Annotated in this window: 59 protein-coding genes and 1 tRNA gene; 34 read left to right on the top strand and 26 right to left on the bottom strand. The window is 70.5% G+C overall.

Annotation, left to right across the window (positions count from 1 at the left end):
- Positions 1–147 precede the first annotated feature (147 nt).
- Positions 148–612 carry a DUF4442 domain-containing protein gene (locus AB0B66_RS31690; RefSeq protein ID WP_360536884.1) on the top strand — a complete coding sequence of 155 codons (465 nt, stop codon included), beginning with the start codon at positions 148–150 and terminating at the stop codon, positions 610–612.
- Positions 613–796: 184 nt separating this feature from the next.
- Here the strand turns inward: AB0B66_RS31690 and AB0B66_RS31695 are convergent, their stop codons facing one another.
- Entirely contained in the window at positions 797–2044 is a 1248-nt protein-coding gene (locus tag AB0B66_RS31695; RefSeq protein ID WP_360536886.1) for an MFS transporter, read from the bottom strand.
- A gap of 132 nt (positions 2045–2176) precedes the next feature.
- Between AB0B66_RS31695 and AB0B66_RS31700 the strand changes: the two genes are divergently transcribed.
- Positions 2177–2249, top strand: a tRNA-Arg gene (locus AB0B66_RS31700).
- Positions 2250–2392: 143 nt separating this feature from the next.
- Here AB0B66_RS31700 and AB0B66_RS31705 read toward each other — a convergent pair.
- Entirely contained in the window at positions 2393–3391 is a 999-nt protein-coding gene (locus AB0B66_RS31705) for a hypothetical protein (RefSeq protein ID WP_360536888.1), read from the bottom strand.
- 225 nt (positions 3392–3616) lie between these two features.
- A complete protein-coding gene (locus AB0B66_RS31710; protein ID WP_360536890.1) occupies positions 3617–4177 on the bottom strand; it encodes a barstar family protein in 561 nt (186 codons plus the stop codon).
- Between the two features lie 159 nt (positions 4178–4336).
- On the opposite strand from AB0B66_RS31710, the gene AB0B66_RS31715 reads away from it, so the two are divergent.
- The gene (locus AB0B66_RS31715) at positions 4337–4867 is read left to right on the top strand and encodes a hypothetical protein (protein ID WP_360536892.1); all 531 of its coding nucleotides are present in this window, start codon (positions 4337–4339) and stop codon (positions 4865–4867) included.
- Here the strand turns inward: AB0B66_RS31715 and AB0B66_RS31720 are convergent.
- From AB0B66_RS31720 to AB0B66_RS31730, 3 genes are all read right to left on the bottom strand, one after another.
- Positions 4793–5413: a hypothetical protein gene (locus tag AB0B66_RS31720; protein WP_360536894.1), complete on the bottom strand. Its 621-nt coding sequence runs from the start codon at positions 5411–5413 to the stop codon at positions 4793–4795. The genes AB0B66_RS31715 and AB0B66_RS31720 overlap by 75 nt on opposite strands.
- Positions 5414–5428: 15 nt before the next feature.
- Entirely contained in the window at positions 5429–5917 is a 489-nt protein-coding gene (locus tag AB0B66_RS31725; protein ID WP_360536896.1) for a hypothetical protein, read from the bottom strand.
- Between the two features lie 92 nt (positions 5918–6009).
- Entirely contained in the window at positions 6010–6543 is a 534-nt protein-coding gene (locus AB0B66_RS31730) for a hypothetical protein (RefSeq protein WP_360536898.1), read from the bottom strand.
- A 156-nt stretch (positions 6544–6699) separates the two neighbouring features.
- Between AB0B66_RS31730 and AB0B66_RS31735 the strand changes: the two genes are divergently transcribed.
- Positions 6700–7116, top strand: a complete 417-nt coding sequence (locus AB0B66_RS31735) for a hypothetical protein (RefSeq protein WP_360536900.1) — start codon at positions 6700–6702, stop codon at positions 7114–7116.
- Positions 7117–7167: 51 nt separating this feature from the next.
- On the opposite strand, the gene AB0B66_RS31740 is transcribed toward AB0B66_RS31735, so the two are convergent.
- A complete protein-coding gene (locus AB0B66_RS31740) occupies positions 7168–8259 on the bottom strand; it encodes a sigma-70 family RNA polymerase sigma factor (protein ID WP_360536902.1) in 1092 nt (363 codons plus the stop codon).
- Between the two features lie 111 nt (positions 8260–8370).
- Here AB0B66_RS31740 and AB0B66_RS31745 point away from each other — a divergent pair, with 111 nt between their 5' ends.
- On the top strand, positions 8371–9006 hold the full coding sequence (locus AB0B66_RS31745; protein ID WP_360536904.1) for a DUF5701 family protein: 636 nt from the start codon (positions 8371–8373) through the stop codon (positions 9004–9006).
- Positions 9007–9010: 4 nt separating this feature from the next.
- Here AB0B66_RS31745 and AB0B66_RS31750 read toward each other — a convergent pair whose 3' ends face one another.
- Both AB0B66_RS31750 and galE read right to left on the bottom strand, forming a co-directional pair.
- Positions 9011–9880: an aldo/keto reductase gene (locus tag AB0B66_RS31750; protein ID WP_360536906.1), complete on the bottom strand. Its 870-nt coding sequence runs from the start codon at positions 9878–9880 to the stop codon at positions 9011–9013.
- Positions 9881–9972: 92 nt separating this feature from the next.
- A complete protein-coding gene (gene galE, locus AB0B66_RS31755; protein ID WP_360536908.1) occupies positions 9973–11025 on the bottom strand; it encodes a UDP-glucose 4-epimerase GalE in 1053 nt (350 codons plus the stop codon).
- Positions 11026–11227: 202 nt separating this feature from the next.
- Here galE and AB0B66_RS31760 point away from each other — a divergent pair, with 202 nt between their 5' ends.
- On the top strand, positions 11228–12364 hold the full coding sequence (locus tag AB0B66_RS31760; protein ID WP_360536910.1) for a glycosyltransferase family 2 protein: 1137 nt from the start codon (positions 11228–11230) through the stop codon (positions 12362–12364).
- Positions 12365–12431: 67 nt separating this feature from the next.
- On the opposite strand, the gene AB0B66_RS31765 is transcribed toward AB0B66_RS31760, so the two are convergent.
- Both AB0B66_RS31765 and AB0B66_RS31770 read right to left on the bottom strand, forming a co-directional pair.
- Positions 12432–13715 (bottom strand): nucleotide sugar dehydrogenase, encoded by a 1284-nt coding sequence (locus tag AB0B66_RS31765; RefSeq protein WP_360536912.1) that lies wholly within the window; start codon positions 13713–13715, stop codon positions 12432–12434.
- A 194-nt stretch (positions 13716–13909) separates the two neighbouring features.
- Positions 13910–15337, bottom strand: coding sequence for a glycosyltransferase family 4 protein (locus tag AB0B66_RS31770; protein WP_360537044.1), 1428 nt, complete (start codon positions 15335–15337; stop codon positions 13910–13912).
- 226 nt (positions 15338–15563) lie between these two features.
- On the opposite strand from AB0B66_RS31770, the gene AB0B66_RS31775 reads away from it, so the two are divergent.
- The gene (locus AB0B66_RS31775) at positions 15564–16673 is read left to right on the top strand and encodes an acyltransferase family protein (RefSeq protein WP_360536914.1); all 1110 of its coding nucleotides are present in this window, start codon (positions 15564–15566) and stop codon (positions 16671–16673) included.
- A gap of 57 nt (positions 16674–16730) precedes the next feature.
- On the opposite strand, the gene AB0B66_RS31780 is transcribed toward AB0B66_RS31775, so the two are convergent.
- From AB0B66_RS31780 to AB0B66_RS31800, 5 genes are all read right to left on the bottom strand, one after another.
- The gene (locus AB0B66_RS31780) at positions 16731–19229 is read right to left on the bottom strand and encodes a glycosyltransferase (RefSeq protein WP_360536916.1); all 2499 of its coding nucleotides are present in this window, start codon (positions 19227–19229) and stop codon (positions 16731–16733) included.
- Between the two features lie 119 nt (positions 19230–19348).
- A complete protein-coding gene (locus tag AB0B66_RS31785; protein WP_360536918.1) occupies positions 19349–20353 on the bottom strand; it encodes a Gfo/Idh/MocA family oxidoreductase in 1005 nt (334 codons plus the stop codon).
- A complete protein-coding gene (locus tag AB0B66_RS31790; protein ID WP_360536920.1) occupies positions 20350–21456 on the bottom strand; it encodes a DegT/DnrJ/EryC1/StrS family aminotransferase in 1107 nt (368 codons plus the stop codon). The genes AB0B66_RS31785 and AB0B66_RS31790 overlap by 4 nt, the downstream gene beginning before the upstream one ends.
- Before the next feature lie 82 nt (positions 21457–21538).
- Positions 21539–22306 carry an ABC transporter ATP-binding protein gene (locus tag AB0B66_RS31795; RefSeq protein ID WP_360536922.1) on the bottom strand — a complete coding sequence of 256 codons (768 nt, stop codon included), beginning with the start codon at positions 22304–22306 and terminating at the stop codon, positions 21539–21541.
- Positions 22299–23198 carry an ABC transporter permease gene (locus AB0B66_RS31800; protein ID WP_360536924.1) on the bottom strand — a complete coding sequence of 300 codons (900 nt, stop codon included), beginning with the start codon at positions 23196–23198 and terminating at the stop codon, positions 22299–22301. The genes AB0B66_RS31795 and AB0B66_RS31800 overlap by 8 nt, the downstream gene beginning before the upstream one ends.
- Positions 23199–23350: 152 nt before the next feature.
- Between AB0B66_RS31800 and AB0B66_RS31805 the strand changes: the two genes are divergently transcribed.
- A complete protein-coding gene (locus AB0B66_RS31805) occupies positions 23351–23947 on the top strand; it encodes a TetR/AcrR family transcriptional regulator (RefSeq protein ID WP_360536926.1) in 597 nt (198 codons plus the stop codon).
- Between the two features lie 76 nt (positions 23948–24023).
- Here the strand turns inward: AB0B66_RS31805 and AB0B66_RS31810 are convergent, their stop codons facing one another.
- Positions 24024–24560 carry an acyltransferase gene (locus tag AB0B66_RS31810; RefSeq protein ID WP_360536928.1) on the bottom strand — a complete coding sequence of 179 codons (537 nt, stop codon included), beginning with the start codon at positions 24558–24560 and terminating at the stop codon, positions 24024–24026.
- A 120-nt stretch (positions 24561–24680) separates the two neighbouring features.
- Complete coding sequence (locus AB0B66_RS31815; protein ID WP_360536930.1) at positions 24681–25025, bottom strand: hypothetical protein; 345 nt, start codon at positions 25023–25025, stop codon at positions 24681–24683.
- Between the two features lie 37 nt (positions 25026–25062).
- On the opposite strand from AB0B66_RS31815, the gene AB0B66_RS31820 reads away from it, so the two are divergent.
- From AB0B66_RS31820 to AB0B66_RS31850, 7 genes are all read left to right on the top strand, one after another.
- A complete protein-coding gene (locus AB0B66_RS31820) occupies positions 25063–25857 on the top strand; it encodes an inositol monophosphatase family protein (RefSeq protein WP_360536932.1) in 795 nt (264 codons plus the stop codon).
- Between the two features lie 142 nt (positions 25858–25999).
- Entirely contained in the window at positions 26000–27037 is a 1038-nt protein-coding gene (locus tag AB0B66_RS31825; protein WP_360536934.1) for a hypothetical protein, read from the top strand.
- A 165-nt stretch (positions 27038–27202) separates the two neighbouring features.
- A complete protein-coding gene (locus AB0B66_RS31830) occupies positions 27203–28429 on the top strand; it encodes a substrate-binding domain-containing protein (RefSeq protein WP_360536936.1) in 1227 nt (408 codons plus the stop codon).
- 95 nt (positions 28430–28524) lie between these two features.
- Entirely contained in the window at positions 28525–29265 is a 741-nt protein-coding gene (locus AB0B66_RS31835) for an ABC transporter ATP-binding protein (RefSeq protein WP_360537046.1), read from the top strand.
- A gap of 29 nt (positions 29266–29294) precedes the next feature.
- On the top strand, positions 29295–30065 hold the full coding sequence (locus AB0B66_RS31840; protein ID WP_360537048.1) for an ABC transporter ATP-binding protein: 771 nt from the start codon (positions 29295–29297) through the stop codon (positions 30063–30065).
- Positions 30065–30955: a branched-chain amino acid ABC transporter permease gene (locus AB0B66_RS31845; RefSeq protein ID WP_360536938.1), complete on the top strand. Its 891-nt coding sequence runs from the start codon at positions 30065–30067 to the stop codon at positions 30953–30955. The genes AB0B66_RS31840 and AB0B66_RS31845 overlap by 1 nt, the downstream gene beginning before the upstream one ends.
- Positions 30952–32013, top strand: coding sequence for a branched-chain amino acid ABC transporter permease (locus AB0B66_RS31850; RefSeq protein WP_360536940.1), 1062 nt, complete (start codon positions 30952–30954; stop codon positions 32011–32013). Before AB0B66_RS31845 ends, AB0B66_RS31850 begins: the two co-directional genes overlap by 4 nt.
- A gap of 141 nt (positions 32014–32154) precedes the next feature.
- On the opposite strand, the gene AB0B66_RS31855 is transcribed toward AB0B66_RS31850, so the two are convergent.
- Positions 32155–33120, bottom strand: coding sequence for an NlpC/P60 family protein (locus tag AB0B66_RS31855; protein ID WP_360536942.1), 966 nt, complete (start codon positions 33118–33120; stop codon positions 32155–32157).
- A gap of 137 nt (positions 33121–33257) precedes the next feature.
- On the opposite strand from AB0B66_RS31855, the gene AB0B66_RS31860 reads away from it, so the two are divergent.
- From AB0B66_RS31860 to ddaH, 5 genes are all read left to right on the top strand, one after another.
- Positions 33258–33560: a metal-sensitive transcriptional regulator gene (locus tag AB0B66_RS31860; RefSeq protein WP_360536944.1), complete on the top strand. Its 303-nt coding sequence runs from the start codon at positions 33258–33260 to the stop codon at positions 33558–33560.
- Positions 33561–33577: 17 nt separating this feature from the next.
- Entirely contained in the window at positions 33578–33796 is a 219-nt protein-coding gene (locus tag AB0B66_RS31865; RefSeq protein WP_360536946.1) for a heavy-metal-associated domain-containing protein, read from the top strand.
- Entirely contained in the window at positions 33789–34769 is a 981-nt protein-coding gene (locus AB0B66_RS31870; RefSeq protein ID WP_360536948.1) for a hypothetical protein, read from the top strand. The genes AB0B66_RS31865 and AB0B66_RS31870 overlap by 8 nt, the downstream gene beginning before the upstream one ends.
- Before the next feature lie 13 nt (positions 34770–34782).
- Positions 34783–37065: a heavy metal translocating P-type ATPase gene (locus AB0B66_RS31875; RefSeq protein WP_360536950.1), complete on the top strand. Its 2283-nt coding sequence runs from the start codon at positions 34783–34785 to the stop codon at positions 37063–37065.
- A gap of 170 nt (positions 37066–37235) precedes the next feature.
- Positions 37236–38063, top strand: coding sequence for a dimethylargininase (ddaH, locus tag AB0B66_RS31880; RefSeq protein WP_360537050.1), 828 nt, complete (start codon positions 37236–37238; stop codon positions 38061–38063).
- A 256-nt stretch (positions 38064–38319) separates the two neighbouring features.
- Here ddaH and AB0B66_RS31885 read toward each other — a convergent pair whose 3' ends face one another.
- Entirely contained in the window at positions 38320–39273 is a 954-nt protein-coding gene (locus tag AB0B66_RS31885) for a CoA ester lyase (protein WP_191840206.1), read from the bottom strand.
- Between the two features lie 101 nt (positions 39274–39374).
- On the opposite strand from AB0B66_RS31885, the gene AB0B66_RS31890 reads away from it, so the two are divergent.
- Complete coding sequence (locus AB0B66_RS31890) at positions 39375–40187, top strand: SDR family NAD(P)-dependent oxidoreductase (protein ID WP_360536952.1); 813 nt, start codon at positions 39375–39377, stop codon at positions 40185–40187.
- A gap of 100 nt (positions 40188–40287) precedes the next feature.
- Here the strand turns inward: AB0B66_RS31890 and AB0B66_RS31895 are convergent, their stop codons facing one another.
- Both AB0B66_RS31895 and AB0B66_RS31900 read right to left on the bottom strand, forming a co-directional pair.
- Positions 40288–40842, bottom strand: a complete 555-nt coding sequence (locus tag AB0B66_RS31895; RefSeq protein ID WP_360536954.1) for a DUF4190 domain-containing protein — start codon at positions 40840–40842, stop codon at positions 40288–40290.
- A 15-nt stretch (positions 40843–40857) separates the two neighbouring features.
- Positions 40858–41397, bottom strand: coding sequence for a DUF4190 domain-containing protein (locus AB0B66_RS31900; RefSeq protein ID WP_360536956.1), 540 nt, complete (start codon positions 41395–41397; stop codon positions 40858–40860).
- 162 nt (positions 41398–41559) lie between these two features.
- On the opposite strand from AB0B66_RS31900, the gene AB0B66_RS31905 reads away from it, so the two are divergent.
- On the top strand, positions 41560–42759 hold the full coding sequence (locus AB0B66_RS31905; RefSeq protein ID WP_360536958.1) for an acyl-CoA dehydrogenase family protein: 1200 nt from the start codon (positions 41560–41562) through the stop codon (positions 42757–42759).
- A 5-nt stretch (positions 42760–42764) separates the two neighbouring features.
- Here the strand turns inward: AB0B66_RS31905 and AB0B66_RS31910 are convergent, their stop codons facing one another.
- Positions 42765–43448: a hypothetical protein gene (locus tag AB0B66_RS31910; protein WP_360536960.1), complete on the bottom strand. Its 684-nt coding sequence runs from the start codon at positions 43446–43448 to the stop codon at positions 42765–42767.
- A gap of 79 nt (positions 43449–43527) precedes the next feature.
- On the opposite strand from AB0B66_RS31910, the gene AB0B66_RS31915 reads away from it, so the two are divergent.
- Together AB0B66_RS31915 and AB0B66_RS31920 are read left to right on the top strand one after the other, a co-directional pair.
- On the top strand, positions 43528–43935 hold the full coding sequence (locus tag AB0B66_RS31915; RefSeq protein ID WP_360536962.1) for a hypothetical protein: 408 nt from the start codon (positions 43528–43530) through the stop codon (positions 43933–43935).
- Positions 43932–44255 carry a DUF3817 domain-containing protein gene (locus AB0B66_RS31920; RefSeq protein WP_203698679.1) on the top strand — a complete coding sequence of 108 codons (324 nt, stop codon included), beginning with the start codon at positions 43932–43934 and terminating at the stop codon, positions 44253–44255. Before AB0B66_RS31915 ends, AB0B66_RS31920 begins: the two co-directional genes overlap by 4 nt.
- Here the strand turns inward: AB0B66_RS31920 and AB0B66_RS31925 are convergent.
- On the bottom strand, positions 44242–46293 hold the full coding sequence (locus AB0B66_RS31925) for an intein-containing Rv2578c family radical SAM protein (RefSeq protein ID WP_360536964.1): 2052 nt from the start codon (positions 46291–46293) through the stop codon (positions 44242–44244). The genes AB0B66_RS31920 and AB0B66_RS31925 overlap by 14 nt on opposite strands.
- A gap of 27 nt (positions 46294–46320) precedes the next feature.
- Complete coding sequence (locus AB0B66_RS31930; RefSeq protein ID WP_360536966.1) at positions 46321–46677, bottom strand: thioredoxin domain-containing protein; 357 nt, start codon at positions 46675–46677, stop codon at positions 46321–46323.
- Between the two features lie 151 nt (positions 46678–46828).
- On the opposite strand from AB0B66_RS31930, the gene AB0B66_RS31935 reads away from it, so the two are divergent.
- Positions 46829–47209, top strand: coding sequence for a DCC1-like thiol-disulfide oxidoreductase family protein (locus AB0B66_RS31935; protein WP_360536968.1), 381 nt, complete (start codon positions 46829–46831; stop codon positions 47207–47209).
- 100 nt (positions 47210–47309) lie between these two features.
- On the opposite strand, the gene AB0B66_RS31940 is transcribed toward AB0B66_RS31935, so the two are convergent.
- Positions 47310–47774 (bottom strand): MaoC family dehydratase, encoded by a 465-nt coding sequence (locus tag AB0B66_RS31940; RefSeq protein ID WP_360536970.1) that lies wholly within the window; start codon positions 47772–47774, stop codon positions 47310–47312.
- 218 nt (positions 47775–47992) lie between these two features.
- Here AB0B66_RS31940 and AB0B66_RS31945 point away from each other — a divergent pair, with 218 nt between their 5' ends.
- From AB0B66_RS31945 to AB0B66_RS31985, 9 genes are all read left to right on the top strand, one after another.
- Positions 47993–48526 (top strand): hypothetical protein, encoded by a 534-nt coding sequence (locus AB0B66_RS31945; protein ID WP_360536972.1) that lies wholly within the window; start codon positions 47993–47995, stop codon positions 48524–48526.
- Positions 48527–48552: 26 nt separating this feature from the next.
- Positions 48553–49191 carry an RNA methyltransferase gene (locus AB0B66_RS31950; protein WP_360537052.1) on the top strand — a complete coding sequence of 213 codons (639 nt, stop codon included), beginning with the start codon at positions 48553–48555 and terminating at the stop codon, positions 49189–49191.
- 62 nt (positions 49192–49253) lie between these two features.
- Positions 49254–49910 carry a DUF6758 family protein gene (locus AB0B66_RS31955; protein WP_360536974.1) on the top strand — a complete coding sequence of 219 codons (657 nt, stop codon included), beginning with the start codon at positions 49254–49256 and terminating at the stop codon, positions 49908–49910.
- A gap of 155 nt (positions 49911–50065) precedes the next feature.
- Positions 50066–50224 carry a hypothetical protein gene (locus tag AB0B66_RS31960; protein WP_170213147.1) on the top strand — a complete coding sequence of 53 codons (159 nt, stop codon included), beginning with the start codon at positions 50066–50068 and terminating at the stop codon, positions 50222–50224.
- Positions 50225–50229: 5 nt separating this feature from the next.
- Entirely contained in the window at positions 50230–51132 is a 903-nt protein-coding gene (locus tag AB0B66_RS31965; protein ID WP_360536976.1) for a PH domain-containing protein, read from the top strand.
- Between the two features lie 236 nt (positions 51133–51368).
- Positions 51369–52073: a SigE family RNA polymerase sigma factor gene (locus tag AB0B66_RS31970; protein WP_360536978.1), complete on the top strand. Its 705-nt coding sequence runs from the start codon at positions 51369–51371 to the stop codon at positions 52071–52073.
- Positions 52070–53308, top strand: coding sequence for a hypothetical protein (locus tag AB0B66_RS31975; RefSeq protein WP_360536980.1), 1239 nt, complete (start codon positions 52070–52072; stop codon positions 53306–53308). The genes AB0B66_RS31970 and AB0B66_RS31975 overlap by 4 nt, the downstream gene beginning before the upstream one ends.
- On the top strand, positions 53305–54171 hold the full coding sequence (locus tag AB0B66_RS31980) for a PHP domain-containing protein (protein ID WP_360536982.1): 867 nt from the start codon (positions 53305–53307) through the stop codon (positions 54169–54171). The genes AB0B66_RS31975 and AB0B66_RS31980 overlap by 4 nt, the downstream gene beginning before the upstream one ends.
- Before the next feature lie 28 nt (positions 54172–54199).
- Positions 54200–54817: a MarC family protein gene (locus tag AB0B66_RS31985; protein ID WP_360536984.1), complete on the top strand. Its 618-nt coding sequence runs from the start codon at positions 54200–54202 to the stop codon at positions 54815–54817.
- Positions 54818–54913 lie beyond the last annotated feature (96 nt).

Here is a 54913-nt window from a genome sequence, read left to right on the forward strand (position 1 = left end):
GGGGGGGGCGCCGGGCCCCCCCGGGGCCCGCGCCTCCTTCCGCGGGTTTTGGGCTCTATTCGGGTCCCCCCCCCTCTTTACCCGACCCGAAACGGCGATCTTCGTTTCCGCCTTGCCCACCTAGTTACCGGTGGGTAACATGCGGGCATGACGATCGACGCCAACGCCGTCGCCGAGGGCCTGCTGGCCACCGTGCCGTTCGCGCGCACCATCGGCACCCGGTTCACCGAGATCACCGTGGACGCGGACGGCGTGCGCGCCGTCGCCACGCTGCCCGACGACCACGCCACGCACAACCACGTCGGCGGCCCGCACGCCGGCGCGATGTTCACCCTCGCCGAGACGGCCTCCGGCGCGATCGTGCTCGCCGCGTTCGGCAGCCAGCTGCACCGGGCCACGCCGCTCGCGGTGCGCGCGGAGATCGCGTACAAGAAACTGGCGATGGGTGAGGTCAGCGCGACCGCCACCCTGTCGCGGCCGCCCGCGGACGTGGTGTCCGAACTGGATGCCGGACTGCGACCCGAGTTCGAGGTGAACATCGTCATCACCGACGCCGCGGGAGTGACCACCGGCGAGATGACCATCGTCTGGACCCTGCGCCCCAACCGCTGAATCTCTCGGCTGGGCGCGCATCCCGTTCCCGGCCGAGCCTGGCATCCGGCCGGGTTGGTGCGGTCGCGCAGCGCACCAAGATCGCTCGACTTGCCGGGCAGGTGTGCAAATGGGCGGTCAAGATACGCACAGGTGCCAGGCAAGTCGAACGATCAAAGCGTGGTCGAGGCGGCGCGCGGCCAGATCACGTGACCGCGGGTACGGCCGGAACGGTGCCCGCCGAGGTATGGCGGGTGGTGCTGCGCAGACCCCAGCGGATGACGTGTGGTGCGACCAGCCCCGCCGCCGCGAAGACCGCTGCCAGAGCGGTCCAGCCTGGCGCGCCCCAGCCGATGACCAGTGCCGTGATCAGCGGCGGCCCCACCATGTTGCCGATCTGCCGCCCCGTCTGGTGGACGCCCTGATACTGACCCTGAGCCCAGTCCGGGGCGAGGTCGAAGACGACCGCGAAGGTCGCGCTCGACAGCCACAGCTCGCCCAGCACGTGCACCACCGACGCCCCCAGCACCAGCACCGTCACCAGCCACGACGGCTGCCCCGCGGACAGGCCGAACAGGACGCACGAGGCGGCCACGACCAGCGCCCCGCGGCGGGCCACGCCGACCGCGTCCGCCGCGGTGTGCGTGCCGCGCGACGCCCACACCTGCAGGGTCACGCAGCCGATCGTGTTGACCAGCAGCGCCGCGGAGACCAGTGCGACGGAGGCGCTCGTGTACGCGACCAGCCACAGCGGCAGCGCCAGGCTCAGCACCTCGTTGTAGAGCGCCGCCACCACCCCGTCGAGCAGCGCGAACGTCAGGAACGGGCGATCGCGCAGGGCGACCATGCGCGGGCTGCCCGACGGGGCCGACGCGGGCGCCACGGCCGCGACCCGGGTGACGACGGCCGCGGCGAGCAGGAACGTCACCGCGTTGCCCAGCAGCACGGCCAGGTAGCCGGCGCGCACGTCGAGCAGCAGCGGCAGGCCGCCGGCGAGGGTGCCCAGCGCGATGCCGGCGTTGTTCGTGGATCTGATGAAGGCCCTGGTGCGCACCCGCTCGCCGGGCGGCACCGCGCCCGCGATCATCGCCCCGTTCGCCGCCTTCACCGTCGCGTCGGCGACGGCGATCACGCAGGCGATCAGCACGTACGACCAGAGGTGGTGGACCTGGGTCAGGCCGGTGAAGCAGGCGGCGAGCACGATCAGCGCCGTGATCTGCACCTGCTTCGGGCCTCGGCGGTCGGCGAGGTAGCCCATGGGGGTGGTCAGCACCATGCCGGCCAGGGCGGCGGCGCTCAGGCCGATCGCCACCTCGGCGGGGCTCAGGCCGACCGAGCGGGTGAGGAAGAGCGCGCTGGTGGTGAGGTAAGCGCCGTTGCCGAAGGTGTTCACCAGGGTGGCGAACATGAGGACGCGAGGGGTGCCCGGGGCGGGGAGGAGCTTGCTGATCACGCTCTGGATTCAACAGTACGTACGTACGGTTTGTAAAGCGCGAGGGGCTTGACCAGGGTGGAGAACACGGCGGAGCGCCCCGACGACCTCGTACCGCGAGATGTCGCGCCAGTCGCTAGACTGTGCACTCGCGCCCTCGTAGCTCAGGGGATAGAGCAACGGTTTCCTAAACCGCAGGTCGCAGGTTCGATTCCTGCCGGGGGCACCTCGATGATCAGGCATTTCCCCTTCCGAACCGGGAAGACTCACGTCGGCCGATCGGCGACATGCGCAGCCGCGGGCCACCTGGTGCCGCCGTTGTAGCTTTCGCGACGGATTTACAGATCGCCACCAAACCGTAGTAGCGGCTTAGTAGACGGCGTTGCGCTGCGCGTACGCGTAGACCGATATTGGGCTCGGCAGGTCTATGACAGTCGAAGCCTCCCGGTTGCGGCGCGCACTGCCGAGCCCGAGCGCGACGCGCTTCAGCCTCGGATGCCCGACCAGCGCTCTGAGCGCCGTCACCGGTATGCGTCCTTGGTACAGGCCGAGCTCTTCCAGGCCTTCTGCCCGAGCAAGGCCCGCCAGCGCATCCTCCGTGCGCATGCTGGACAGATTATCGAGATCGATTCGGAACAGGTTTCTTGAGGCTGAGAAGTCCGGCATTCGTTCCACTGCTTTGAGGGTGTCCAGCCAGAGCCATCTGAGTTCTGGCAGCCGCGCGAGCGCATCGAGATCGGCAACTCCGCGGACCCTCCAGAGCATGAGTTGTCTGAGGCCCTGGAATCGGCACACCCAGCTCAGCTCGTTGATCGAACCGAGTCTCAAGTTCAGCTCTTCAAGATTCGGCAGCTCCACGTCTCCCAGTAGTTGATCCACCGGGAGTCCTCGCAGCGACAACGATCGAAGATCCGGATTGCCGTTGACCAGCTCGGCGAGTCCTCTTCGATGCCCCGCCACTCCCAGTCTGCGCAGCCCACGCAGCCGGAGTGGGCGCAGATCGACCATCCCGTGCGTCTCGCCGAGGACGAGTGATTGGAGATCCGGCAGCAGTTCGCTCAATGCTGAAACGTCGGTGAGACAGTGCTGGTCCAAGCTCAGGCGACGCAGTTGGGGGAGGTGGCGGAGGAAATCGAGGGTCACCGGCCCGTAGACGCCGTAAGCCCGCAGTTCGACGTCGGGAAAGCTTCGCGTCAGCTCTCCCAGCGCCCCGAAGTCGTCATCTGTCAGGGGATCGTTGAACTGGATCAAGTGGGCGGCTGGAAGATCTTGTTTGAGGGCGGCGACATCGAGTGGCGAGCTGACCTCCACAACGCCGGATGCCTTCAGCAGGCCGCCCACAGTCACATCAGTCGTGTCGCGTTCCACAGCGACAACCTAACGCGGCTGGCCGCGATACAGCAGCGGAGTACAGCAACGCAGCCAACCACCGTTGCCCTTCATCGCGCCGCGTCACGCGCCCGGGTTCGTAACCGCCCTTACTCGACCGTACTGCCATTAGTCCGTAGGTTCAGAGCCAGGGCACTTCTCAGATCAATCTGCTGACGGCCCGCGACGCCAGCCTGATCATGCATCCGAAAGCCGCCGAACTGCCTAGTCGATGTCCGGGGTCGGCCAGTCTTCGCCGAGCGTCACGGTCAGGCGGCCGTTCTGAATGGTCACTCTGTTGTCTGGGTCGCTCGCCACAGCTTCAGCGAAGGCGTCGGGCTGGGTCTCGCGGAGGAGAAAGACGAAGTGCAGGGTGAACGGCGACCACCACTCGTCGGGGATTCCGTCGGAGTCGAGCTGATAGTTCGCCCTCCACGCCGCGTCGCAGAGCACGGCGACGAAGATGCCCAGGAAACTGACTCCGTGCAGATCGTCGGCGTTGTCGATGAGCACGGCGATGTCCCTCGTATCGCTGCCGTGGCCGTGGCCGTCGTGCAGACAGTCCACCAGCGCATGCCAGTTGTGGCCGAAGTAACCAGGAAAGGACAGCTCGCGAGCGAAGGCGGCGAAGAGCGAGGCCGGTTCTCGCAACTCGCGGCCGTCCAGCCGGAACACGCGCCCGCCCTGCGCCTGAAGCTTGGCCGTTTCGGCACCTACCCAGGGGTCGGCTTCGAGAGTGAAGACGACCCACGGCGGTCGGCGCTCGGTGAGCGTGAAGGCGTTCATACCCGGATCCTCACATGAGGCGTACTGGCCGTAGCCGGACCGCAGGTCGCGGGTTCGATTCCTGCCGGGAACACCGGGTCAGACCACTGATCAACGATCGCCACCTCTCGTCCCTTAATTCGCGTGCGGGTCGCCGGACCCGGCGGGCATCCTGTGCGGATGGCCGCCTTCGACCATGAACGGGACAGGCACCGTCTCGACTACCGCCTGCTGAACCAGTCCCCCATCGCCCGGGTCGGTACCGCCGATGTGCTGGCCGACGTGATGGGCTGGCTGCGTGGCGAGGGATACCACCTCATCGAGATCGAGGCCTCTTGGCTGATATCCGCACACATGTTCCGCGACCTGACCGCGATGTCATGGAACGACTGCCCGTCCGACAGCTGCTGGCAGTGCCTCGGCGGATCGGTGGGCGGGATCCTCGCAGACGCTCCCGCGGAGGCGACCGGGGTCGTCCTTGTGCTCAAGGCATTCGGCGTCTACGCCGGGCAGCGATACAACGATGCCATGACCCTGCTCGACACAGTGGCGGACTGCGCCTGGCGCGCGATGACACACGGCCGCCGTGTGCTCTGCCTGGCCCACATCGAGGCGGCAGACATCCCGCTGCGGCGGTCAGGCTGGTTCATGGAGGGCAACGCCGAGTGGGCCTGGGGGGACCACCTCGCCAGGCTGAAGCAGCAGAACTGAACTGCTCGTGCCGTACTGGCCGAAAGGCATCGGCAGGAGGTCGCGGAGGTAGGCGAGCGCCGGAATCCGCCCAGGAGCACCGCCGAGCACGTCCAGCAGCAGTTCGAGCATCCCGCCGTCGTAGCGCTCCACCGAGCGCATCGGGATGTCGGCCACGACGCAGGTCCAGGTGTCCGGGTCGGCGGCGGTGATCTCCCAGCACAGCTCGTACGCGCCGTTGACCGTGCCCCACGCGAACAGCTCGCCGGGCTGGTTGCCGAACCGGGGGAGATCCGGTTCGTCGTTCGCCGCATCGTTGCGCGCCATCAGTTGCTCGACGTAGGCGCGAGTGTCACCGAGGAGGGAGAACTCGGGGTCGAACGGGTGGAACACCTGCACCATGCCGAACGCGCCGGGCGGGAACAGCTCGGCGTAACTCTTGAAATCAGCTGGGAAGGCATGGCTGAAAGCGATCTCCAGCGCCCGCCAGTTCGGCAGGTGTGGCCAGTGACCTGTCCAGCCGGTCAACCCGGCCAGCTGAGCGGCGCGCGTGCGGTGGACGGTCACGTACGGCATCCGGGTTCAGGGCGTGGGCTGCGGTAGGGCCGCCCGTCGGGTCAACTCCGCGAGCAAGACGGTCATCTCGGCGTCGGTCAGCGCGATCATGCCCGTCCGGACGCCAGTGCCGACGAAGGCCGGAGTGGGATAGCGCCGTCCGTCTCGCAGGTCCACCCACAGCACCCGGGACTTCTCCCGGTGCGCCCGGATGGTGAATGCCTCCACGCGGTCGTACGGAATCTTCAGGGGCTGATTTCCCACGTGCAGATGGAGCGCCCTCTCGCCGGCGAAGACGCCCACGGACAACGCCTGCTGGGCGACCACCGCTATGACCACGAACGGGGTCATCATCCACGCCTCGGCGAGTTCCACTCCCGGATCGACCACCACGTTGATCCCCATCGCGACCGACAGCACGACACCGATCCAGTACGCCATCAACGTAAACAGCCGCTGCGGTGCGTCAGGTGTCAGGCGCTCGCTGCCTGCGGGAGTGAAAAGTGAGAACGCCACGGCCGAATTCTGGGCGACGAGGACACCAGGTGCCACAGCGATTGAGCCGTTGAGGCGGATTCGAGACCCGCTGTCGTCACCGGGTAATGCCCCTACAGCTCGTCCTTGATGGATTCGACAATCGTGTAGGTGGACTGTCCGCGGATCTTTCCGTCAGGTGTCACCTGCGTCGAGCTGCCGCGCCGTGGGCCGGCGGAAGACGCCGGCATCCGTTTCCCCGTCGCTCTGAGGTCCTGTGGGCGGACGGCGAAGCCCGCACCCAGGGCCTCGATCCAGACGCCGATGGCCGCCGACGGCGGGTCGCCGATCTCGCAGTGGCTGCCGTCGACCACGCCGATTCGGCCGGAGATCTCCGGATCGCCGCAGCCGGAAAGAACGGTCACTTCATGGCGGACCCGAAACGGCCCCGGGAGCGCGAAGTCCGCGAGCGCTGCCCGATCCCCCGTCGCCACGAGGAACTCCTCGTCGTAGAGGCACGCGACCTCGTCGCCCGCGCTCCACACCGTGCATCGATAGCGCCCGTCCGGGTACTGGCGGACCTCCGTGACCGTCCCGCGCTGAGGTGCCTCCGGGAGGTCGTCCGCCGGGCGCGACGCCGGGATGCGAACCTCGACCACGTCAAGCACGCGAAGGCGTGGTTGTGGCACCGGATCTCCTGTCGTTCGTCATGGCACCAGCCATTGCAGCGGCAAAGTACCGCAACACCGGAACATCAGAGCGGGGATTTCGGCTGTCGCTGGCACCGCCCCCACAGCCGGGTGGAAGGCGTTAGTGTCCCGCACGTGATCAGCGTGGCCGAATGCATCAGCCGGAGTTGCACGACGGGATGGCTCGACTGGGTTCACGGCGAGCTGTGGCTGACGCCGACGGGACTGGTGCGACGGCGTCTCAGCAAGGCGGCGTCGAGGGCGAACGGGTGGGGGCCGACGGTCGCCGTGCCCCTGCCCCGCGCCGAGTTTCCCGAGGCCGCCCTCACCCACGTCCTGGCCGAGCATGCGACGAACAAGGTCGTCACCTTCGAGTCCGTGGCCGGCGCACGCCTGGTCAGGGGGATCACCGCGCACGGCCTGCGGCTGGTGCTGCGCGACGGGTCGCGCCACAAGCTGCTCTGGCTGACCCGGGACCCGGCATACGGCATCCTCGCCGACGTCTTGCCGTCCGTACTCGGTGATCGCCTCGCCGGAACGCCGACCGCCTGAGCCGGGGAAACACACCTCTGGTGTTCCCCCGGCCGGAGCACGTACGGGCGGTCAGCGCTTGCAGGTGCCGGGTGGCAGGGTCGGCTGTCCCAGCTGCGCGATCTTTTGGCGCATCTCGGTCGGGGTCCCGAACTGCTTGAACTGCCCGCCCACCACGAGATCGACGTCGGCGGTCGTGCGCTGGGGGTCGAATTCGAGCTTGACGGGCTCCACGACCAGGTAAGCCCGCAGCAGCTGGGCCTCGCCGACGCTCTCCGGTCCGTAGCGGAGGACGGCGACCAGGTCGCGGTACTCGGTTTCGTCGCCGACGGTGCCGACGGTGATCTTCCGGTTGCGGAGGTCGGCGGCGACGTTTTCGGCCAGGTCGGGCGTCTTGGTGCCGTTGAAGACGTTGACCAGCACCTGCGATTCCGAGACGGGAAGGGTGAGGTCGACCGGGATCTGACCGGGCAGGCAGCCGGGCGGCAGGGCCGCCGACGGGCTGGTCCCCAAGGCCGGCACGACCGGCGTGGCGGTGGGAGCGGTCACGGTGAGGACGGCCAGGACGAACGCCACCACGACGGCGGCGCCGGCGGTGACGGCGGCCAGCTGTACGCGGCGTCGGGCCTGCCCGCGGTCCCGGATCTCCTGCGCCGGCGGTGCGGTGACCTCGGGCGTCTCCAGCATGAGGGTGTCGGCCAGGGCGCTGCGGCCCCGGTGCAGCCACGATTTCACGGTGCCGACCGGGGCGTCGAGGTGCTGGGCGACGTCCTCGACCGACAGGTCCGCGAGGTAGTGCAGCACCAGCGCGGAACGCTGGTTCTTCGGCAGCCGCCGCAGGGCCGCCACGACCGCCACGTGGTCCGGGCTGACCTCTGCCGCGTGCTCCTCGCGCTGCCGTTCCAGATAGGAGCGGGCGGTGCGCAGCCTGCGCCAGCGGGAGTTGGTCAGGTTGATGGAGACGCGGCGGATCCAGGCGAGCGGGTCGTGGTAGCCCGACACCTGGTGCCAGCGCTGCCAGGCCCGCGCGAACGCCTCCTGGGCGACGTCCTGGGCGGCCTGCATGTCCGCCGTGAACGAGTAGACGAGCAGCACCGTGCCGGTGAAGTGGGCGTGGTAGAAGCCCTCGAACTCGGCTGCGGGGGTCGACGCCGTGGTGGTCATGTTCTGTACTCACTCCTCGGGGCGGCGGGAGGTTGCGCCGGGCGCCGACTTCCGTCAGTGGCACGCGGTTCTAGGGTACGTTCGCAGGCCTGACCGTATGGGAGGTACGCCATGACCGCGCCGTTGCCCGCCCTGGGGGAACAGGCCCGCCGCGTCGTCGAGCTGGGGCTGCACGAGGCGGCGGGCCTGACGGCCGGGCAGGTTCACGAGGCGGCCGCTGTCGGCGTGCCGGACGCGCTGCTGGTGATCCATCCGGGCCGGGTCCGGCCGTCGGCGCTCGCACCCCTGCTGGAACGGGACGGCAAGCCGGGGTTCGTGGTGGAGGACATGACCGACGTCGACGCGTTCGCGCCGATCGAGGCCGCGGTGCCGCCGGAGTCGGCGCTGTACCTGGTGCACGGCGTCGATCGCGGGGACGCCATGGCGAACTGGAGTCCTGATGAGGCGCTGCCCGCGATCGCGGGTGCCGGGCGTACGCCGCTGCTCCTCACCGAGGGCATCCTGTGGCTGCTCCAGCAGCCGGACGCGTTGGAGCGCAACGGGTGCTTCATGACCATCGGCTCGCGGCTGCGGCGCGCGAACGGGTCACTGGACGCGCGGACCCCGGCCCTGTGGATCAGCAACGGCACGGGCCGGGACGGCAGCGCTCGGCGGCACGCGCCGAAGGTCGGCTGGTGCTGGGCGGGCAACCGGCACACCTGGCTCGGCTTCGCCTCGGCGGCCGAGCGTACGCCGCTGCCGGCCTGAGCCGTCAGACGGCCGCTTCGAGTTCGCGGTATTCGTCGTCGGTCAGGGTGATCTCGGCGGCCGCGATGTTCTCCTCCACGTGCGCCACGCTGGACGTGCCCGGGATCGGCAGCATCACCGGCGAGCGCCGCAGCAGCCAGGCCAGCGCGAGCTGGGCGGGGCTGGCCCCGTGCGCCTCGGCGGCCCGGTCGAGCGGGCCGCCGGGTTTGGCCAGCTCGCCGGTCGCCATCGGGAACCACGGGATGAAGGCGAGGTTCTGCTCCTCGCAGTGCCGCAGCACGTCCTCCGCGCTGCGGTTGGCCAGGTTGTACAGGTTCTGCACGGACACGATCGGCGCGAGCTCGCGGGACTGCACGATCTGCGGCACCGTCACCTCGGACAGCCCGATGTGCCGGATCAGGCCCTCCTGCTGCAGCAGCACCAGCTCGCCGAGCTGGTCCTCCAGCGGCACCTTCGGGTCGATGCGGTGCAGCTGGTAGAGGTCGATGCGGTCCAGGCCCAGGTGACGCAGGCTCAGCATGCACTGCTGGCGCAGGTACTCGGGCCGCCCGACCGCACGCCAGTCGCCGGGGCCCGCCCGGGTGAAGCCACCCTTGGTCGCGATGACCAGGCCTTCCGGGTACGGGTGCAGCGCCTTCTTGATCAGCATCTCGCTGACGAAGGGGCCGTACGAGTCGGCGGTGTCGATGAAGTCGACGCCGAGCTCGACCGCGCGGCGCAGCACGCGGACGGCCTCGTCCGGGTCGGCCGGGTCGCCCCAGACGCCGGGGCCGGTGAGCTGCATCGCGCCGTAACCGAGGCGGTTGACGGGCAGGTCGCCGCCGACGGAGAAGCGGCCCGAGGCCGCTGCGGGAAGGGTGCTCTGCGCCGCCATGAGTGCTCCTCGCCTGGTGATCGCGGGATGTCACGCCTTGACGATCAGCCTAGCCCGATACGTTCCGGCAGGCTGAGGAAGCGGGAGCCCGGTCAGCCGCGGTCGGCGGGTGCGTCGAGTCGCTCGGCGCGGACGGCGGCCCATTCCAGGGCGTGCCGCACGCCGTCCTCGACGGTGTATTCGCAGCTGAAGTCGAGCAGTTTGCGGGCCCGGTCGACCCGGGTGTGCGCGCCGACGACGTCACCGGCGCGGCGGGGCGCGGCGACCGTCGGCAGGGGCACGCCGCGGACCGCGTCGAGCGCGTCGACCAGCTCGCGGACCGTGGTGCCGCGGCCGGTGCCGATGTTGACGGCCAGGTGCGACTCCGGCTCGCCGGCCAGCACCTCGTCGAACTGGATCAGCGCGGCGACGTGGGCGCGGGCCAGGTCCCACACGTGGATGTAGTCGCGGATGCCGGTGCCGTCGTGGCTCTCGAAGTCGGTGCCGGTGATCCGGAACGGTTCGCCGGTCTCCACGGCCTCGATCATCTTGCCGAGCGCGTGGGTGGGCCGCGGCAACTGCAGCCCGGTGCGCATCAGCGGGTCCGCGCCGATGGGGTTGAAGTAGCGCAGGGAGATCACGGCGAAGTCCTCGGCCGCGCACACGTCGGCCAGCACCGACTCGACCATGGCCTTGGTCCGGCCGTACGGGCTGACCGGGCCGATGGGCGAGTCCTCGTCGACGGTGAACTCGGGGCCGGGCTGGTAGATCGCCGCCGTGGAGCTGAAGATCAGGCGGCGGCAGCCGTTGCGCAGCAGGTGGTCGACGAAATCGACCGTCTTGGCGAGGTTCTCGCGGTAGTAGCGCAGCGGCTGGGCGACCGAGTCGGGCACGACGGTCAGGGCGGCGCAGTGCACCACGGCGAAGATGTCGGGGTGCTCGGCGAATACGCGGTCGACCAGGGCGCCGTCGGCGACGTCGCCTTCGAAGAAGGCGCGGCCGGTGGTGAACTCACGCCGGCCGGTCGACAGGTTGTCCAGGATCACCGGGGTGATGCCGGAGTCGAGGCAGGCGGTGGCGATCGTGCTGCCGATGTAGCCGGCCCCGCCGGTGATCAGCACCTTCAGGCCCCCGTGTGTGGGGGCTCCCGGCATGCTGTCCGTCATCGTCTGTCCTGGCCCGTCGTCTCCCGCGGTCCGGCATGCCGGTGGCCGGCACCCGTGAACGCCGAAGTTAGCAGGCCCGTCACCGGCCAGGCAAACAGCTCGTGGAGCCATATCAGCGCCGGTCGATAGGGCTCGTCGGCGGGGATCTTGTGGCCATTTGGGGCTGGCGGCCGGTAGTGCGCGTCTGGCACCCTTTGCTGACGTGAGACATGAATCCCCCTCGCCCTCCCCTCGCATCTCGTTCGTCGTACCGGTGTACGGGGTGGAGAAGTTCCTGGGGGAATGCCTCGAATCGCTGCTCGCCCACCCCGGTGACGAGATCGAGGTCGTCGCGGTGAACGACGCCTCCCCCGACGGCTGCGGGGCGATCCTGGACGCGTTCGCGGCCCGCGATGCCCGGGTGCGGCCGGTGCACCTGACGACCAACGTGGGCCTCGGTGGCGCGCGCAACGCGGGTCTGGCGCAGGCCAAGGGCGATTACGTCTGGTACATCGACTCCGATGACTGGGTGCCGGACGGGGCGGTCCGCGTGGTGCTCGACCGGCTCGCGCTGCACCACCCCGACGTGCTGATCGTCGACCACGCCGAGGTGTTCGGCGACGGGACCGTGGTGCCCCGGGTCTCCGCCGGCCTGCTGGGCGACGCCCCGACGCCGCTGCACCTGTCGCGGCGGCCGGAACTGCTGCGGCTGGCCCAGTCGGCCTGCACCAAGATCGCGCGGCGGAGTTTCCTGGAGGAGAACGGCCTGCGCTTCCACGCGGGCTGGTACGAGGACGCGGCGTACAGCCACCCGCTGCTGATGGCGGCCGGCACCATCGACGTGCTGGACGTGGTCTGCTACCTGTACCGCCAGCAGACGCCCGGGGCGATCACCGCCTCGGTGTCCGACCGCCACTTCGAAGTCTTCGGCCAGTACCAGCGGGTCTTCGACGTGATGGAGCAGTCCGGCGGCGCGCTGGAGCAGTTCCGTCCCGCGCTGTTCCGGATCATGCTCGACCACTATCTGGTGATCATCGGGCATGACCGGCGGCTCGGGCAGTCCATGCGCAAGGCCTTCTTCCGCCGCATCGTCGAGGACTACCGCCGCCGGCTGCCCGACGGTGGTTACCCGGCCCCGGGCGGCCTCGGCGGGCTGAAGCACCGGCTGGTCCGCTACGACGCCTACGGGGCGTACACCCTGCTGCGGCTGGCGCACCGGCTGACCTCGCAGCGGCTCACGGCCCTGCGCGGCTCCGGCAAGGCCGCCCCCGCGCTGCGCCTGCCGGTGCCCGCGACCGCGGCCGCCGTCCCGCGCCAGCGCACCGAGGTCGACGCGACGGTGCTCGACCGCACGCACTGACCGTCCCCACGGACACGAAACGGCCGCCGCACCTCGCGGGTGCGGCGGCCGTTGTCGTCGTGGTGGGTCAGCCGCCGATGACGACGCGGTCGGTGCCGGACCAGCGGGCCGGGTCGGTGACGCGGCGGCCGTCGACCAGCACCCGGACACCCGGCAGCTCGGCGGGGCCGAGGTTGCGGTACTCGGCGTGGTCGGCCTGGATGATCGCGGCGGTGACGGCCTCGCCCTGGTGCGGCGGCAGGCCGTGCGCGGACAGCTCCTCGGTGGTGTACATCGGGTCGCTGACGAACGGGTTCGCGCCCCGGGCCCGCAGCGCCTCGACGGTCGGGAAGACGCCGGAGAAGGCGGTCTCCTTCACGCCGCCGCGGTACGCCGCACCCAGCACGAGCACGTTCGCGCCGGTCAGGTCGCCGTACGCGTCGGCGAGCAGGTTGACGGCGTACTCAGGCATGGCGGCGTTGGCCTCGCGGGCGGCGCGCACGACGGTGGCGGCCGGGTCGTTCCACAGGTACATCCGCGGGTAGATCGGGATGCAGTGACCGCCGACGGCGATGCCGGGCGAGTGGATGTGGCTGTACGGCTGGGTGTTGCAGGCCTCGATGACCTTGGTGACGTCGACGCCCACGGTGTCGGCGAAGCGGGCGAACTGGTTCGCCAGGCCGATGTTGACGTCGCGGTACGTGGTCTCGGCGAGCTTGGCCAGCTCGGACGCCTCGGCGGAGCCCAGGTCCCAGACGCCGTTGGGCTTGTCGAGGTCGGGCCGGTCGTCGAAGTCGAGCACGGCCTCGTAGAAGCGCACGCCGTGGGCGGCCGACGCCTCGTCGACGCCGCCGACGAGTTTCGGGTAGCGGCGCAGGTCGGCGAAGACGCGGCCGGTGAGCACCCGCTCGGGGCTGAACACCAGGGAGAAGTCCCGGCCGGCGGTCAGGCCGGAGCCCTCCTCCAGCATCGGGGCCCAGCGGTTGCGGGTGGTGCCGACGGGCAGCGTGGTCTCGTAGCTGACCAGGGTGCCCGGGCGCAGCCCGGCGGCGATGGCGCGGGTGGCGCTGTCCATCCAGCCGAAGTCCGGCACACCGTCGGCGTCGACGAACAGCGGCACGACCACGACGACGGCGTCGGACTCGGCCACCGCGGCGGTCGTGTCGGTGGTCGCGGACAGCAGCCCGGCCGCCACGGCCTCCTTCAGCTTGACGTCGAGGTCGGTCTCGCCGGGAAAGGGCACCGCACCGTCGTTGACCAGGCTCACGACCCGCTCGGAGACGTCGGCGCCGATGACCTCATGGCCCTTGGCGGCGAACTGCACCGCGAGCGGAAGGCCGATCTTTCCCAGGGCTACCACACAGATCTTCATGCTGTCTTTCTTCCTCAAGGTCAACACGGCCGCAAACGGCGGATGAGCTGGTCCATCCTGACAGGGGCCGGGCTCGGCGGCAAACGGCCGGTGGCTGCTGCCGACCCGCGCACCAGCAACGTCCTTGGATTCCGCTGGAGTCTACGGTATGGCCCTGGGCGGGTCCGATGTCCGCAGGCAGCGCAGCGGGTGGTTCAGCTCCCGGCGGCGGGACGTCCCGGCACCAGCCTGGTGTAGATGCCGTCCAGGACCTGGGCCTGTGCCTCCCAGGTCCAGTTCTCCAGCAGGCTGGGTTTGTCGTAGGCGGCCCGGTAGCGCTGCGGATCCGCCAGCACCTCGCGGACCGCCCGCACGTAGTCGGCGAGATCCTCGGCGCGGAAGACCTCGCCTTGGCCCGTCGCGCGGGTGGTTTCGGCCATCATGCGCACATCGCTGACCACCAGCGGCAGCCGGGCGTGCGAATACTCGAAGAACTTCGTGATCAGCGCGATCTCGTGGTTGGGGTAGTGCAGGATCGGGATCACGCCGACGTCGGCTCCCGCGAGGAATCGCACGACATGCTGGTGGTGCACGTACGGCAGGGCGTGCACCCGGTCGGCGACGCCGAGTTCCTGGGCGCGCGCCTTGAGCTGCTGCAGGTACGGCGCGTTGGGCCTGGGCACGACGAAGACCGCGTGAACTCCGGGCAGTTGCGGCAGCGCCTCCACCATGATGCCCAGGCCGCGCTGCGGAGCGGCGGCGCCGCTGTAGACGGCGACGGGGGCGGCCGGGTCGATGCCGCACGACTCGCGCAGCCCGGTCGGCACCTCCTCGGCGGATCCAGGCTCGTCGCCGCCCGGCGCGTTGAGCACCACCTCGGGCAGCCGCGGCAGCTTGTGCTCCCGCTGCAGCAGCTCGGCGAGGCCCTCCGACACCGTCACCACGGCGTCGGCATACGGGGCGTAGGTGCGCTCGTGCGCGAGCTGTGCCGGGTGCCAGCGCGGATTGTTCATCCAGGGGTTGATGCCGGGCAGGAACTCGTGCGCGTCCCAGACGAGCTTCACCGGGTGGCCCGAGGCGCGCAGCCGCCGGGCCGCACGCGCGCCGACGCCCAGCATCCGGAAGTCGTTGGCGTGGATCAGATCGGGCCGCAGGGAGTCGATGACGTGGCCGAAGGCGACCTCGAACGCCCAGAGCTGCGGGTCGAGCCGGCGCCAGGCGCTGTCGCCGAGCACGTTCTTGTACACGACCAGGGCCGTGTTGTCCCAGCCGCGCCGGACCCCGCGACCGACCTTCTCACCGGCCGTGCGGATGCCGTCCAGCCGCCGCTTCTTCGGCGGGGCGGGGGGAGCGGCGGCGACGGGCGCTGCGGCGGGAGCGGCGGCCGGCACGGCGGCGGACGGCGTCGCGCCGCGCAGGCGGCGCTTCGCGCCGGAGGCCTTGCGGCGCACCCAGCCGTTGGCCCGCTGGCTGAACTTGCGCGGCATCGGCACCAGGCGCACGTCGGCCTCGCCGAGCTTCCAGGTCACCGTCTTCAGGCCGGGCGCCACGCCCAGGAGCACGACCTCCCAGCCGGCGTCGGCGGCGGAGCGAGCCTGCTTCTGCACCCGCGAGTCGCCCTTGACGCCGTTGTCGACCAGCATCACCACCCGGCCCCGGAAAGCTCCGTTGCGCGCCACGCCCTGCTCCATGATCGCCCTCGCCACCGCATCGCCTACAGGCCGCTGACGAGTGTAGGTTAACCGCCCTTCCGGCCAGCACGGGTGCGAGTGGATCAGGCGGTCCAGGCCGGGCGGAATGCCGGTACAGTCCGGTTTTTCGTGATCGACATCTCTGGTCGCCCGGCCGACCGGCCCATAGGATGCACCGGTGCAAACTCCCCTCGTCGATGCCTCGCCGGTCGCCACCCCCGCGCCGGTGGAGCGTGTGGCCACTCGGAACCACGGTCTCGATGCCCTGCGCGTCGCCGCCATCCTCGGCGTCGTGGCGATCCACGTCTTCGGCCTGATAGTCGGCAACGACGATCTGCGCGGCACCCTGCCGTGGTGGATCGCGACCGCCATCGACATGGGGGCCGTCTGGTGCGTGCCGGTCTTCATCATGATCAGCGGGGCGCTCGTCCTCGCCCCCCGGGCGCACGCCGCCGGACCGGCCCACTTCTACCGCAAGCGGTTCGCCCGGATCCTGCCCGCGCTGGTGTTCTGGCACCTGGTCTACCTGGTGCTGGTGCGCATGATGATCCAGGGCGAGCGCCCCGGTCTGGGCCGGCTGGCCATCAACGTCATCGACGGCAAGGTCTACACCGCGCTCTACTTCCTCTGGCTGATCGCCGGGCTGTACGTGATCGCGCCGGTGCTGGCCGCGTTCCTCAAGGACGGCGGCGACCGCCGGGCGCGGATCACCGCGGGTGTGGCCGTGTTCTGGACCGTGGTGGCGTACATGATCCCCGGGGTGACCCAGCTGCTCAACCAGAGCCGGGGCATCTCGCTGGGCGCCTGGAACCGCTGGTTCCCCTACGTCGGCTTCTTCCTGGCCGGCTGGGCGCTGCGCAACGTGCTGCTGAGCCGGCGCGGCATCGCGCTGGCCGCAGTGGTGGCCCTGGTGCTGCAGGCCGAGGTCGTCTGGCAGTACGGCATCCGCCCCGAGTACCCGTGGCTGCAGGCCCTGCTGCCGGTCAACGCCAGCGGCCTGGTCACCACGATCGTCTCCGGCCTGCTGTTCGTCATCGCCGTGAGCCTGGGCGCGCGCTGGACGCTGTCCGAACGCGCGGGCGACGGGCTCCGCAAACTCTCCGACGCGACGTTCGGCGTCTTCCTGGTGCACCTTCTCGTGCTCAGGGTCCTGCAACTGCTGGTGCCGGAGATCGGGCAGGGCACGTCGCTGGCGTTGACGGCCGGGGCGTACGCGGTGGTGGTGGTGGTCTCGTTCGTGCTGTCGCACCTGGCCGGGAAGGTGCCGTACCTGCGCACGGTGGTGTGAGCGCGACGCGGCCCGGGGGCAGAGGTGCCACCGGGCCGCGTCGTTTCCATCGGAGAGCTAGCGCAGGAAGGTCGCCAGCGCGGCGGCGGTGCGCCGCCCGTCGTGGACCTCCCGCGCGAACCGGGCTGAGGCCGCACCGATCCGGGCCGTGCCGGCCGGGTCGTTCAGCATCGACTCCAGCACGCTGACCAGGTTGTTCGGGTTGGCCGAGACGATCGGCAGGTCGGGGCCCACCGCCTGGGACACCCGCTCGCTGATGTAGGCGACCACCGGCTTGCCGGCGGCCATCGCCTCGCAGCCGAGCGTGCCGTAGGCGCCCGTGGTGAACTGGTCGAGCACGATGTCGGACTCCTGGACCAGGTCCTTCATCTGCTCCCAGGGGATGCCCTCGGCGAGCCGCAGGTCGATGACGCCGCGTTTGTGCATCCGGGTGAGGCTGGGCAGGATCCGGTCCGTGCCCTTGGTCCAGCGCTTGGACGGCGCGTGCATCACGATGGGCCGCTTGCGCTCCATCACCGGCCGGTCGCACGCCCACAGGTCGATGTTGATGACCAGCGGCGCCCAGGTCGCCGTCGGCAGATCCTCGACCAGGTCGGGCGTGGTGACGAACAGCGGCAGCCCGCACGACTCGGCGATCTTCCGGTTGCGCTCGGCACGCTTGGCGAGCTGGGCGGCGATGCCGGCCGGCGCGTCGCGGAACAGCGAGAACTCGTGGTTCTTCAGGTGCCGGCGCGGGTCGCGGATCTCGCTGCCGTGGGCGAGGACGGCCACCTGCACCCCGGCCCGGCCGAGCATGGCGAGGTCGCCCTCGATGGTGGTGCCGTTGAGGTGCCCGAAGACCGGCATGAACGCGTCGACCAGCACGTGCGTGTAGCGGCCGAGCACCCGGTGGATCTGCTGCGACTGCACGTTGAAGTCGGCCAGGCGGTTCGCGTCGATGTAGACGTTGGCCGGGAAGCCGAACGACTCCGGCTGGCGGATCATCACGACCTCGGCCGATACGTCGGTCATCTCCCGGCAGATCGCCTTGGCGAAGGCCGCGCCCTGCCCGGCGTAGTTGGCCGGGCCGAGACCCAGCCGGACCCTGGTGTCCCCGATCTCCCGCCAGTCGCCGACCAGCAGCGGATCCACCGGCGGCGGATCCTCCTGCACGTCCCACGGGATGTCGGCGGGCACGGTGGGCACCCGCGCCGACAGGCTGCGGTACAGGCCCAGCAGCGCCTTGCTCTGGTGCTCCCAGGACAGATCGTCGAGGATCTCCTCGCTGATCCGTGCGGAAAGCGCCGCACGCTGCTGGTACGCCTTCTCGGCGGCCACCGCGAAGGCATCGACGTCCTCGGACGGGAACACCTCGCCGATGCCGTGCTCCTCGACGAACGCGCGGACCACCTTGACGTCGCTGGTGACCAGCGGCAGCCCGGCGTGCAGGTATTCCGAGATCTTGGTGGGCAGCGAGATCTCGGTGTTGGGCACCCGCCGGAACGGGATCACACCGAGGTCGGCCGAGCTCAGATAGGCGGCCACCTCGTGCTGCGGCACGTAGGGCAGCAGGTGGATGCGGTCCCGCACGCCCAGCGTCTCGGCCTGCAGGAGCAGCTGCTTGAGCAGCGGGTTGGTCCGGCCCACCACCAGCGCGAGGTGGTAGCCGGGCAGCTTCGGCATCGCGGCGACGACGGTGTCCAGGCCGCGCTCCTTGCCCAGCCATCCGGCGTACACCATGAGCGGCACGTCGTCGGCGAGGTTGCACAGCGCGCGGACGGACAGGCTCTTCTCACTGGTCGGGGCGATGATCTCGCGTACCGGTGAGTTGCCCACCACCACGGGGCTGGTCGGGAGCTGGTAGTCGTCTTGCAGCATCTGCGCCAGTTGCGTCGAGACCGTCACCACGGCGTCGGCCGCGGAGATGAACTCGCGCTCGGCACTGGTGTACGCGCTGGCCTGCTGCCGGGTCGGCCACTGCACGCCGCGGATGTACTCGTGGGCGTCGTAGATCCACGAGCAGGCCAGCCCGCGGGCCCTGAGCCGCTCGACACAGTGCGCGGCGATGACGATGGTCGCGATGTCGTTCGCGTGGATCAGGTCCGGCTCGAGTTCGTCGATCACCGGCCCGAACGTCTTGTCGAGCGATGCCAGCTGGGGCCAATCGCGGCGCCAGTCGCCGGACGGCGCGACCCGGGAGGTGCGGCGCGCGCGCAGCTCGCGGACCTCGTGGCGCACCTTGCCCACCACACGGCGGGCGAAGCGCATGCTCAGGTCGCCGACGAGGCCGATCCCGCGCGCGCGGGACCGGTTGTCGGCGTCCTTGCCGGTCTGGGCGAGCCGGTCCGCGGTGCGGCCCAGGCGGCTCTGCGACTTCGGCTTGGCCGCCGGCACGCGGATCACCTTCAGCCGGCCCATGGTCGTCTTCTCGAGGACGTGGGCATCGGTGCTACCCACCACCGTGACGTCCCAGCCGTCCCGTGCCGCGGCGATTGCCGTCTTCTGGACCCGCGAATCTCCTCTGATGTCGTTGGCGACGACCACGACCAGCCGCGGCTGCCTGACCTGGGATGTCATTCGGTCCTCCGTGAGCAGGAAATCATCAAGCCGATGGCCCGCCAACGCAGCCCTGACGGGCGGTTCGCTGGTGGGCCATCGGCATCACTGTCGTTCAGCCAGTGGATTCACGCCACCGGTTACATGTTCTCCGGAAGTACGACTGTTGACTTGGTCTTTGCCGACTGGAGCACCGCCGAGGCCACCTCGACCGTACGCAGGCCCTGTCGCAGGGTCACGATGTCGCTGGGCTTGCCCTCCACCGCGTCGCGGAAGCGCTCGTGCTCGACGAGCAGCGGCTCCCGCTTCGGGATGGCGAATCGGATCATGTCACCCTCGGCCACGCCGCGGAAGGAGCGCAGCGCCTCCCACTCGGTGGTGATCGCGCCGTTGGCGTAGAAGGTCAGGTCAGCGGTGAGCGTGTCGGCGACGAAGCAGCCCTTCTCACCGGTGATCACCGTGGACCGCTCCTTGAGCGGGCTCAGCCAGTTCACCAGGTGGTTGACCATGGAGCCGTCGGCGAGCTGTCCCACCGCGGCGACCATGTCCTCGTGCGGGCGGCCGCTGCGGAACACCGTGTGCGCCGACACCGAGACGTACGACTGGCCGGTGACCCAGCTGGTCAGGTCGATGTCGTGGGTGGCCAGGTCCATCACCACGCCGACGTCGGCGATGCGGTGCGGGAACGGGCCCTGCCGGCGGGTGACCACCTGGAAGACCTCGCCCAGGTCGCCGGCCTCCAGCCGGGACCGCAGGTTCTGCAGCGCCGGGTTGTAGCGCTCGATGTGCCCGACGCCCGCGACCAGGCCGGCCTTCTCGAACGCGTCGACCAGCCGGCGGGCGCCGTCGATCGACGGGGCCAGCGGCTTCTCGATCAGCGCGCAGATGCCGTTGGCGGCCAGCTCGAGGCCGACCTCCTCGTGCAGCGCCGTCGGGCAGGCGATCACCGCGTAGTCGATGCCCAGCGCGATGAGCTCGGCGACCGTGGGGACCACGGGCGCCCGGAGCGTGCCGGTGCTGTCGCCCATCGGGTCGACGACCCCGACCAGCTCGACGCCGGCCAGGTTTGACAGCACGCGGGCGTGGTTGCGGCCCATCGCGCCGAGCCCGATGAGGCCGGCGCGCAGCTTGCGTTCGGTGCTCACAGCTTGCCCGCCACGGTGTTCACGCCGTCGGCGATGTACTCCAGCTCCTCCGCCGTCAGCGACGGGAAGACCGGCAGCGACAGCACCTCGGCGGCGGCCTTCTCGGTCTCCGGCAGGTCCCACGCCGGGTTGACCTTGCCCTCGGCGGTCAGGTACGGCTTGAGGCGGTGGATCGGCGTCGGGTAGTACACCGCGCTGCCGATGCCCTTCTCGGTCAGGCCCTGCTGCACCGCGTCGCGGTTACCGCCCTGCACCCGGACCGTGTACTGGTGGTACACGTGCTTGGCGTTGTCCGCGACCGGCGGGGTCACCACGGCGGTGATCCGCGAGTCGAGGAACTTGGCGTTGGCCTGGCGCTGCTCGGTCCACTGCGGGAGCTGCTTGAACTGCTCCCGGCCGACCGCCGCGGCGACGTCGGTGAGCCGCATGTTCGCGCCGACGATCTCGTTGGCGTATCGCTGCTCCATGCCCTGGTTGCGCAGCAGGCGCAGGGTGCGGGCGAACTCGGCGTCGGCGGTGGTGATCATGCCGCCTTCGAGCGAGTGCATGTTCTTGGTGGGGTAGAAGCTGAACGTGCCGGCGATGCCGAACGCGCCCACGGGGGTGCCGTTGAGCGCGGCGCCGTGCGCCTGGCAGGCGTCCTCCAGGACGGCCAGGCCGTGCCGCTGCGCCAGCTCCATGATCCGGTCCATCGCGGCGGGGTGGCCGTACAGGTGCACCGGCATGATCGCCACGGTGCGGGGGGTGATCGCGGCGGCGGCGGCGTCGGGGTCCAGGCAGAAGCTGCCGGGCTCGATGTCGGCGAAGACCGGCTCGGCGCCGACCAGGCGGACCGCGTTGGCGGAGGCGGCGAAGGAGAACGACGGCACGATGACCTCGTCACCGGGACCGACGCCCATCGCGATCAGCGCCAGGTGCAGGGCGGACGTGCCCGAGTTCACCGCGACGCTGTGACGGCCGTCCACCAGGGTCGAGAACTCGTCCTCGAACGCCTTGACCTCCGGGCCCTGTACGACCATGCCGCTGCGCAGGACGCGCACGGCGGCTTCGATCTCGGCCTCACCGATCACCGGTCGTGCCGGGGGGATGGGCTTTCCGTTCAAGGGGTCCTCCTCGTTTCCTTTGCCGTGCTGTTCAACGGACCCGTACCGATGGCGAATCCGATTCTATATTCGCTGGTGAGACTCATTTGGCGGTGCTGAATTCCTCATAAGCGGCGAGCACCTCGTCGGTCGGCCCGTCCATCCGGATCACGCCCGACTCCAGCCAGATCGTCCGCTCGCAGGTGTCGCGAACGGAGCTGAGGGAGTGGCTGACCAGGAAGACCGTACCCGCGCCGGCCCGCAGTTCGCGGACGCGGTCCTCGCTGCGCTTGCGGAACTTGGCGTCACCGGTGGCCAGCGCCTCGTCGATGAGCAGCACCTCGTGCTTCTTGGCCGCCGCGATCGAGAACCGCAGGCGGGCCCCCATGCCGGAGGAGTACGTGCGCATGGGCAGCGAGCTGAAGTCGCCGCGCTCGTTGATGCCGGAGAAGTCGATAATCTCCTGCGTCTTGGTGCGCACCTCGCCCTTGGGCATGCCCATCGCCAGGCAGCCCAGCACCACGTTGCGCTCGCCGGACAGGTCGGCCATCATGGCCGCGTTTACGCCGAGCAGCGAGGGCTGGCCCTTGGTGTAGACCGCGCCCTTGGTCGCCGGGAGCAGCCCGGCGATCGCCCGCAGCAGGGTGGACTTGCCCGAGCCGTTGGTGCCGATCAGGCCGACGGCCTCGCCCTCGTGGGCGACGAAGCTGACGCCCTTGACCGCGTGCACCTCGCGCACGGTCGCCGACGGCCCGCGCGAGGCGATGCGGCGCAGCGCGCCCAGCGGAGAGTTGTCCTTCGCCGCGCCGTGCACCCGGTAGACGATGTGCACGTCGTCCACGACGACGGTGGGAACCCGGGTCTCAGCCACGGCCGTACTCCTTCTCGCCACGCCAGAAGTAGAAGAAACCGAGCGCGCCCATCACGACCGCCCAGCCGAGGGCGACGAGCCACATCGACTCGACCGAGAAGTGGGACGGCGGGGTGGTCGTGATCAGCGCCTCGCGGGCCAGCTCGATGAAGACCAGCATCGGGTTGAGGTGCAGCAGGGTGGAGGCCCAGGTCGGCATGTTGTCGGTCGCGGTGGTCAGGCTGTAGAACACGCCCGAGCCGTACAGCCAGGTGCGCAGCACGAACGGCATGATCTGCTTCAGGTCGACGATCTTCGAGCCCAGCCGGGCCAGCAGCATGGCCAGGCCGCCGCTGAAGATGGTCTGCAGGAGCAGCAGCGGGATCAGGGTGAGCCAGGCCAGCCGCGGCGGCTCGCCGGTGACCAGCACGATCGCGATCAGCACCGCCATCGAGGCCAGCAGCTGCTGCAGCTGGGTGATGGTGACCGACAGCGGCAGGCTGGCCCGGGGGAACTGCAGCGCCCGGATCATGTTCAGGTTGGCGGTGATGGACACCGTTCCGGCCGAGGCCACCGCCGACGTGTAGCCGAAGATGAAGATGCCGCAGCACAGGTAGGCGACGAAGTTCTCGATGCGGTCGCTGGTGCCCAGGATCACGCCGAAGATGAGGTAGTAGACCGCGGCGTTGGTGAGCGGGGTCAGTACGTGCCAGAGCTGCCCGAGCCGTGCTGTGGTCAGCGTCGCGACGTTGCGTGCGTTCGCGAACGCGACGATGAAGTGCCGGTAGGCCCACAGCGAGCGGATGTACTCGCGGACGCCCGGCCGCTCACCCGCGGCGCGCAGGCCGTAACGGGCCGCGAGCTGGGCTGGTGCGACGGTGGGATAAGGCTCTGTCACCACAGCTTCTGCCATGGTACGGGCTCCGATCTCCAGACTGGGGATGAGTGGCGGTCACACACGGTAGCCGACGTCGAGGAAGAGACGCCACCGTATCGACGTAAACGTGATGCTAGTCGGCCGCGCGTCGCGACGCAACCGTTGCGTCGCTGCGCTATCGTATGCACGTGCTGGCAGAGAGTAGGCGCGTCCCCGCGGGGGCGGCCGTGTTGAGAGGGGATATCACCGAGGCGATCCAGGCCGCGGTGGTGGAGGAACTCGCCCAGGTCGGCTACGGCCGGCTGTCGATCGAGGCGGTGGCCCGGCGCGCCGGTGTGGCGAAGACGGCCGTGTACCGCCGGTGGGGCTCCAAGCTCGAGATGGTGCTGGAGATCGTGTCCGGCCTCGCGGGCCAGAAGCTGCCGCTGCCCGACACGGGGACCCTGCGGGGCGACCTCATGATCCTTCTGCAGATCCTGACCCGGGCGCTGCGGCACCCGCTGGCCTCGCAGGTGATCCCGGACCTGCTGGCCGAGGCGGCCCGCAACCCGCAGATCGGTGAGAAGCTGCAGCAGGCGCTGCGGGCCAACCAGCACGAGATCGGGGCGCTGCTGATCGGCCGCGCCGTCGAACGCGGCGAACTGCCCGCGGACACCGATCCCGACCTGGCGGTGGACCTGATCGTCGGCCCGGTGTACTGGCACCTCGCGGTGACCCGCAACCCGGTGCCGGCCGACTACGTGCCGCGCCTGGTGTCGGCGATCATCGCGGGCCTGACCGGCTGATCCGGGCGCGCCGTGTGCCGCCGGCCACTGTCGTGGGCGGCGGCACACGGCGCGGGCTGTCATGCTCCGGCCGCCGTCACAGGTCGGCGGGCCGCTCCGCGTCGCGGGACACGATCTGGCCCTTCTCGTCGACCCAGCCCAGGTGCCGGGCGGGGTTGCCGGCGACCAACTGGTTCGGCGCGACGTTCTTGGTGACCACGGAACCGGCCGCGACCATGGCGTGCTCGCCGATCACGGTGCCGCAGACGATGGTGGCGTTGGCGCCGAGCGAGGCGCCGCGCTTGATCAGCGTCGGGGTGATCTGCCAGTCCGGGTTCTGCGCGCGCGGCCGCAGGTCGTTGGTGAACACCACGCACGGGCCGACGAAGACCTCGTCCTCGATGGTGACGCCGTGGTAGACCGACACGTTGTTCTGGACCTTCACGAGGTCGCCGATCACGACGTTGGCGTCGACGTACACGTTGCGCCCGATCACGCAGCCGGCGCCGATGGTCGCGCTGTTGCGCACGTGCGCCAGGTGCCAGATCTTGGTGCCGGCGCCGACCTGGGCGCCTTCCTCGACATCGGCGCTGGGGTGCACGAAAACGGGGGGAGTGGAGGGGTTGCCAGTCATTGTCGACCACCGTGTTCCGGGGCGCTCCGCGCCGGGTTTGGGCTGCTGGCGCAGCCGGACGCGTACGAGATTAACCCGTGCGGACCCCGTCGCGGACAGGGGTCGCCGCAGGTGGTCCGGTCAGTTTCCGCCGCGGTCGACCTGGACCACGACCTGGCTGTCGGTGATCTCGGTGACCTTCACGGTGAAGTCGCCGACGGTCACGCCGTCGCCGCGCTGCACGGTGACCTCCTGACCGGCCACCTTCAGGGTCACCGAGTCCTGGTTCGCGCTGACGAGCTGCACCTCGACGCCGAGAATGGAGATCTTGGCGTTGGTGACGTTGCGCTCGAACGTGATCGTGCAGCCGGTCGTGCTGCAGGTGCTGGTCGCGCCCTCACCGCTGCAGCCGGCCAGCGCACCGCCGGTGAGCGCCACCGCCAGCGCCGCGGTGGCGATGAGACGACTCGTCCTCCGTGCGAACATTAAGCGATCATAAACCCTTCGGGACGGGGGAACGGCGATGATTGACCAGATTGTGGACATTCTGCGCGAGACCGCCGAGGCGGTGGTCCTGCCGCGGTTCCGCAACCTGGCCGATGGGGAGATCATCGAGAAAAGCCCCGGCGACCTCGTCACGATCGCCGACCGCGAGTCCGAAGTCATGCTGACCGCGAAGCTGGCGGCACTGCTGCCCGGCTCGCTGGTGGTCGGCGAGGAGGCCGTCGCGGCAGACCCGCAGGTGCTGGCGCGGCTGGACGACGACGGCGCGGTGTGGCTGATCGACCCCATCGACGGCACCGGCAACTTCGCGAGCGGGCAGGAGCCCTTCGGCATGATGGTCGCCCTGATGCGCGGCGGCGTGCCGGTGCTCGCGGTGATCTACGAGCCGGTCCCGGGGACCATTGCTGCGGCCGAGGCCGGTTCCGGCTCCTACGTCGACGGCGTGCGGATGGTGCTCGACCACACCCCCGTGGACGCGGAGCAGCTGCGCGGCGCGGTGATGACCAAATACCTGCCGCCGGAGCTGCGCGAGCAGGTGGTGTCCCGGCTGCCGAACCTGTCCGAGGCGATCCCCGGGCTGCGCTGCGCCGCCCGGGAGTATCCGGAGCTGCTGCGCCAGACACGGCACTTCGCGCTGTTCTGGCGGGCCAAGCCGTGGGACCACGCCCCGGGGGCGCTGCTGATGCGCGAGGCGGGTGGGGTCGTCCGGCACTTCGACGGCGCGGACTACGACCCGGTGCACCCGCGCAACGGGCTCGTCGTGTGTCGTGACGATGCGGTGTTTGGGCTGGTACGGAGCGTGTTACTGGCATGAGCAACTTTCGGTTCGGCGTGGCGCTGCGGTAATCTGCGTCGCGGCCGTACGTCTGCGGGTGCCCCCGACACCCGTGGCGGCCGCCGCCGCGCGCACCTCCAGCCCCTTCCCTTCGCGGCGTGAGACGGAAGGATCCACGTCCGTGACCCTGACGGTGCGCCCTCGGCGCCGTTTCGTGCCGGCCATCGCCGCCGCCGTGGCGGTGGTGTTCCTGGTGACGTCGTTCCCTGCCGCCGCGAACGCCGAGCCCAACGAGATCTCCTCGACCAAGATCGCACAGCTGCGGCAGACCCTGGAGAGCGCCGCCGGTCAGTACCTGGAGGCCGACGGACTGCTCACGAAGGCCAAGACCGAGCAGGCCGCCCTCAACAAGTCGCTGGTCCTCGCGGAGAACCGCTACCTGCGGGCCAAGACCGGGGTGCAGAAGTACGCCGCCGAGGCATACAAGGCCGGCCGCCTGGGCGTCATCGGCGTCATGCTGAACGCCAACTCGCCCGACGACTTCATGGCCCGCTCCGCCGCGTTCGAGAAGATGACGGCCCGCGACGAGGCGAAGATCAGTGAGCTGGTCGCGGCCCGCAAGGAGATCGACACGACCAAGGCCGAGATCGACGCGCGGGTCCGCGAGCAGAACAAGCAGCTCGCCGAGATGAAGAAGCTGCGCGCGGCGACCGAGCGGGCGCTGTCGGCCGTCGGCGGTTACTCCATCAACGGCTGGGTCGACCCGTACGCGCCGACCGCCGCCCCGGCCAAGCGCAACGCCGACGGCAGCTGGCCCTCGCAGGGCTGCACCGTGGACGACCCGACCCCGGCCAACGGCTGCATCACGCCGCGCACGCTGCACGCCCTGCAGCAGGCGCAGCGGTGGTTCCACTACTACGTCTCCTGCTACCGCTCCGGCGACATGTACGAGCACCCGAAGGGCCGCGCCTGCGACTTCTCCTCGGAGCCGGACGGGTTCAAGAACTTCACATCCAAGGGCGAGAACAGGCTCTACGGCGACAAGCTGGCCTCCTTCTTCGTGAAGAACGCCAGCCGGCTCGGCGTCATGTACGTGATCTGGTATTGCAAGATCTGGCTGGCCGGATCGGGCTGGAAGACCTACCGCTCGGCGGGCGGCAAGTGCGGCGACGACCCGGCCGGCGACCACACCAACCATGTCCATCTGTCCGTGCTCTAGCTGCGCGCTACACCGCCTGGGCGGTCGTTGTGGGTTCCGCCCACATGGCCGCCTGTGAGGTGTCTCTCTAGCGTGGTCCGCGACCCCGAGGTGACTCGCTCCGGCAACACCGCATTAACAAGAGCGACCTCGCGGCATCGACAGATCACTCAATGAGGAGATGCAGTGAGCGAGCGCAGACTGCACGTATTTGCCGAGAATGCCGGTCTCTCCCGGCGCGTGTTCGTTGCCTCGACGGTCGCCGCCGCGTTGCTGGCCGCCGCCGGTTGCAGCAGCCCGCAGGAGGCCGCGCAGGGCACGGGTGGCGACGGGGCACCGGTCAAGGTCGGCCTGGTCTACTCCCAGTCCGGCGCCCTGGCCAGCTACGGCAAGCAGTACATCGACGGCTTCAAGGCCGGTCTGGCCCAGGCCACCAACGGCACCAACAAGGTCAACGGCCGGGCGATCGAGCTGCTGGAGGCCGACGACGCCGGTGACCCGGCGAAGGCCGTCTCCGCGGCGAAGGACTTCATCGGCAAGGGCGTCAAGATCCTCGCCGGGTCCGCCTCCTCGGGCGTCGCGCTGCAGGTCGCGCCGGTCGCCGCGCAGGACAAGGTGCTGTTCATCTCCGGTCCCGCCGCCACCGACGGCGTCACCGGAGTGAACCGCTACACGTTCCGCTCCGGCCGGCAGTCGTACCAGGACGTGCTGGCCGCGAAGTCGTTCATCGGCGACGCCAAGGACAAGAAGGTCGTCGTCTTCGCCCAGGACAGCGCGTTCGGCAAGGCCAACGAGGCCGCGGTGACCGCGGTCATCGGCGGCGCGGGCGCGAAGGTGTCGGCGATCCTGGTCCCGGCCAGCGCGACGGACTTCACGCCGTTCGCCAGCCAGGTCAACGCCGCCAAGCCGGACCTGCTCTTCGTGGCCTGGGCGGGCACCACCGCCACCGCCATGTGGGGCGCGCTGGACCAGCAGGGCGTGCTCGGCAGCACCACCGTGGTGACCGGTCTGGACCAGAAGGCGTCATACCCGGTGTTCGGCGCGGCCGGCGAGAAGATCTCCTTCCTGTCGCACTACTTCGACGGCGCGACCAGCAACGACGCCGCCAAGGCGGCGAGCGCGAAGATCACCGGCGGGCTCGACCTGTTCAGCCCGGACGGCTTCAACGCCGCGCAGATGGTGGTGCGGGCGATCGCCGAGGGCGGCGACGACGTCGAGAAGATGGTCGGCGCGCTGGAGGGCTGGAGCTTCGACGGGGTCAAGGGCAAGATGACCATCCGCAAGGAGGACCACGCCATGATCCAGCCGATGTTCCAGGTCAAGCTCGTGGGTTCCGGCGCGGCCGCCAAGCCGCAGCTGGTCAAGGAGCTGGCCCCGGAAGAGGTCACCCCGCCCGCCGTAGCGATGAAGTGATCGTGGACCACCCCGTCACGGGTACGACCGAGGCTCCGTCCGCGCCGCAGCAGCGGCCCGGCCGGGGCCTCGGCTCCCAACAAGCCCCCGCCGTACTGGCCACCGACGCGCTGACCTGGCGAATCGGCGAGGTCGCCATCGTCGACGGCGTGTCCCTGCAGCTGTTTCCCGGCGAGTTCCTCGGCGTGATCGGCCCCAACGGGGCCGGCAAGACGTCGCTGTTCAACCTCATCTCGGGCCTGCGCGCGGTCACCGCCGGCCGGGTGCTGCTGCACGGCGCGGACATCACCGCGCTGGCCACGCACCGCCGGGCGCAGCGCGGCCTGGGCCGCACCTTCCAGTCCTCGTCGGTCTTCGGCAGCCTGTCGGTACGCGAGAACGTTCGGCTCGCGGTGCAGGCCCACCGCGGCGGCTCGATGGCCCTGTGGCGGCGCGCCGCCACCTACCGCGAGATCGCCGAACGCGCCGACGAGTGCCTGGCCGTCGTCGGGCTCGGCGCGCGCGGCGACGCGCTCGCGGGCACGCTGGCCCACGGCGAGAAGCGCAAGCTGGAGATCGCGCTGCTGCTGGCGGGCGAGCCGTCGGTGCTGCTGCTCGACGAGCCGATGGCCGGGGTGTCCGCGGAGGACGTGCCTGAGCTGGTCGAGGTGATCAGGGACCTGACCGCCCACAGTGGTCGCAGCGTGCTCATGGTGGAACACCACATGGACGTGATCCTCGAACTGGCCGACCGCATCGCCGTCATGCACCACGGCGCGCTGCTGGCCTGTGACACCCCCGACGCGGTGATGGCCAACGCCACCGTGCAGGAGGCATACCTGGGGGAGGGCTTGTGAAGGCCGAGGAGCGAGCCGGCGAGCCCGGCATGCCGAGCACCGGCCGCACGGTGACGGCGGATCCGGCGGCAGCCGCGGGTGCCGCGAGCCTGCTGCACGTGGAGAACCTGTCCGTGCGCATCGCCGGGCTGCACATCCTGCAGGGCGTGTCGTTCGACGTCGCGTCGTCGGGCGTGACCGTGCTGCTGGGACGCAACGGGGTGGGCAAGTCGACCACCCTGCGCGCGATCCTGGGGCTGACCCCGCGCAACGGCGCGGCGACCGGCTCGATCCGGCTGGGTGCCGACGAGATCCTCGGCAAGCCGACCCACGCCCTGGTCAAGGCCGGGCTGGGCTTCGTGCCGGAGGACCGGTGCGTGTTCGCCGGGCTGACCGTCGCGGAGAACCTGCGGCTGGCCGAGCGCACCGACACCCCGGACTACGACCTCGTCTTCGGGCTGTTCCCCGAGCTGTCCAAGCGGGCCAAGCAGCGGGCTGGCTCGCTGTCCGGCGGGCAGCAGCAGATGCTGTCGCTGGGCCGGGTGCTGCTCAACCCCAACAAACTGCTGCTGATCGACGAGCCGACGAAGGGTCTCGCGCCGAAGGTGGTCACCGAGGTGGCCGAGGCGCTGGAGCGGGCCGCGCAGGCGGTGCCGGTGCTGCTCGTCGAGCAGAACCTCGCCGTCGTACGCAGGCTCGCCGGCGACGCCGTCGTCATCGCCGCGGGCCAGGTCGCCTGGACCGGGCCGGGCGAGCGGCTGCTGGCCGACCCGGCGCTCACCAAGTCTCTGCTGGCCGTCAACGCTGCCGGGGGGCACTGATGTCGACGATCGTCCTGATGACCGTCACCGGGCTCGGCCTGGCGGCGCTGTACTTCCTCGTCGCGTCGGGCCTGTCGCTCGTGTTCGGGCTCGCCGACGTGCTCAACTTCGCGCACGGGCTGTTCCTGTCCGTCGGCGCGTACGCCACCTGGTGGGCCGCGGGCAACCTGCCCGGCGCGGGCCCCGACGGGTGGGGCTTCGTGCTCGCCGTGCTGTTCGGCGTGGTGGCCGGAACCGTGGTCGCGGCGCTGGTCGAGCTGGTCATGATCCGGCCGCTGTACTCGCGCACCATCGAGCAGGTCCTGGTCACCGTCGGCCTGTCGCTGGCCGGAGTGGCCGCGCTGCAGGCGGGCTTCGGCGCGGACCCGCGCCCGTTCCCGCGCCCTGCGTGGACCCAGCAGGTGGTCACCCTCGCCGGAGCCCGGGTGCCGCTGGACCGGCTGCTGCTGATCGTCGCCGCCCTGGTCGTGCTCGGCCTGCTGCTGGCCTTCCTGCGCTGGACCCGGTACGGCCTGATCATCCGAGCGGGGGTGGAGAACCGGGAGATGGTCACCGCGCTCGGCATCGACGTGCGCAAGGCGTTCACCCTGGTCTTCGCCATCGGCGGAGCCGCCGCGGCGCTCGCGGGCGCACTGTCCGGGGTGTACTTCGGCAGCGTCTCGCCGACCAGCGGGGCCTCGCTGCTGATCTTCGCGTTCATCGTCGTCGTGATCGGCGGCATGGGCTCGGTGCTGGGCTCGGCGGTCGCCGCGGTCGCGGTCGGCCTGCTCCAGCAGTTCGTCAACTACTACGGCACCTCGGGCGCCGGAGACATCTGCGTGGTCGCGCTGCTTGCCGTCGTGCTGCTGTGGCGTCCCGCGGGCCTGGCCGGAAAGGCGGCGACCGCATGACCACGACCCCGCTCACGCTGCTCAAGCGGTACTGGCCGGTGGCGGCGTTCGTGGCGCTGGCGCTGCTGCCGTACAGCGGGATCACCATTCCCGGGCTGTTCGACGGGCCGCTCAACTCGCCCGGGGCACTGCAGGTGCTCGCGCTGTGCCTGGTCTTCGGCGGCCTCGCGGCCGGCTACGACCTGCTGTTCGGGCGCACCGGGCTGCTCTCCTTCGGGCACGCGCTCTACTTCGCGCTCGGCGTCTACGGCACCGACATCCTCGTCACCAAGTACGGCTACCCGCTGCCGCTGGCCGCGCTGCTCGCGGTGCTGTTCGCGACCACCGTCGCCACAGCGCTGGGCGCGGTCGCGCTGCGTGTGCACGGCATCGCGTTCTCCATGGTCACCCTGGCGTTCGGGCAGGTCGGCGCGATCCTGGTGGCCCGCGACCCGGGCGGCCTGACCGGCGGCGAGGAAGGCCTGGCGCTCAACGCCGCCGGGCTGCCCGACATGTTCGTCGGCGTCGTCAACACCGTGAACCTGTACTGGCTCGCGCTGGCGTACCTCGGCCTGGTCGTGGTGGTGCTGCACCGGGTGGCGCAGTCGCCGACCGGGCGGGTGTTCGCGGGACTGCGCGACGACGAGCGGCGCGTCGGGGTGCTCGGGCTCGACCCGTACCGCTTCAAGCTGGTGTCGTTCACCCTGTCCAGCGCGCTGGCCGCGCTCGGCGGGGTGGTGTACCTGCTGCTCGCGGCCGGGGCGTCGCCGCACGTTGCGTCGTCGGACCTGACGCTGACGCTGCTGGTGATGGTGGTGCTCGGCGGGCCCGGCACCCGGTTCGGGCCGGTGCTCGGCGGGGTGCTGTTCACCTACCTGGACCACCGGCTGACCGATTTCGGCGGCTCCGACGCGGTCGACTCGCTGCCCGGCGTGCTCGCCGGTCCGCTGTCCCAGCCGCTGTTCGTGCTGGGCACCATCTTCATCCTGGCCGTCTACTTCTTCCCCGGCGGCCTCGCGGGCCTCAGCACCCGCCTCACGGCGCTGCGCCGCACCGTCACCCCACCCCCTCGCCCCTGACGCCCCACCCCCACCCCACGCGGTGCTGGGCCGGGCACCGGGCCGGGCCGGGCTTTTCACAGACGTTGGCCTATCTCATCGAATCGGAGCGCCGATTTTTCGATGTGATAGGCCAACGTCGATTAAAAATCGGGTCAGGGGTCAGTGGGTGGAGAGGACTACGCGGCCGAAGCTGTTGATGGGGAGGGAGTCGATGGGGTCGACTCGGACGCGTTCGCCGAACTGGGGGGCGTGGACCATCTTGTCGCCGCCCAGGTAGATGCCTACGTGGTGGACGTCGCGGTAGAAGAAGATCAGGTCGCCGGGGACGAGCTGGCCGCGGGAGATGGTGCGGGCGCGCTGCTGCTGGCGGCCGGAGCTGTGCGGCAGTTGGATGCCGATAGTGCGGAACGTGGCGGCGACCAGCCCTGAGCAGTCGAAACCGCCGGGGCCTTCCCCGGCCCATTGGTAGTCCTTGCCGATCTGGGCGAGCGCGTACTTGAGGACCTTCTCGCTCGCGCCGGCCAGCCGGGGCACGGCCGGTTTCGCCCGGTCCTCGGTGCGGGAGGCCGTCCGGCCGGTGGGGCCGTACGCCTTGGTCCGCAGCGTCTTGAGCTCCTTGATCGCTGATTCGATCGTGGCCTGCTGACGGCTGAGCTGCTTCTGCTGGTCCTTCTGCTGGTCGAGCAGCGCGCCCAGGGTGCGCTGCGCGGTGGCATACCGCTCCGAGGTGAGCGCCAGCTCCTCGATCTCGCGCTGCTGGTGCTGCGTGTACGACTTCATGAGCAGCAGCCGGTCCACGACGTCGCGGGTGGTGCCCGCGTCGAGCAGCAGCGACAGCGACATCGACCGGCTGGACCGGTAACCGGCGGCCGCGAGCCGCCCGACGGCGCCCCGGCGGTGCGTGATCTGCTCCTTCAGCGGGTCGATCTGGCGCTGCAGGACCCCGGTCTGCGCGGCCGTCGTCTTGAGGTCTTCGCGCAGGTCGTGGTATTTCTCCACGACGACCTCGAGCTGGTCCGACTTCGCGCGGATCTGGCGGTCGAGCTCGGCGCTCGACGGTTCGGCGTGTGCGGCGCCCGAGATGAGCACGGTCGACGCGATCAGCGTCGCGCCTGCCCATAACACGAGGCGCCGCGTGGCGGAGTTCGACACGTGGTTATAACGACAAAAGTGCATGATCGGTGCAGGGCCGGTCAGTTCGACATGTCCGGCGACACTCCGCGAGGGTTGGCGCTGGTACCCCCAGGGGGTATGGTGAAATCGTGGAGAGCACGGAGAAGGCCCCGGTCGGTTACGCCCACGACGACGACAAGCAGGCGCTGCTCGCGCGGCTGAAGCGGGTCGAGGGACAGGTCCGCGGGCTGCAGCGGATGGTCGAGCAGGACACCTACTGCGTCGACGTCCTCACGCAGATCTCGGCCGCCACCCGGGCGCTGCAAGCGGTGGCGCTCGGCCTGTTGGAGGGCCATCTCAACCACTGCGTGGTGGACGCCGCCCGGCAGGGCGACCCCGCCGCCAAAGTCAAGGAAGCCACCGAGGCGATCGCTCGCCTGGTCCGGTCATAGGTCGTAGGGAGACCGCGATGTCCGTTCGGACGACATACCAGATCACCGGCATGACCTGCGGGCACTGTGTCAGTGCGGTGACCGCTGAGCTGACCGGGCTGCCCGGGGTGAAGGCGGTCGAGATAGATCTCGCCGCGGGCCGCGCCGTGGTCACCAGCGATTCCGTGCTGCCGCTCGACGAGGTGCGCAACGCGGTCGACGAGGCGGGCTACCAGCTGGCCGGCGTCGATGCCTGAGCAGCAGGCGACGGCGGCCGAGCCCGAGGTCCCGGCGCAGCCCGGCGTGGTCCGCGCACAGGCCGCCGGCCGTTCCGGCGACCCGGCGGGCACCAGGCTCGGCATGTTCGTCGGCGGGTTGATCGTGGCCCTGGTCGTCGGTTTCACCCTCGGCAAGGTGCTCGGCCCGGCCGAGAGCCCCACCCAGGGCGCGACCACCGGGGCCCCGGCGGCCTCGACGGACGCCATGGGCGGCGCGCACACGCATGCGCCGGGCGCCAGCGCCGGTTCCGAGGTCGGCGGACTGTCGGTGAGCAGCGGCGGCTACACCCTGGACCCCACCGCGGCGGTGTTCGCCGCGCCCGGCCCGCAGCAGCTCACGTTCACGGTCAACGGGGCCGACGGCAAGCCGGTGACGAACTTCGCCGTGGTGCACGAGAAGCCGCTGCACCTCGTCGTGGTCCGCCGGGACATGACCGGCTACCAGCACCTGCACCCGAGCATGGCCGCCGACGGCACCTGGACGGTGCGAGCCGACCTGTCCACACCGGGCCCGTGGCGGGCGTACGCCGACTTCACCGCGATCAGCGCGGGCGGCACGCAGACCGCGATCGCGCTCGGCACCGACCTCACCGTCGCCGGTGACTACCGCCCGCAGCCGCTGCCCGTGGCGGCCCGCGAGGCGGCCGTCGACGGCCTGACCGCGGCGTACGAGGGCACCCCGGTCATCGGGGCCAGCCAGCCGCTGCTGTTCACGGTGAAGCAGGGCGGTGCCGTCGCGGCGCTGGAGCCGTACCTCGGCTCGTTCGGGCACCTGGTGGTGCTGCGCGAGCTGGACCTGGCTTACGTGCACGTGCACCCGGAGCCCGCACTGGTCAACGGGGGCGTGAAGTTCTGGCTGGCGGCCCCGAGCCCGGGGCGCTACCGGATGTTCTTCGACCACTCCGTGGGCGGCAAGGTGCGTACGGCGCAGTTCACGCTGGAAGTGAAGTAAGGGGCAAGGGGTCATGGACCTGCGGCAGGCGAACGTCATCGAGCTGAACATCGGCGGGATGACCTGCGCCACCTGTGCCGGCCGGGTGGAGAAGAAGCTGAACCGGGTGGACGGCGTGTCCGCCACCGTCAACTTCGCCACCGAGACCGCGCACGTGACCTACCCGGAGACGGTCTCCCTCGACGACCTGATCAAGGTCGTCGAGGCCACCGGGTACACGGCCGCCGTGCCGCAGGCCACTGCCTCCGCCGACGAGGCCGCCCGGCCCGAGCCCGACCCGCTGGGGCAGCGGCTGCTGATCAGCGGGCTGTTGACCGTGCCGGTGGTGCTGCTCAGCATGATCCCGGCGCTGCAGTTCACCAACTGGCAGTGGCTGGCGTTCACGCTGGCCACCCCGGTCGCGGTGTGGGGCGCGTGGCCGTTCCACCGGGCCGCCGCGCTCAACGCGCGCCACGGCGCGGCCACCATGGACACGCTGATCAGCCTCGGCGTGCTGGTGTCGTACGGCTGGAGCGCCTGGGCGCTGTTCCTCGGCGGCGCGGGTCTGCCCGGCATGACCATGTCGCTGACCTGGCTGGCCACCCGGGGCGAGGACCCGGGTATGCACCTCTACCTGGAGGTGACCACCACCCTGACCACGTTCCTGCTGGCCGGGCGCTGGTTCGAGCACCGGGCCAAGCGCCGGGCGGGCTCGGCCCTGCGAGCCCTGCTGGACCTGGGCGCGAAGGACGCGGTGCTGCTGCGCAACGGCGTCGAGCAGCGGGTCCCGGTGGCCCGGCTCGCGGTCGGCGACCTGTTCGTGGTGCGCCCCGGCGAGAAGATCGCCACCGACGGGGTGATCGTGGAGGGCAGCAGCGCGGTGGACACCGCCCTGCTGACCGGCGAGAGCATGCCGGTCGAGGTCGGCGTCGGTGACGCGGTCGTCGGCGCGACCGTGAACGCGGGCGGCCGGCTGGTGGTGCGGGCGACCCGGGTCGGCGCGGACACCCAGCTCGCGCAGATGGCGAAGCTGGTCACCGAGGCCCAGTCGGGCAAGGCGCCCGTGCAGCGGCTGGCCGACCGGATCTCCAGCGTGTTCGTCCCGGTGGTGATCGCGCTGTCGGTGGGCACGTTCGCGTTCTGGACGGCGTACGACGGCGGCGTGTCCTCGGCCGCGGTCACCGCGGCGGTGGCGGTGCTGATCGTGGCCTGCCCCTGCGCGCTGGGCTTGGCCACGCCGACCGCGCTGCTGGTGGGCACCGGCCGGGGCGCGCAGCTCGGCATCCTGATCAAGGGCCCCGAGGTGCTCGAATCGACCCGCCGGGTGGACACGGTCGTGCTCGACAAGACGGGCACGGTCACCACCGGGGTGATGGGGCTGGCCGACGTGCGCCCCGCCGCCGGGATGCAGGAGCAGGACCTGCTGCGGTACGCCGCGGCGGTGGAGCACGCCTCCGAGCACCCGATCGCGCGGGCTGTCGTCACCGGCGCGGCCGCGCACGGCATCGCCCCTGGCGCGGTGCGTGACTTCCAGTCCCTGCCCGGTCTGGGTGCACAAGGCGTCGTCGAAGGCCGCAAGGTGCTGGTCGGGCGTGCCGCGCTGCTCGCCGAGCACGGTGTGGCCCTCGACCTCGCGCCTGTCGCGAACGCCGTGGGCGGCGTGACCGGGCGGGTGGGGCAGGCCGCGCCGGGCGGGAAGCAGGCGGACGGAGTCCCGGCCGACGAGGCGCGGACCGCGGTGGCGGTGGCGCTGGACGGCGAGTTCGCGGGCTGGTTGCTCGTCGCGGACACGGTCAAGCCCGGCTCGGCGGCCGCGGTGGCCGAGTTCCGGCGGCTCGGGCTGCGCCCGGTGCTGCTGACCGGTGACGCCGAGGGCCCGGCGCGGGCGGTGGCGGCCGAGGTGGGCATCGACGAGGTGATCGCGGGAGTGCTCCCGGCCGGCAAGGTCGACGCCGTGCGCCGGCTGCAGGAGCAGGGGCACACCGTGGCGATGGTCGGCGACGGGGTGAACGACGCGGCCGCGCTGGCCGCCGCGGACCTCGGCCTGGCGATGGGCACCGGCACCGACGCCGCGATCGAGGCGGCCGACCTGACGCTGGTCCGCGGGGACCTGACCGTCGCGGCCGACGCGATCCGGCTGTCCCGGGCCACCCTGCGCACGATCAAGGGCAACCTGTTCTGGGCGTTCGCCTACAACGTGGCCGCGCTGCCGCTGGCCGCGGCAGGCCTGGTCACGCCCGTGCTGGCCGCCGCCGCGATGGCGTTGAGCAGTATCTTCGTGGTGACGAATTCGCTCCGCCTGTTCCGTTTCCGCTGATCCGTCACGCTGGGTGTGCTCGGATCCGTAAACGAACCTGCCCTTTCACGCAACAGACCGCCGGTCGACGGGGCGAAGACGCAACAGACCAGCACAAGGACGCAATCCTTCCCGCTACTGAGCGGCGGCGCAGGTGCGTAACCTTGCTGATCGTGACAGAGCGTGACTTGATCCCCACTGCCCGGCGGCCCCGTCCGCGTACCTACCTGATGTGCGCCCCGGAGCACTTCGTCGTGGAGTACGCCATCAACCCGTGGATGGACACCACCGCGCCGGTGGACACCGCTTTGGCGGTCAAGCAGTGGGACGTGCTGCGGCAGACCATGGTCGACCTCGGACACACGGTGCACGTGCTCACTCCGCAGGCCGGCCTGCCGGACATGGTCTTCGCGGCCAACGGCGGGTTCGTCGTCGACGGCGTCGCGTACGGCGCGAAGTTCCGCTACCCGCAGCGCGCCGACGAGGCCGCCGCGCACCGGGCATTCTACGAGTCCCGCGCGGAGTACACCTTCGTCGCGCCGACCCAGATCAACGAGGGTGAGGGCGACTTCGCCTACCTGCCCGACGCCCACGGCGGCATCGCGCTCGCCGGGTACGGCTTCCGCACCGAGCCCGCCGCGCACGCCGAGGCCGCCGAGGCCCTGGGCCGCCCGGTGATCTCGCTGAAGCTGGTCGACCCGCGCTTCTACCACCTCGACGTCGCGCTGACCGTGCTCGACGACGAGAACATCGCCTACTACCCGGGCGCGTTCTCGCAGGCGTCGCAGAAGGTCATCGCGCAGCTGTTCCCGAACGCGGTGATCGCCGACGAGGCCGACGCGCTTGCGTTCGCCCTGAACCTGGTCAGCGACGGCCGCAACGTCGTGATCAACACCGAGTCGACCGCGTTCGCGGACAAGCTCATCGCCGCCGGCTACCACCCGGTGCTGGTCGACCTCGCCGAGCTGAAGAAGGGCGGCGGCAGCGTGAAGTGCTGCATCGCCGAACTCCGTGACTGACGGGGTACCCCTTGATCGAAAGCTGCGGCCGGGACCTACAGGTCCCGGCCGCATTTGCTCTGCACCCAAAAGCTTGCTCTGCACCCATTGGCGCAACCCCCTAGGCACCGCAGCGGCGGCCGCCGAGCGAGCCCCCCTGCGCCGTTGCGTCCGCGGGTGCAGAGCAAGGAAATGGGTGCAGAGCAAATGCGTTCGAGCGCGATATCCCCGTGGCCGGGGGCGCGTCGCCGGGCCGGCGGGTGAGTCGCGGCGAAGGTCAGGCGGGGGGCGTGAACGACGTGGTGCGGGTCATGCCGGCCGCGCGGCCCTTCGCGGAGATGACCAGGGCCATCTTGCGGGAGGCCTCGTCGATCATCTCGTCGCCGAGCATCACCGCGCCGAGGCGGCCGCCCTGCTCCGAGGTGTAGTAGTCGTACGCGTCGAGGATCAGTTCGGCGTGGTCGTAGTCGGACTGGGCCGGCGAGTAGACCTCGTTGGCGGCGTCGATCTGGCCGGGGTGCAGCACCCACTTGCCGTCGAAGCCGAGCGCGGCCGAGCGCCGGGCCACCTCGGTGAACCCGTCCACGTCCTTGATCTGCAGGTACGGCCCGTCGATGGCCTGCTTGTCGTGCATACGAGCGGCCATCAGGATGCGCATCAGGATGTAGTGGTACGGGTCGCCCGGGTAGCCCGGGATGAGCGAGCCGACGACCAGCGACTTCATGTTGATCGAGGCCATGAAGTCGGCGGGGCCGAAGATGATCGTCTCGACGCGCGGCGAGGCGGCCGCGATGGCGTCCACGTTGACCAGTCCGGCGGCGTTCTCGATCTGGGCCTCGATGCCGATCGCGCCGACCGGCAGGCCGAGCGACTTCTCCAACTGGGTCAGCGTCAGGTCGAGCCACTCCACGTGCGACGCGCTCTGCACCTTGGGCAGCATGATCGCGTCCAGGTTGGCGCCCGCGCCCTCGACGATCTCGATGACGTCGGTGTACGTCCACGGCGTGGTCAGGTCGTTGACCCGTACCACGCGGGTCTTGCCGGCCCAGTCGCCCTCGTTGAGCGCGGCGACGATGTTCTTGCGGGCCTCAGGCTTGGCCAGCGGGGCCACCGCGTCCTCCAGGTCCAGGAAGACCTGGTCGGCCGGCAGGCCCTGGGCCTTGCCGAGCATCTTGACGCTGGAACCCGGCACGGCCAGGCAGGACCTGCGGGAACGCCCGAGAGCGGCCATCGATACTCCTTAGGCTTCGCTGCCTGCCCGTGACTTCGTCACGGGGTGTTCAGTAGTTGACGCCACGGTAACCTCACTCCCGTCGAGAGGAGAACGGGACTGTGGAAGATCTCACGCGGCACGCGGTGATCACCGGAGCCACGTCCGGCATCGGGCAGGCGGCGGCGGTCGCGCTGGTACGGCAGGGCTGGCTGGTCACCCTCGTCGGGCGCGATCCCGGACGGCTGGACGCGGCACTGGGCGCGGTGCGCGAGGCCGCGGCGGGCCCCGAGCCGGTCGGTCTGCTGGCCGACTTCGCGCAGCTGTCGCAGGTGCGCGACCTCGCCGCCAAGCTCTCCGGCCAGCGCGTCGACGTGCTGGCCAACAACGCCGGCCTGGTCGCCAACCGGCGCACCACCACCGTGGACGGTCACGAGCTGACCATCCAGACCAACCACCTGGCCCCGTTCCTGCTGGCGAACCTGCTGCGCGACCAGCTGGCACCGGGCGCCCGCATCGTGAACACGGCGTCGATGGCGCACTCGTTCGGCACCCTCGATCCGGACAACCTGGACCGGCGCGGCGGGATCTACAGCGCCTGGCTGGCCTACGGCGGCTCGAAGCGGGCCAACATCCTGTTCGCGGCCGAGGCCGCCCGGCGCTGGCCGGATCTGCTCAGCTTCTCGTTCCACCCGGGCGTGGTGCGCACCCGGTTCGGCACCCCCGCCGCCCGGCTGTTCTACAAGATCGGCCCCGGGATCGCCACCCCCGAACAGGGCGCCGACCAGCTGGTCTGGCTGGCCACGGAGGACCCGGGCCGGCTGAGCAACGGGGCGTACTACGTGCTGCGCAAGCCGACCCGCCCGCACCCCAGTGCCCGCGACCCGCAGTTCGCCGCCCGGCTGTGGGACGCGAGCGCCGCCGCCGTGCTCTGACGAGACGGTCAACCAAGTCGAGGCTCCGGCCTGCTGTCACAGCAGGCCGGAGCCTCGATCGTGTTCGTCGGCGCGCCCGGCTGTCCCGAGCGGGCCGGGGTCAGTTGTAGGTGCTCGCGCCGCTCACGCCGATCATGGCCAGGAACGGCAGGCCGAAGGCGCAGAGGCAGCCGACGATGCCGAGACCCGTGATGATCCAGCCGACGATGATGGCCGCCTTGGCCATGCCCTCGCCGTCCTCGCCGGTCTGGCGGATCTGCTTCATCGCCGAGTGGCCGAGGATTGCGCCGATCGGGGCGGTGATCCAGGTCATCAGGCCGACGAGGGACAGGATCAGCGCGACCAGGGCCATGCTGTTCTGCTGCCGCGGCGGCGGGTAACCGCCGTACGGCTGCTGACCGTACGGAGGCTGGCCGTACTGCGGCTGCGGCGCGGCGTACGGGTCGCCGGACTTGTAGGGGTCGCCGTAGGGCTGCGGTGCGGCCGGTGGCACGCTCGCGGGCGGCGCGCTCATCGGCGGCGTCACCGGGGAGCCGGGCACGGCCGGGGAGCCGTAGGCCGGCGCACCGTACGGGTTCGGTGCGGCGGGCGGTGGCGCGTACGGGTCCGGCTGGGCCGCGTACGGGTCCTGGCCGGCGGGCGGCGGATACGTCATGGCTGTTGTCTCCTGTCAGTCCCAGTCGCTGCTGCTGCCGTTTTGCACCGCGTCCCAGAAGGTCGGGTCGTTGGCGATGAGGATGGCGACGATCGCGACCCCGATGACGGTCAGCGCGACGGCGGACCATCCGGTGATGATGCCGGCGATGGCCATGCCCCGGCCCTCCTGCTGGCGCTCCCGGATCTGCTTCTGGCTCACGTGGCCGAGGATCGCGCCGATGAGGCCGGGCAGCGCGCCGATGCCGTAGCACCAGCACATCAGCAGGCCCACGATGCCGAGCACCATCGACGCGATCGCCATGCCGTTGGTGCCGGGCGTGGCCGGACCGGCCGCCGCGTACGGGGTGTAGGGCACGCCGTACGCGCCGGTCGGCTGCGGGGAGTACGGCGCACCGCTGACGGCCGGCGCCGCGTACGGGTCCGCGCTGACCGGCGGCGCCGCGTAGGGGTCGGCCGCGGGCGGAGGGGAGTACGGGTTCGGGGTGGCGGGTGCGGCGTACGGATCAGGCTGCTGGCTGAAGGGATCCGGGCTCGCGGGCGGCGGGTAGGTCATGGGGGGCTGGTGCCTCGTCTCTCGGATATGGGTTCAGGGCACGGTAGCGAACCCGGTGAACCTTTTCACAGTGACGGTGCTGTCAAGCGCCTTGGATGGGACGGTGGCCCGGCTCATACTCAGCTCACCTGAAGGTTCGTTCAGTGCCCAGGAGGCTGACATATGGCTCGTCTCGCCCGTACTCCCGGCTTGTCCGATGTGCAGACCGCCATTCTCGAAACGGTACGCGAGTTCGCGGACAAGGAGATCATTCCGCGCGCGCAGCGGCTGGAGCACGCCGACGAGTACCCCGAGGAGATCCTCGCCGGGATGAAGGAGATGGGCCTGTTCGGCCTGACCATCCCCGAGGAGTACGGCGGCCTCGGCGAGTCGCTGCTGACCTACGCGCTGGTTGTGGAGGAGCTGTCCCGCGGCTGGATGTCGGTGTCCGGCATCGTCAACACCCACTTCATCGTGGCGTACCTGGTCGGCCAGCACGGCTCGGAAGAGCAGAAGCAGCGGCTGCTGCCGCGCATGGCCACCGGTGACGTGCGCGGCGCGTTCAGCATGTCGGAGCCGGAGACCGGCTCCGACGTCTCGGCGATCAAGACGCGCGCGGTGCGCGACGGCGACACCTACGTGCTCAACGGCCAGAAGATGTGGCTGACCAACGGGGCTTACTCGTCGGTGGTGGCCACCCTGGTCAAGACCGACCAGGGCGCGGACAGCGTCTACGGCAACATGACCACGTTCCTGCTGGAGAAGGAGCCCGGCTTCGGCGAGACCGCGCCCGGCCTGACGATCCCCGGCAAGATCGAGAAGATGGGCTACAAGGGCGTCGAGACCACCGAGATGGTGCTCGACGGCCACCGGGTGCCCGAGTCGGCGATCCTCGGCGGCGCCGACAAGGCGGGCCGCGGCTTCTACCAGATGATGGACGGCATCGAGGTGGGCCGCGTCAACGTGGCCGCCCGCGCCTGCGGCATCTCGATCCGCGCGTTCGAGCTGGCTGTGGCGTACGCCCAGCAGCGCTCGACGTTCGGCAAGCCGATCGCCCAGCACCAGGCCATCGCGTTCAAGCTGGCCGAGATGGGCACCAAGATCGAGGCTTCGCACGCCCTGATGGTCAACGCGGCCCGGCTGAAGGACTCCGGCGAGCGCAACGACGTCGAGGCCGGCATGGCCAAGCTGCTGGCCAGCGAGTACTGCCACGAGATCGTCACCGAGTCGTTCCGCATCCACGGCGGCTACGGCTTCTCCAAGGAGTACGAGATCGAGCGCCTCATGCGCGAGGCCCCGTTCCTGCTCATCGGCGAAGGCACCAGCGAGATCCAGAAGACCATCATCTCCCGCGGCCTGCTCAAGGAGTACCGCGCCCGCTGAGCACGTCAGTGGGAGCGGAGTTCCGGTGGGGCGGCCGTGAGGTGGGCCAGGTCGCCGCGGCGTTCGGGGTGGTCCAGGTAGTACTGGAGGACGCCGGCTATGTCGGTGTCGCGCATGCGGTATTCGGCCCCGCGCAGCCGCAGGGCGCCGTCGGTGGTCTCCAGACGCAGGCCCGACCCGCTGTTGAGACGTGCGGAGCGGATCTGCGACCAGGGGAAGTGGCGGCGGTGCACACGGACCCCGCTCGCGTTGATCACGATCTGGCGGGCGCTGCCATGGGCGGGGCGCACGACGACCCAGAGCAGCCCCAGCGTGAGCAGGGTCCACCCGATCGCGAAGACGAGTTCGCGGCCGTCGTTCAGCCGCGCCCAGCGGGCGATGATCGGCAGCTGCACGGCGAACCAGATTCCGGTCAGCACCCGGTCGGACACCGGGGTGAGGACGAGGCCGGGTTCGCCGTCGGCGGCGCCCTGCCGCCACTGCCCGGTCGGGTGGCGGCTGAGGTGGAACGAGCGGGCGAGCGCGGCTCCGACACCGATGACGACCAGCCAGAGGGTGCCCGCCTCGTCCTGGGACAGCGGGTGGATGGGCGTGGTGCTCCCGTACCACCACGCGCCGGCGATGAGCAGCAGCCCGGCCGCGGTCAGGTAGGCGGAGCGGGCGCGCGGGGTCGTCGGCACGGCGATCACCCGGAAAGGCTACGAGACCACCTCACCTCCACCAACGGCGCGGCCGGTGTCGATTCCGGGGCAGGCTATTCTGGCCGACGTGCGACGACTGCTCACCCCCGGCTGGCTGGCCGGTCATGCGCTGGCGCTGCTGGCCGTCGTCACATGTCTGGCCCTCGGCTGGTGGCAGGCGGGCCGTGCCGCCGAGGGAAACACCTTGAGCTGGGCGTACACCTTCGAGTGGCCGATCTTCGCGATCTTCGTGGTGGTGATCTGGGTCCGGGAGATCCGGCTCACCCTGCGCAAGGGCCGTGCCGAGCCGGCTGCCGCGGCCGTTGACCCGGTGGACCGGCCGCGGCCGGTCATCACGCGGCGGGTGAATCAGCCCACTGCCGCGGACGACGACTCCGGCGATCCGCAGCTGGCCGAGTACAACCGATACCTGGCCTGGCTGAACGAGAACCCCGAGGCACGACCCAGCGACTATCCCGCTAAGGAGTATCGATGAACGGCGCACTCACCCGGTATCGCGTCATCGCCTGGATCGTGGGCGTCATGCTGCTGCTGCTGACGCTCGTCGCCATGCCGATGAAGTACTTCGGCGACAACAACCTCGGTGTCGTGATCATCGCCCCGGTGCACGGCTGGCTGTACGTGGTCTACCTCGCCGCGGTCGGCGACCTGGCTCGCCGGGTGCAGTGGCCGGTCACCCGCATCCTGCTGGTGGCGCTGGCCGGCACCGTCCCATTCCTGTCGTTCGTGATGGAGCGGCGCACGGTCGCCTGGATCCAGGGCACCGACCGGCAGCCGTCGTTCACAGAAGCGTGAGCTGGACGCCCGCCGCCTGCCCGGCGGCGGGCTCCGCCGGTTCCTCCCCGGTCAGCACCAGGTCGCGCGTCGGCGTGTCGCGCGCGGGCAGCCCGTGCCGTCGGCAGGCCCGGCGCACCTTCGCGGTGACCAGTCGCTGGTAGTCGGAGCTCACGTAGGCCCGCCCGCGCGGGTAGAGCCGCTCGTAGAACGGCACCAGGTCCGGATGGTTGGCGGCGAGCCAGCCCAGATACCACTCCCGGGCGCCGGGCCGCAGGTGCAGCACCAGCGGCGTGATGCTGGCCGCGCCCGCGGCGACGAGCGCGCCGACCGTCGCGTCGAGCTGCTCCTCGCTGTCGGACAGCCCCGGCAGGATCGGTGCCATCAGCACCCCGACCCGCAGCCCCGCGTCGCTCATCCGGCGCACCGCATCCAGCCGCCGCGACGGGCTCGGCGTGCCCGACTCCACGCTGCGCCACAGCTGTTCGTCGAGGAAGCCGATCGAGAACGCCGCCGACACCCTCGTGCGCCGCGCCGCCCGCTCCAGCAGCGGTAGGTCGCGCAGGATCAGCGTGCCCTTGGTGAGGATCGAGAACGGGTTCGACCAGTCCGACAGCGCCTCGATGATGCCCGGCATCAGCCGGTAGCGGCCCTCGGCGCGCTGGTAGCAGTCGACGTTGGTGCCCATCGCGATCGGCTTGCCTTCCCAGCGGGACGAGCCCAGCTCGTGGCGCAGCAGCTCGGGCGCGTTCACCTTGACCACGATCTTCGAGTCGAAGTCGTGCCCGGTGTCCAGGTCGAGGTAGCTGTGCGTGTTGCGGGCGAAGCAGTTGTGGCTGACCACGCCGTTGGCGATGAAGTCGCCGGTGCCGGTGGTGATGTCCCACAGCGGCAGTTCCAGGCCGAGCGGCTCGATCGAGGTGACGTGCAGCGGCACGGCGCCCTTGACCGCGATGCCCTGCACCGCACGCCGCCGGGTCACCGCGGGGTCGGTCAGGTGGAAGAAGCGCAGCTTCTCCGGCAGCCCGCCGAGCAGTCGCAGGCTGAGCAGCCCGATCGGGTCGCGCCGGTCCTCGATCACGAACTCGAAGCCGAACGCCCGCAGCGCCGCCCGGGTGGGCTCGACCAGCTCCGGATCGGTGTGCACGATGCGCCACAGCCCCTGGGTGTGGCTGCCCTCGGCGTCGAAGACCCCGGCCAGGAAACCCTTGTCCCATTCGGCGTCGCGCTCGTCGGGCCGCTCCAGCAGGCTGCTCACCAGGTCGAGATCACGCCGGGCGTACGTGCGCAGCCCGGTGCGCTGGCCCAGCGGGGCGAACTCGGCGGTGTGCGCGCCCGACTCGCGCAGATACCCGATGGTGCGGCTGAGCACCTGCGGCTCGGCGCCGGCCAGCCGGAACCGGGGCACGGTGCCGTACGGGTCGCGGTAGCCGGTGTCCGGCTCCGGGCGCAGCACCGCGTGCAGGTAGCCGCGGCGGTATTCCGGCGACTCCTTGGGCTGCTCGGCGAAGCGGCCGGTGCCCATCAGCTTGTTGCCGGTGGTCAGGTGCGGCCGCTGGTCGGCCCCCGACCGGGCTCCGGTGACGTGCTTCCAGCCCCGGTCGGTCAGGAAGCGGTGGTCGCCGCTGGCCACCAGCTCGGTGCCGTCGCGCAGGGTCAGCCGGTAGGCCGGCTTCACGGTGGACCACTTGTCGCGCACGTGGGTCACCGCGTAACGCCGGTAGGAGCCCTCGCGGACCGTGCCGATGATCGCGTCGCCGATCCGCAGCTCGGCGATGGGTTTGGTGCGCCCGTCGGCCATCAGCACCGGCGTGTCCCCGGCGAGGCAGTACGAGCAGGCGTGGGTGCAGCCGCGATACGGGTTGATCGTGTATTCGAACGGCACGCCGCGCGGCTCGCCCGCCACTTTGTTGATCAGTGACTTGGCGCGTACCTCGTAGAACGTCATCCCGGCGAAGCCGGGAGTGTCGAACGTACGCACGACCGCGCCGGGCAGCGGCTGCTGCACCGGCGCGGTCGCGTCCGGCGGGGTGCTCTCGGTGAGATGACTCCAGCGCACCCCGCTATTCAAACATATGTTCGAAGACTAGGCAGCCGTCGCGTCCGCCTTGACCTTCTCCATGTCGAGCTCGCGCACCTTCTGGATCAGGTCCAGGAACGCCGCCTCGGGCAGCGCGCCCGGCTGGGCGTACACGATCACGCCGTCGCGGACCGCCATGATCGTGGGGATCGACTGGATGTTGAACTGCATGGCCAGCTCCTGCTGGGCCTCGGTGTCCACCTTGCCGAAGGTGACGTCCGGGTTCGCCTCCGCGGCCCGCTCGTAGACGGGCGCGAAACGGACACACGGACCACACCAGCTCGCCCAGAAGTCGATGAAGGTGATGCCGTCCCCGCTCGTCTTCTCGCCGAAGTTGGCGGTCGTGAACTCCACGGTGCCCATTGTCGTGCTCCTCATTCCGATCGAGTGACCAACGTCCATGTAAACCGCTGCGCCACCTTGCACATTCCCGTCTTGTCCACGGTACCGACGGTGACGTGACACACAGGCCATCCCGCTATATGGCGGGCGAGTTGCGGACGACGATGTAAGGGTGCCCGCGACCTTCGTATACGACGGCGACTGCGCGTTCTGCACCCGGTGCGCCGAGTTCCTCCGCCGGCGGGTGCCCACCGACGCGGAGATCGTGCCCTGGCAGCGCGCCGACCTGCCCGCCCTGGGCCTGACCCGGGAGCGGTGCATCGAGGCGGTGCAGTATGTGGTGCCCGGCCGGCCCGTGCTGGCGGGGCCCGACGCGATCGCGGCGCTGCTGCGCGCGAGCCGGGCGGCGTGGCGTCCGGTGGGTCGCGTGCTGGGGCTGCCCGGCGTCGGGTTCGCGGCCTGGCCGGTGTACCGCTGGATCGCCCGCCACCGCCACCAGCTCCCGGGTGGCACCGCAGCCTGCGCGCTGCCCCCGCCGCCGCCCCGCCCTTGAATCGACGCTGGCCTATTACATCGACTCCGGGCCACGGAAACTCGATGTAATAGGCCAGCGTCTATGAAAACGGAGCGCGGCGAGGCGCTCGCCGGACCGGCTACTCCGCGGTGTCGGGGCGCTTGGGGACCATGACCTTGCGCTTGAAGATGCAGACCAGGGTGCCGTCCTGGTTGTAGCCGCGGGTCTCGACGCTGACCACGCCGCGGTCGGGCTTCGAACCGGACTCGCGCTTGTCGAGCACCGTGGTCTCGCCGTAGATGGTGTCGCCGTGGAAGGTCGGCGCGACGTGGCGCAGGCTCTCGACCTCGAGGTTGGCGATGGCCTTGCCGCTGACGTCGGGCACCGACATGCCCAGCAGCAGCGAGTAGATGTAGTTGCCGACCACCACGTTGCGCTTGAAGTCCGTCTGCGTCGCCGCGTAGTGGGCGTCCAGGTGCAGCGGGTGGTGGTTCATCGTCAGCAGGCAGAAGAGGTGGTCGTCGTACTCGGTGACCGTCTTGCCGGGCCAGTGCTTGTAGATCGCCCCGACCTCGAACTCTTCGAAGTAGCGCCCGAACTGCATTGTCCGTCTCCCGCCCCTGGATGCAGCGAACGGCGGGGCCCTCCCCGGCACCCGCCGCCCGCGCTTGTGAAAAGGAGTCTGCACGAGCGTTACCGACGAGTACATAGGCCGCGCCGAGAACTACATCACAGACAACGGCCCCCGATCCTCCAGGGTGATTGGCACGCTTCGCGGCAAGCGTCCGCGCTCGCGGCATATGCTGACGGCAGGAGGTCGCCATGCCGAGCAATTCCGCAGCGGATCACCTGATCTCGCGCCAGCTGTACCGGCGGGAGATCGCTCCCCTCACCTTCGAACCACACGAGTGGGAGCTGCTGACCCGGCTCCCGGCCCGTGTCATGATCGCCGCCACCTCCGCCGAACCCGACAGCGACCGCCGTACGGTCGACGAGGGCCTGGCCGGCATCAACGCCATCGCCGCCGGAGCCGACGTCGACTCCGAGCTGGTGAAAGCCATCGTCGGCGCGATCTACGCCGAGGCGGACCCCGACCCGCCCGCCGCGGAGCAGTTCCGCGACCCGCATGGCGCGATCACCGAGGTGCTGGTCGGCTGCCGTGCGGCGGCGATCGTGCTCGACGCGCGCGCCACGCCGGCCGACGGCCAGGCGTACCGCCACTGGCTGGAGTCGATCGCGGACCAGGTCTGCGGCGCGGCCCGGACCGGCGGCCTGCTGGGCATCGGCGGGGTCACCCGCAGCCCGGCCGAGCAGCGCTTCCTGACCGACCTGGTGGACGCGCTGCGCAACGTGTGACCAGCTAAAATCCTTCACTTGTGACCATCGAACGCGAACGGGTCGTAGACGACGAACTGGAGGTCGGTGTCGGCCCCTGGGCCGGTGCCTGGCCCGAGGGCGCGCACTACGACCCCGAGCTGCTGGCCGCGGGCGACCGGCGCAACGTGGTGGACCGCTACCGGTACTGGCGGCACGAGGCGATCGTGGCCGACCTGGACACCCGGCGGCACGACTTCCACGTCGCCATCGAGAACTGGCAGCACGACTTCAACATCGGCACGGTGGTGCGCACCGCGAACGCGTTCCTGGCCGCCGAGGTGCACATCGTGGGCCGCCGCCGCTGGAACCGGCGCGGCGCGATGGTGACCGACCGCTACCAGCACGTACGCCACCACGACTCGGTCGAGGCCTTCGCCTCCTGGGCGCGCGGGGCGGGCGTGTCCGTCATCGGCATCGACAACCTGCCCGGCAGCGTGCCGCTGGAGACGACGACGCTGCCGCGGCACTGCGTGCTGCTGTTCGGCCAGGAGGGGCCGGGGCTTTCCGAGGCGGCCAGGGCGGCCTGCGACCGGATGTACTCGATCGCCCAGTACGGCTCGACCCGGTCCGTCAACGCCGGGGTGGCCTCGGCGGTGGCCATGCACGCCTGGATCCGCGCGTACGCCGGGCCGCCTCCCGCGTGACGACGCGCCGATCTTGGCGAGTGGCTTGACGTGCTCCGACGACGGGGCGGACAGTGGTGGTCATGGGGCTCGCGGTGTCATGTCCGCGGTGCGGTGGCGATCTGCGGCCGCCCGGTCTTGCGCACTCCGACTGGGTCTGCGAGCGCGACGGGCCGGTCCCGCCGCTGCACACCGCCCAGCATGTCAACCATGACGTCTTCGTCTGCGCCACCAAGCGCGCGGCCGAGTCGGGGGTGCCGCTGTGGTGCCCCTGGCCGCTGCCGACCGGCTGGACCGTCACCGGTGTGGCGTGGGCGGGTGACGACCGGTCCGGAGTGTCCGCCACGGCACTGGCGTGCAGCGGGCCGACACCGTTCAGCGACGGCCCGGCCGATGTGCTGATCGTGGCCGAGGAGCCGGGCGTAGGGCTGGGGGCGCATTTCGCGGGCCTGTCCGGCCCGGACCCCGGCCCGGCCCTGCTCGACCGGGAGGGTGGGCACGGCGCGCACGCGAAGGTGAAGGCCGACGGGCACCCCACTCCACTGTGGGCGGTGGCCACGCCCGACGACCGCAGCGCGTACGCCGGGGAGGCCCGGGGCCGCTGGCTGTACGCCGTGACCTGGCCCGCGCAGGCCGGCTACCTCCTGTCCGAGGAGGTCTCGCTGCAGGACCTGAGCGACTGGCTGCCGCCGGAACTGGTGTTCGGAGCGCTGTCGCCGCGGCTGCGGCCGACCCGGTGAGTCGAGTTCCTTACTTTCCTCATCGGACGCTGCTCAAGGCGCTGGCACGGATATGCGCTAATGATTCTCGGCAGGCACCGTTACTGATACGCTGAGTCTCGCCACGGCCACCAAATGTCGAGTGGACACGGCCAGGCGGAGGGGGATAGCCCGACATGCTCAAGAAGATCCTTACGTGGGGCGGCATCGCCTTTTTGATCTTCTTCGTGGCGTTCCGGCCCGATTCTGCGGCGAACGTCGTGAAGACGCTGGGCGGCACTGTCATGGACATCGCCCAGGGTTTCGGTGACTTCTTCGGCAGCCTGGTCGCTTAGCTCACATGATCGGCGGTCTCGGGCCGGACGAGCCAAGCGAGGAGCGCACTCCGGGGCCTGACGGTCCGGAGTGGTCCGGTCGCCGTGAACGCGACACGGAGCCCATCCCGCGGACGCGAGCGGAGTCTCAGCCACCGGCTGAGAGCGAGCCGCACGCCGATCCGGGCGACCACGCACACTTCATCGGCAAGGCCACTGTGGGGGCGAGCGCCGGCACCGCTTCGGGCGGCGCCGGAGGCAGACCCCCCGGTGACAACGCCACCACGGCGCCACTCGGTGACGAGCTTCCGAACTTCACCGAGGAGGAGCTCGCCGGGCTGCGGTTCGACGCGTCCGGAGTGCCGCTGGGGCCGCGCCGGGTGCTCCCGCTCGAAGACGAGCCGAGCGCCATGGTCGCGCGCTACCTGTTCCCCACCGAGCGTTATCGCGGTGAGTGGAAGCGGCACTGGGTGCACCTCACCAACCCGCTGCTGATCGGCGTGTTCGCCACCTTCGCGCTCGGCTACCTGTCCGGCTTCCTGGCGAAGTCCGACATCGCCGGCATGTGGGTGATCGCCGTCGTGGTCTGGGCGCTGGTGATGAGCTGGGTCGCCTGGACCGTCGCCGACTGGTACTTCGACCGGTTCATCCTGACCAACAAGCGGCTGATGCTCGTCAATGGGCTCATCACCCGCAAGGTGGCGATGATGCCGCTGTTGAAGGTCACCGACATGAAGTACGAGCAGTCGCCGCTGGGTCGCATGCTCAACTACGGCACGTTCGTTCTCGAGTCCGCCGGTCAGGACCAGGCGCTCAGCAAGGTCGAGCACATGCCGAACCCGAACGAGCTCTACCTGCGCATCGTCGAGGAGATGTACGAGCCCGCGGCCGTGGAGGCGCGGCTCGGGCGCGAGGCGGAAGAGGAGTAGTCGCCACTATTCGGCCACCGCCGAAATGCCCGATCGGCGACAGGAAAGTTCTCTACCAGATCTAGATCCGCTAGCGCGAGTGTGCCAGTCTGTCCGTTGAGGTTGACGCATACGGGGTATCCACCCGACACCGGGAACCGAACGGCGTGCGAAAGCCTCTTACACGGGGTGATGGGCGCGTCCGACGCGCCTCGGTCAGGCGTCCGCGACGTACGCCTGCGATGGGAGGTGCGTCTGTGAGCCACCGGTCGGCCATGGAGGACGAGTTCCGCGAGTTCGTGACCGCACGTTCGGCTGCCCTGCTGCGCACGGCATACCTGCTGGCCGGTGACTGGGCCACCGCGGAGGACCTGCTGCAGACGGCGCTCACCAAGACGTACCTGGCGTGGAAGCGCCTGGGTCAGATCGAGGCGGTGGAGCCGTACGCCCGCCGGGTGCTCGTGAACACCGCGACCAGCTGGTGGCGGCGACGCTGGCACGGCGAGCGACCCACCGAATTCCTACCGGAACGGGCCGCACCGGACAATCTCGAAGAGCAGCTCGAGCGCGATGTGATGTGGAAACATGTCAAAGCTCTTCCGGCACGACAACGCGCCGTGCTGGTCCTGCGTTTCTACGAGGACATGTCTGAGGCGCAGACAGCCGCGATGCTGCAGATCTCGCCCGGGACCGTGAAGAGCCAGACCTCACGGGCGCTCGGGACGCTGCGGTCGCGGCTGGCAGCCGAGGGAATCACCGGCAGGTTGCCGGCCGCGCAGGCGGCGGAGCCGGCGGTCCCGAAGCAGCGGGCGGGCACGGTCGCCACGGAATCGCTCGACCTGCCGGTCGGCGAGGTCACCCTGACGGCTGAGCCCACCCCGGTCGCGGCACCCGTGGTGCCGTCGCCTCGGCGGGAAGCTGTTCGACCGGCCCGCGTGCCGGTCGGCCAACCTGGGCGGTGACCATGCTTGAGGACGAGCTGCGTGAGATGTTCGCGGCTCGCGCGCAGACCCTGCCTGCCGCCGCCGACCCGGCCGGCCGCGCCATCCGACAGGCGCGCCGGACGACCCGGCGACGGCGCACGGCGACCGGCACGATGACGGTGTTCGCCTTCGCGACCGTGCTCGGCGGCGCCGTGGCGGCGCAGGGGCTCGGTGCCGCGGCGACGACGGCCGCGGACCCGAACCGGGTCACCTTCCAGAACCTCTTCGGCGGGGAGGCTCCCGTCGCCGCCCGCCAGACCCAGCTGCCGACCATGGACCTGCCGGTCGACCTGCTCGTCGGCCAGCAGCTGTGGACCGCCGACGGGCAGCGAGTGGACCTCGACCACGACGGTGACGTCTCCAAGATCGCCAGGGTGCCGGACGGCTGGGTGTACTCCGACTCCAGCACGGTGCGCCTGCTCCCCAACAGCGCCGGTGGGACGGTCACGCTGTCCGGCCAGGGCGAGTGGGCGGTGAGCCACGACGGCACCCGGGTCGCCACCAACGACCAGGGCACGCTGGCGGTCACCAAGGTGACCGGGGACGACCGGGGCACCACGCTCGCGTCGACGCCGGTGCCCGAGAACGCCGCCCCGGTCACCTTCTTCGGCGACCGTGTGGTCGTGTCCAGCGAGAAGGGCTTCGACTACTGGAGCGCCGAGGCGCCCTCGAAGTACAAGGACACCTGGAACGCCGAGCTGCTCGCCGTGTTCGGCGGCGCCGCGGCCAACGTGGCGGTCGGCATCGTGCGCGGCAAGGGCGAGCTGCTGTGCCTGGTCGACGTCACCGCGGTCAAGAACGGCCTGAAGATCGGCGCGCAGCTGGGCTGCGGCGACCTGGTCGGCAAGGCGCTGGTCAAACTCCACGCGGCGCTCTCTCCCGACGGCCGGCTGCTCGCCGTGGCCTCGCCGAGCGGCCTGCAGATGATCGACCTGGACCGGGCCCGCATCGAGGCGGCGGCGAACAGCGGCAAGAAGCAGCCAGAGGCACAGGCACAGGCGCAGGCCCAGGTCCAGGCGCTGGTGCTCCGGGCGGACTGCCCGATCACCGCCGTCGACGCCGTGGTCTGGTCGGGCAACACGACCGTGGTGACGCAGACCGAAGGTGGCGGCATCTTCGCCTGCAAGAGCGACGGCACCAAGCTGCAGGTGGCACTGCCCCCGGACGTCCAGCCCGGCTGGACGATGATCCCTTCGTACGGCGCCGGCAAGTGACGATCGACCTGCACCTGCACTCCACCGCGAGTGACGGCACCACTCCTCCTGACGAGTTGATGCGCCTGGCCGGCGCGGCGGGGCTGCGGGTGGCCGCGCTCACCGACCACGACACCACCGCCGGCTGGGCGGCCGCCGCGCAGGCGCTGCCGCCCGGCCTGACCCTCATCCGAGGGGCCGAGCTGAGCTGCCGCTGGCACGGCGAGGGCGAGTCCATCGCCCTGCACATGCTGGCCTACCTGTTCGACCCGGCCGACCCCGCGCTGGTCGCGGCGCTGGCCCGGGTCCGCGAGTCGCGGCTGGGGCGCGCCGAGCGCATGGTCGCGCTGATGCGGGCCGACGGCATCGACGTGGACTGGGCCGACATCCTGGCCCACGCCGACGGGGGCACCGTCGGCCGGCCTCACCTGGCCGCCGCGCTGATCCGAGCCGGGCTCGTCGCCGACACGCGGGAAGCGTTCGGCCCGCGCTGGCTCGGCAACGGCAGCCCGTACCGGCTGCCCAAGGAGGACCTCGACGTGTTCGAGGCGCTGCGCCTGGTCAAGGCTGCGGGCGGGGTGACCGTGTTCGCCCACCCGCGCGCTTCGGCCCGCGGGCGAGTCGTGCCCGAGGAACTGTTCGGGCAGCTCGCGGCAGCCGGGCTGGACGGCCTGGAGGCCGACCACCACGACCACAGCCCGGCCGAGCGCGCCGAGGTGCGCCGCATCGCCGCCGAGCTGGGCCTGTTCACCACCGGCAGCTCGGACTTCCACGGCACCCACAAGAAGGTGCGCATCGGCGAGTTCACCACGGCCCCCGAGGCGCTGGATCGGATCGTCGCCGGTGCGACGGGCGCCACCCCGGTCACGGGAGTCGCCGGATAACCCTTGCCGGTCGTGCTATGCATCCGGTGTGGATTGGAAGTTCTTCGGCGAGGTCTTCGTCACCCTGCTCGTCATCACCGACCCGCCGGGAATGGTGCCCATCTTTCTCGCGCTGACCGGCGCGCTGCCCGCCCGGGACCGGCACAAGGCGGCCACGCACGCGGTCGCGCTGGCCCTGGGCGTCATCGCCGTCTTCGCGGTGGCCGGCCAGACCATCCTGGACTACCTGCACATCCAGCTGCCCGCGCTGCAGGGCGCGGGTGGGCTGCTGCTGGTCCTGGTCGCGCTGGAACTGCTCACCGGCAAGGCCGACGACCCCGACCAGCAGTCGACCTCAAACATCGCCCTGGTGCCGCTCGGCACGCCGCTGCTGGCCGGTCCCGGTGCGATCGTGGCGACGATGCTGTTCGTGCAGCGTGCCGACAGCACCGCGCAGTACGTGGCGATCGGGCTGGGCATCGTGGCGGTCATGGTCGCGGTGTGGCTGGTGCTGCGCTACTCCGGGATCATCGTGAAGGTGCTGCGGCCCGGCGGCATCGAGGTGCTCACCCGCATCGCGGGTCTGCTGCTCGCCGCGATCGCGGTCCAGCTGATGGCCGACTCGATCGGCGCCTTCGTCGAGCTGTTCACCACCGCGCACCCCTGACCGGGGCCGGTCGGGCGGAGCGGGGCACATTCCGTTCGGAATATACGCCGGCCTATCTCGTCGACTTCGATCTCGCAGGAGTCGATGAGATAGGCC

Source organism: Catellatospora sp. NPDC049111 (assembly GCF_040648615.1).
Classification (GTDB): domain Bacteria; phylum Actinomycetota; class Actinomycetes; order Mycobacteriales; family Micromonosporaceae; genus Catellatospora; species Catellatospora aurea.

Excerpts from the sequence above, each read along its gene's own strand:
- AB0B66_RS31690 (WP_360536884.1), top strand. The coding sequence starts at position 148 with ATGACGATCGACGCCAACGCCGTCGCCGAGGGCCTGCTGGCCACCGTG.
- AB0B66_RS31710 (WP_360536890.1), bottom strand. The coding sequence starts at position 4,177 with ATGAACGCCTTCACGCTCACCGAGCGCCGACCGCCGTGGGTCGTCTTC.
- AB0B66_RS31715 (WP_360536892.1), top strand. The coding sequence starts at position 4,337 with ATGGCCGCCTTCGACCATGAACGGGACAGGCACCGTCTCGACTACCGC.
- AB0B66_RS31740 (WP_360536902.1), bottom strand. The coding sequence starts at position 8,259 with ATGACCACCACGGCGTCGACCCCCGCAGCCGAGTTCGAGGGCTTCTAC.
- AB0B66_RS31745 (WP_360536904.1), top strand. The coding sequence starts at position 8,371 with ATGACCGCGCCGTTGCCCGCCCTGGGGGAACAGGCCCGCCGCGTCGTC.
- AB0B66_RS31750 (WP_360536906.1), bottom strand. The coding sequence starts at position 9,880 with ATGGCGGCGCAGAGCACCCTTCCCGCAGCGGCCTCGGGCCGCTTCTCC.
- galE (WP_360536908.1), bottom strand. The coding sequence starts at position 11,025 with ATGACGGACAGCATGCCGGGAGCCCCCACACACGGGGGCCTGAAGGTG.
- AB0B66_RS31765 (WP_360536912.1), bottom strand. The coding sequence starts at position 13,715 with ATGAAGATCTGTGTGGTAGCCCTGGGAAAGATCGGCCTTCCGCTCGCG.
- AB0B66_RS31770 (WP_360537044.1), bottom strand. The coding sequence starts at position 15,337 with ATGCTGGTCGACAACGGCGTCAAGGGCGACTCGCGGGTGCAGAAGCAG.
- AB0B66_RS31780 (WP_360536916.1), bottom strand. The coding sequence starts at position 19,229 with ATGACATCCCAGGTCAGGCAGCCGCGGCTGGTCGTGGTCGTCGCCAAC.
- AB0B66_RS31800 (WP_360536924.1), bottom strand. The coding sequence starts at position 23,198 with ATGGCAGAAGCTGTGGTGACAGAGCCTTATCCCACCGTCGCACCAGCC.
- AB0B66_RS31810 (WP_360536928.1), bottom strand. The coding sequence starts at position 24,560 with ATGACTGGCAACCCCTCCACTCCCCCCGTTTTCGTGCACCCCAGCGCC.
- AB0B66_RS31815 (WP_360536930.1), bottom strand. The coding sequence starts at position 25,025 with ATGTTCGCACGGAGGACGAGTCGTCTCATCGCCACCGCGGCGCTGGCG.
- AB0B66_RS31820 (WP_360536932.1), top strand. The coding sequence starts at position 25,063 with ATGATTGACCAGATTGTGGACATTCTGCGCGAGACCGCCGAGGCGGTG.
- AB0B66_RS31840 (WP_360537048.1), top strand. The coding sequence starts at position 29,295 with ATGCCGAGCACCGGCCGCACGGTGACGGCGGATCCGGCGGCAGCCGCG.
- AB0B66_RS31845 (WP_360536938.1), top strand. The coding sequence starts at position 30,065 with ATGTCGACGATCGTCCTGATGACCGTCACCGGGCTCGGCCTGGCGGCG.
- AB0B66_RS31850 (WP_360536940.1), top strand. The coding sequence starts at position 30,952 with ATGACCACGACCCCGCTCACGCTGCTCAAGCGGTACTGGCCGGTGGCG.
- AB0B66_RS31865 (WP_360536946.1), top strand. The coding sequence starts at position 33,578 with ATGTCCGTTCGGACGACATACCAGATCACCGGCATGACCTGCGGGCAC.
- AB0B66_RS31870 (WP_360536948.1), top strand. The coding sequence starts at position 33,789 with ATGCCTGAGCAGCAGGCGACGGCGGCCGAGCCCGAGGTCCCGGCGCAG.
- AB0B66_RS31875 (WP_360536950.1), top strand. The coding sequence starts at position 34,783 with ATGGACCTGCGGCAGGCGAACGTCATCGAGCTGAACATCGGCGGGATG.
- AB0B66_RS31885 (WP_191840206.1), bottom strand. The coding sequence starts at position 39,273 with ATGGCCGCTCTCGGGCGTTCCCGCAGGTCCTGCCTGGCCGTGCCGGGT.
- AB0B66_RS31895 (WP_360536954.1), bottom strand. The coding sequence starts at position 40,842 with ATGACGTATCCGCCGCCCGCCGGCCAGGACCCGTACGCGGCCCAGCCG.
- AB0B66_RS31900 (WP_360536956.1), bottom strand. The coding sequence starts at position 41,397 with ATGACCTACCCGCCGCCCGCGAGCCCGGATCCCTTCAGCCAGCAGCCT.
- AB0B66_RS31905 (WP_360536958.1), top strand. The coding sequence starts at position 41,560 with ATGGCTCGTCTCGCCCGTACTCCCGGCTTGTCCGATGTGCAGACCGCC.
- AB0B66_RS31920 (WP_203698679.1), top strand. The coding sequence starts at position 43,932 with ATGAACGGCGCACTCACCCGGTATCGCGTCATCGCCTGGATCGTGGGC.
- AB0B66_RS31930 (WP_360536966.1), bottom strand. The coding sequence starts at position 46,677 with ATGGGCACCGTGGAGTTCACGACCGCCAACTTCGGCGAGAAGACGAGC.
- AB0B66_RS31940 (WP_360536970.1), bottom strand. The coding sequence starts at position 47,774 with ATGCAGTTCGGGCGCTACTTCGAAGAGTTCGAGGTCGGGGCGATCTAC.
- AB0B66_RS31945 (WP_360536972.1), top strand. The coding sequence starts at position 47,993 with ATGCCGAGCAATTCCGCAGCGGATCACCTGATCTCGCGCCAGCTGTAC.
- AB0B66_RS31955 (WP_360536974.1), top strand. The coding sequence starts at position 49,254 with ATGGGGCTCGCGGTGTCATGTCCGCGGTGCGGTGGCGATCTGCGGCCG.
- AB0B66_RS31960 (WP_170213147.1), top strand. The coding sequence starts at position 50,066 with ATGCTCAAGAAGATCCTTACGTGGGGCGGCATCGCCTTTTTGATCTTC.
- AB0B66_RS31965 (WP_360536976.1), top strand. The coding sequence starts at position 50,230 with ATGATCGGCGGTCTCGGGCCGGACGAGCCAAGCGAGGAGCGCACTCCG.